The organism is Pseudomonas sp., from assembly GCF_030147005.1.
Lineage (GTDB): Bacteria > Pseudomonadota > Gammaproteobacteria > Pseudomonadales > Pseudomonadaceae > Aquipseudomonas.
The window spans coordinates 1-46,790 of record NZ_JASLAW010000249.1 but is presented as its reverse complement, the minus strand read 5'-3'; the positions used below and the strand labels follow the sequence as shown (position 1 = coordinate 46,790).

35 protein-coding genes, 1 other RNA gene and 1 pseudogene are annotated in these 46,790 nt (G+C 57.3%); 19 read left to right on the top strand and 18 right to left on the bottom strand.

All coding sequences use genetic code 11. The annotated features are described in order from the left end of the window. The 4 genes and pseudogenes from Q1V60_RS23880 to grpE all read right to left on the bottom strand — a co-directional run. A pseudogene (locus tag Q1V60_RS23880) lies at positions 1-334 on the bottom strand (4-hydroxy-tetrahydrodipicolinate reductase); the annotation flags it as partial. Positions 335-344: 10 nt separating this feature from the next. Beyond that, positions 345-1,469, bottom strand: coding sequence for a molecular chaperone DnaJ (gene dnaJ / locus Q1V60_RS23875; protein WP_300635425.1), 1,125 nt, complete (start codon positions 1,467-1,469; stop codon positions 345-347). Positions 1,470-1,787: 318 nt separating this feature from the next. Continuing rightward, complete coding sequence (gene dnaK / locus Q1V60_RS23870; RefSeq protein WP_124364448.1) at positions 1,788-3,704, bottom strand: molecular chaperone DnaK; 1,917 nt, start codon at positions 3,702-3,704, stop codon at positions 1,788-1,790. 102 nt (positions 3,705-3,806) lie between these two features. After that, positions 3,807-4,367: a nucleotide exchange factor GrpE gene (gene grpE, locus Q1V60_RS23865; RefSeq protein WP_300635422.1), complete on the bottom strand. Its 561-nt coding sequence runs from the start codon at positions 4,365-4,367 to the stop codon at positions 3,807-3,809. Between the two features lie 254 nt (positions 4,368-4,621). Between grpE and recN the strand changes: the two genes are divergently transcribed. Then, a complete protein-coding gene (gene recN / locus Q1V60_RS23860) occupies positions 4,622-6,295 on the top strand; it encodes a DNA repair protein RecN (protein ID WP_300635420.1) in 1,674 nt (557 codons plus the stop codon). Positions 6,296-6,381: 86 nt separating this feature from the next. On the opposite strand, the gene fur is transcribed toward recN, so the two are convergent. After that, positions 6,382-6,786, bottom strand: coding sequence for a ferric iron uptake transcriptional regulator (gene fur / locus Q1V60_RS23855; protein WP_010562662.1), 405 nt, complete (start codon positions 6,784-6,786; stop codon positions 6,382-6,384). Between the two features lie 98 nt (positions 6,787-6,884). On the opposite strand from fur, the gene Q1V60_RS23850 reads away from it, so the two are divergent. Further along, positions 6,885-7,412, top strand: coding sequence for an outer membrane protein assembly factor BamE (locus tag Q1V60_RS23850; protein WP_124430526.1), 528 nt, complete (start codon positions 6,885-6,887; stop codon positions 7,410-7,412). Positions 7,413-7,468: 56 nt separating this feature from the next. On the opposite strand, the gene Q1V60_RS23845 is transcribed toward Q1V60_RS23850, so the two are convergent. Continuing rightward, complete coding sequence (locus Q1V60_RS23845) at positions 7,469-7,771, bottom strand: RnfH family protein (RefSeq protein WP_300635417.1); 303 nt, start codon at positions 7,769-7,771, stop codon at positions 7,469-7,471. After that, positions 7,764-8,198, bottom strand: a complete 435-nt coding sequence (locus Q1V60_RS23840; RefSeq protein ID WP_300635415.1) for a type II toxin-antitoxin system RatA family toxin — start codon at positions 8,196-8,198, stop codon at positions 7,764-7,766. The genes Q1V60_RS23845 and Q1V60_RS23840 overlap by 8 nt, the downstream gene beginning before the upstream one ends. A 169-nt stretch (positions 8,199-8,367) precedes the next feature. On the opposite strand from Q1V60_RS23840, the gene smpB reads away from it, so the two are divergent. Continuing rightward, positions 8,368-8,850: an SsrA-binding protein SmpB gene (smpB, locus tag Q1V60_RS23835; RefSeq protein ID WP_003235073.1), complete on the top strand. Its 483-nt coding sequence runs from the start codon at positions 8,368-8,370 to the stop codon at positions 8,848-8,850. A gap of 37 nt (positions 8,851-8,887) precedes the next feature. Here the strand turns inward: smpB and Q1V60_RS23830 are convergent, their stop codons facing one another. Then, positions 8,888-9,655, bottom strand: a complete 768-nt coding sequence (locus Q1V60_RS23830) for an FCD domain-containing protein (RefSeq protein ID WP_300635412.1) — start codon at positions 9,653-9,655, stop codon at positions 8,888-8,890. Positions 9,656-9,905: 250 nt separating this feature from the next. Here Q1V60_RS23830 and Q1V60_RS23825 point away from each other — a divergent pair, with 250 nt between their 5' ends. The 9 genes from Q1V60_RS23825 (at position 9,906) to Q1V60_RS23785 (ending at position 20,674) form a co-directional block, all read left to right on the top strand. Beyond that, positions 9,906-11,600 carry a lactate permease LctP family transporter gene (locus tag Q1V60_RS23825; protein ID WP_300635410.1) on the top strand — a complete coding sequence of 565 codons (1,695 nt, stop codon included), beginning with the start codon at positions 9,906-9,908 and terminating at the stop codon, positions 11,598-11,600. Between the two features lie 69 nt (positions 11,601-11,669). Then, positions 11,670-14,480 carry an FAD-binding and (Fe-S)-binding domain-containing protein gene (locus Q1V60_RS23820; protein WP_300635409.1) on the top strand — a complete coding sequence of 937 codons (2,811 nt, stop codon included), beginning with the start codon at positions 11,670-11,672 and terminating at the stop codon, positions 14,478-14,480. A gap of 138 nt (positions 14,481-14,618) precedes the next feature. Beyond that, a complete protein-coding gene (locus Q1V60_RS23815) occupies positions 14,619-14,897 on the top strand; it encodes a hypothetical protein (RefSeq protein ID WP_300635407.1) in 279 nt (92 codons plus the stop codon). Between the two features lie 93 nt (positions 14,898-14,990). Beyond that, positions 14,991-15,387: a transfer-messenger RNA gene (ssrA, locus tag Q1V60_RS23810) on the top strand. A 186-nt stretch (positions 15,388-15,573) separates the two neighbouring features. After that, positions 15,574-16,830, top strand: coding sequence for an integrase domain-containing protein (locus Q1V60_RS23805; protein ID WP_057005077.1), 1,257 nt, complete (start codon positions 15,574-15,576; stop codon positions 16,828-16,830). A 906-nt stretch (positions 16,831-17,736) separates the two neighbouring features. After that, entirely contained in the window at positions 17,737-19,104 is a 1,368-nt protein-coding gene (locus Q1V60_RS23800) for a YfjI family protein (protein WP_300635404.1), read from the top strand. Then, positions 19,088-19,447: a hypothetical protein gene (locus Q1V60_RS23795; protein WP_128706722.1), complete on the top strand. Its 360-nt coding sequence runs from the start codon at positions 19,088-19,090 to the stop codon at positions 19,445-19,447. The genes Q1V60_RS23800 and Q1V60_RS23795 overlap by 17 nt, the downstream gene beginning before the upstream one ends. Next, positions 19,425-20,405, top strand: coding sequence for an integrase domain-containing protein (locus tag Q1V60_RS23790; RefSeq protein ID WP_300635400.1), 981 nt, complete (start codon positions 19,425-19,427; stop codon positions 20,403-20,405). The genes Q1V60_RS23795 and Q1V60_RS23790 overlap by 23 nt, the downstream gene beginning before the upstream one ends. Beyond that, positions 20,402-20,674 (top strand): hypothetical protein, encoded by a 273-nt coding sequence (locus Q1V60_RS23785; protein WP_300635398.1) that lies wholly within the window; start codon positions 20,402-20,404, stop codon positions 20,672-20,674. The genes Q1V60_RS23790 and Q1V60_RS23785 overlap by 4 nt, the downstream gene beginning before the upstream one ends. Before the next feature lie 106 nt (positions 20,675-20,780). Here Q1V60_RS23785 and Q1V60_RS23780 read toward each other — a convergent pair whose 3' ends face one another. From Q1V60_RS23780 to Q1V60_RS23750, 7 genes are all read right to left on the bottom strand, one after another. Next, entirely contained in the window at positions 20,781-21,842 is a 1,062-nt protein-coding gene (locus Q1V60_RS23780) for a PDDEXK nuclease domain-containing protein (protein ID WP_300635396.1), read from the bottom strand. A 187-nt stretch (positions 21,843-22,029) separates the two neighbouring features. Further along, on the bottom strand, positions 22,030-22,746 hold the full coding sequence (locus Q1V60_RS23775; protein WP_300635395.1) for a SprT family zinc-dependent metalloprotease: 717 nt from the start codon (positions 22,744-22,746) through the stop codon (positions 22,030-22,032). Beyond that, positions 22,746-25,898 carry a type I restriction endonuclease subunit R gene (locus Q1V60_RS23770; protein WP_300635393.1) on the bottom strand — a complete coding sequence of 1,051 codons (3,153 nt, stop codon included), beginning with the start codon at positions 25,896-25,898 and terminating at the stop codon, positions 22,746-22,748. The genes Q1V60_RS23775 and Q1V60_RS23770 overlap by 1 nt, the downstream gene beginning before the upstream one ends. A 19-nt stretch (positions 25,899-25,917) precedes the next feature. Further along, positions 25,918-27,891 (bottom strand): DUF262 domain-containing HNH endonuclease family protein, encoded by a 1,974-nt coding sequence (locus Q1V60_RS23765; protein ID WP_300635391.1) that lies wholly within the window; start codon positions 27,889-27,891, stop codon positions 25,918-25,920. After that, a complete protein-coding gene (locus tag Q1V60_RS23760; RefSeq protein WP_300635389.1) occupies positions 27,884-29,293 on the bottom strand; it encodes a DUF262 domain-containing protein in 1,410 nt (469 codons plus the stop codon). Before Q1V60_RS23760 ends, Q1V60_RS23765 begins: the two co-directional genes overlap by 8 nt. Further along, positions 29,290-30,492, bottom strand: coding sequence for a restriction endonuclease subunit S (locus Q1V60_RS23755; RefSeq protein ID WP_300635387.1), 1,203 nt, complete (start codon positions 30,490-30,492; stop codon positions 29,290-29,292). The genes Q1V60_RS23760 and Q1V60_RS23755 overlap by 4 nt, the downstream gene beginning before the upstream one ends. Continuing rightward, the gene (locus Q1V60_RS23750) at positions 30,483-32,966 is read right to left on the bottom strand and encodes an N-6 DNA methylase (RefSeq protein WP_300635385.1); all 2,484 of its coding nucleotides are present in this window, start codon (positions 32,964-32,966) and stop codon (positions 30,483-30,485) included. The genes Q1V60_RS23755 and Q1V60_RS23750 overlap by 10 nt, the downstream gene beginning before the upstream one ends. An 869-nt stretch (positions 32,967-33,835) precedes the next feature. Between Q1V60_RS23750 and Q1V60_RS23745 the strand changes: the two genes are divergently transcribed. From Q1V60_RS23745 to Q1V60_RS23730, 4 genes are all read left to right on the top strand, one after another. Next, on the top strand, positions 33,836-34,096 hold the full coding sequence (locus Q1V60_RS23745) for a DUF6124 family protein (RefSeq protein ID WP_300635383.1): 261 nt from the start codon (positions 33,836-33,838) through the stop codon (positions 34,094-34,096). Between the two features lie 297 nt (positions 34,097-34,393). After that, a complete protein-coding gene (gene moaA, locus Q1V60_RS23740; protein ID WP_300635381.1) occupies positions 34,394-35,392 on the top strand; it encodes a GTP 3',8-cyclase MoaA in 999 nt (332 codons plus the stop codon). Positions 35,393-35,826: 434 nt separating this feature from the next. Beyond that, the gene (locus Q1V60_RS23735) at positions 35,827-36,723 is read left to right on the top strand and encodes a LysR family transcriptional regulator (RefSeq protein WP_300635379.1); all 897 of its coding nucleotides are present in this window, start codon (positions 35,827-35,829) and stop codon (positions 36,721-36,723) included. A gap of 107 nt (positions 36,724-36,830) precedes the next feature. Beyond that, positions 36,831-38,270: a glycosyltransferase family 39 protein gene (locus Q1V60_RS23730; RefSeq protein WP_300635377.1), complete on the top strand. Its 1,440-nt coding sequence runs from the start codon at positions 36,831-36,833 to the stop codon at positions 38,268-38,270. A 15-nt stretch (positions 38,271-38,285) separates the two neighbouring features. Here the strand turns inward: Q1V60_RS23730 and Q1V60_RS23725 are convergent, their stop codons facing one another. Beyond that, complete coding sequence (locus Q1V60_RS23725; protein WP_124364470.1) at positions 38,286-38,774, bottom strand: TIGR00645 family protein; 489 nt, start codon at positions 38,772-38,774, stop codon at positions 38,286-38,288. A gap of 167 nt (positions 38,775-38,941) precedes the next feature. On the opposite strand from Q1V60_RS23725, the gene Q1V60_RS23720 reads away from it, so the two are divergent. Beyond that, positions 38,942-40,762 (top strand): hypothetical protein, encoded by a 1,821-nt coding sequence (locus tag Q1V60_RS23720; protein WP_300635373.1) that lies wholly within the window; start codon positions 38,942-38,944, stop codon positions 40,760-40,762. A 7-nt stretch (positions 40,763-40,769) separates the two neighbouring features. Here Q1V60_RS23720 and Q1V60_RS23715 read toward each other — a convergent pair whose 3' ends face one another. Both Q1V60_RS23715 and Q1V60_RS23710 read right to left on the bottom strand, forming a co-directional pair. Further along, on the bottom strand, positions 40,770-41,087 hold the full coding sequence (locus Q1V60_RS23715; protein ID WP_300635371.1) for a hypothetical protein: 318 nt from the start codon (positions 41,085-41,087) through the stop codon (positions 40,770-40,772). A gap of 471 nt (positions 41,088-41,558) precedes the next feature. Beyond that, positions 41,559-43,997 carry an AAA family ATPase gene (locus Q1V60_RS23710; protein ID WP_300635369.1) on the bottom strand — a complete coding sequence of 813 codons (2,439 nt, stop codon included), beginning with the start codon at positions 43,995-43,997 and terminating at the stop codon, positions 41,559-41,561. 266 nt (positions 43,998-44,263) lie between these two features. On the opposite strand from Q1V60_RS23710, the gene Q1V60_RS23705 reads away from it, so the two are divergent. Both Q1V60_RS23705 and Q1V60_RS23700 read left to right on the top strand, forming a co-directional pair. Next, positions 44,264-44,752, top strand: coding sequence for a DUF3015 domain-containing protein (locus tag Q1V60_RS23705; protein ID WP_300635368.1), 489 nt, complete (start codon positions 44,264-44,266; stop codon positions 44,750-44,752). Between the two features lie 92 nt (positions 44,753-44,844). Then, entirely contained in the window at positions 44,845-46,698 is a 1,854-nt protein-coding gene (locus tag Q1V60_RS23700) for a DUF4105 domain-containing protein (RefSeq protein ID WP_300635367.1), read from the top strand. Positions 46,699-46,790 lie beyond the last annotated feature (92 nt).

Below are 46,790 nucleotides of genomic sequence, written 5' to 3'. Positions count from 1 at the left end.
CCAGCAACTGCTTCTGTTCAGCCGTCAAACCGGTGGTACCAATGACCATCGCCTTACCTGCCTTACGGCAGAACGCCAGGTTTTTCAGCATCACCTCGGGCAGCGTGAAATCGATCAACACGTCGAACTCGTCAGCGACTTGTTCCAGGTTGCCGGACAAGGAAACGCCGATACGACCCAGCGACGCCAATTCACCCGCATCCGCCCCGATCAACGTGCTGCCCGGGCGAACGATTGCCGCCGTCAGCCCGGATGCCGGCGAACGCTGCTGCACCGCTTCGACCAGCGTCTTGCCCATGCGCCCGGCAGCACCCATTACGGCTATACGTCGCATACTCAATTCCTTACAGGTCGCCGAAGAAGCGCTTCACACCATCGAAAAAACCCGTGGTTTTTGGCGAGTGAGAGTCGTCACCCGCCAACGAACTGCGGAACTCTTCAAGTAGCTCACGCTGACGGCGATTCAGATTGACTGGCGTTTCTACCGCCACACGGCACATCAGGTCGCCAGCTCCACCACCGCGCACTGGCGCAACGCCTTTGCCCCGGATACGGAACTGTTTGCCGGTCTGCGTGCCCTCAGGGATCTTGAGCTTGACCCGACCATCAAGGGTCGGAATCTCCAGTTCTCCGCCCAGCGCCGCATCGACAAAGCTGATCGGCACCTCGCAGAACAGATGCTTGCCGTCGCGCTGGAAGATCGAGTGCTCGCGCACGCTGATGACGACGTACAGGTCACCCGTAGGCCCACCTTGAGCACCCGCCTCCCCCTCGCCCGACAGACGAATGCGGTCGCCGGTATCCACGCCCGCCGGCACCTTCACCGACAGCGTCTTGTACTCTTCCACACGGCCTTCGCCATGGCAGGAATCGCATGGATCGGAAATGATTTTGCCCTGGCCATGGCAACGCGGGCAGGTCTGCTGCACCGAGAAGAAGCCTTGCTGCATACGAACCTGACCGATACCGCCGCATGTCGGGCAGGTGATTGGCGCGGAACCTTTCTTCGCCCCCGAGCCGTCACACGGTTTGCAGTTGACGAGCGTCGGCACCCGGATATTGACACTGGTGCCGCGCACGGCTTCTTCCAGGTTCAGTTCAAGGGTGTAGCGCAAGTCGCTGCCACGCTGGGCGCCGCCACGCTGGCCGCCACGGCCACCACCAAAGAAATCACTGAACACATCGCCGAAAATATCGGAGAAGTTCTGGCCACCAAAACCGGCACCGCCGCCACCCATGCTCGGGTCGACACCGGCATGCCCATACTGGTCGTAGGCAGCACGCTTGTTGGGGTCCGACAGACATTCGTAGGCCTCATTGGCCTCTTTGAACATTTCTTCGGACTCTTTGCTATCCGGATTACGGTCCGGGTGGTGTTTCATCGCCAGGCGACGGTAAGCCTTTTTCAGCTCCGCCTCGCTGGAGCCACGCTCCACACCCAATACTTCGTAATAGTCACGCTTTGCCATAAGTCTTTGCACTCTTAAGGATGTTCGGCCAGGCCCTCCTGAGCCTCGCCAAACTCGTTGAGCCCCAATGCAGGCCCGGACCCAACTCACGTCAATTCAACGACCCTGGTCATTACTACTTTTTAGCCGGGCCACCGACTAAAAATGCGGCATTTACTGCTCGGAAAGCAGGAGCATTCCCGATCACACCGCCAGCATCCGAACGTTGTCGCATGCTGTAAAAATTCGCATACCCCAGACACGCCAACGCGGGAGCTAGCTCCCGCGCGGCGACATCCTACCAGTCACCGCTTGTCAGCGGTCAACCGGGCGACAACGTTACTTCTGGTCTTTGACTTCTTCGAACTCGGCATCGACAACATCGTCGTGCTTGGCTTCAGGCTCTGCTTGTTGCGCAGCACCTTCGGCCGGCTGACCTTGCTCGGCGTACATTTTCTGAGCCACTGGCGCGGAAACCTTCGACAGCTCCTCAACCTTGGCTTCAATGGCAGCCTTGTCGTCGCCTTTGATGGCGGCTTCAAGAGCAACCACGGCCGCCTCGATTGCAGTTTTCTCTTCAGCGGTCACTTTATCGCCAGCGTCCGCGACCATTTTGCGCGTGGAGTGAACCAGCGCATCACCCTGATTACGGGCGCCAGCCAGCTCAGCAAACTTGGCATCCGCATCAGCGTTGGCTTCAGCATCACGAATCATCTGTTGAATTTCTTCATCAGACAGACCGGAGTTGGCCTTGATGGTGATCTTCTGCTCTTTGCCGGTAGCCTTGTCTTTCGCACCCACGTGCAGGATACCGTTGGCGTCGATGTCGAAGGTCACTTCGATCTGCGGCACACCACGTGGTGCTGGTGGAATCTCAGCCAGGTCAAACTTGCCCAGGGATTTGTTCTGGGCGGCTTGCTTACGCTCACCTTGCAACACATGAATGGTCACGGCGCCCTGGTTGTCGTCGGCGGTCGAGAACACCTGAGATTTCTTGGTAGGAATCGTGGTGTTTTTCTCGATCAGCGCGGTCATCACGCCGCCCATGGTTTCGATACCCAGGGTCAGCGGGCTGACGTCCAGCAGCAACACGTCTTTCACGTCACCGGCCAATACCGCGCCCTGGATGGCAGCACCCATGGCAACCGCTTCGTCCGGGTTCACGTCTTTACGTGCTTCTTTACCGAAGAACTCGGTGACTTTCTGCTGTACCAGCGGCATACGGGTCTGGCCACCGACCAGGATCACGTCGTTGATGGAGCCAACGTCGATACCGGCGTCTTTCAGCGCGATGCGGCAAGGTTCGATGGTGCGTTGAACCAGATCTTCCACCAGTGCTTCCAACTTGGCGCGAGAAATCTTCACGTTCAAGTGCTTTGGACCGGTCGCGTCTGCAGTGATGTACGGCAGGTTCACGTCGGTGGACATGCTCGACGACAGCTCGATCTTGGCTTTCTCAGCGGCTTCTTTCAGGCGCTGCATCGCCAGCGGGTCACCCTTGAGGTTCATGCCGCTTTCTTTCTTGAATTCATCAACGAGGTAGTCGATCAGACGGATATCGAAGTCCTCACCACCCAGGAAGGTGTCGCCGTTGGTGGCCAACACTTCAAACTGGTGCTCGCCGTCAACTTCAGCGATTTCGATGACCGAAACGTCGAACGTACCACCGCCCAAGTCATAAACGATCACAGTGTGGTCGCCCTTGGCCTTGTCCATACCGTAGGCCAGAGCAGCTGCGGTCGGCTCGTTGATGATACGTTTTACGTCCAGACCCGCGATGCGACCGGCGTCTTTGGTGGCCTGACGCTGGCTGTCGTTGAAGTAGGCCGGAACGGTGATCACCGCTTCGGTCACGGTTTCACCGAGGTAATCTTCGGCGGTCTTCTTCATCTTTTTCAAGACTTCAGCCGAGATCTGCGGCGCAGACATCTTGTTGCCATTTACTTCGACCCAGGCGTCACCGTTGTCAGCCTTGGCGATTTTGTAAGGCACCATCTTGATGTCTTTCTGTACGACTTCTTCGTCGAACTTACGACCGATCAGACGCTTTACCGCGTACAGGGTGTTGTGCGGGTTGGTAACAGCCTGACGCTTGGCCGACTGACCGACCAGAATCTCGCCATCGTTCGCGTAAGCGATGATCGACGGCGTGGTACGCGCGCCTTCAGCGTTTTCGATAACTTTGGCCTTGCCGTTTTCCATGACCGAGACACACGAGTTGGTGGTCCCCAGGTCAATACCGATAATTTTGCCCATGATTCACTCTCCCGAAACTTGAATTTGGATGCCGCAGCAGTTGTGGCTAACTGCGGTAGCACTTAAACGCTTGACTTATAAATGGGGGCCTTGCGGCGGATTTCAAGCCTGCTCATCAATAGAAGGCGAAACGGGTGCAGGCGCCTTGCTAACCACAACCATCGCCGGGCGCAACAAGCGACCATTGAGGAGATAGCCCTTCTGGAACACCTTCAATACGCTGTTAGGCTCAAGGTCGTGGCTTTCCTGCATCGCCATCGCCTGGTGGTGCTCCGCATTGAACGGCTCACCGCCTTGCGGATCGATGGCTTCCAACTGATAACGCTTCAGGGTGTCCTGGAACATTTTCAGGGTCAGTTCGATCCCTTCACGCATCGGGCGGATGTTTTCGTCATCCGGATTGGACAATTCAAGGCCACGCTCCAGGCTGTCGACAATCGGCAGCAGGTCGTTGGCGAATTTTTCCAACGCAAACTTGTGAGCCTTTTCTACGTCCTGCTCGGCACGACGGCGGACGTTTTGCAGATCAGCGGCAACACGCAACGACTGATCCTGCGCTGCGGCCAGCTGCTCTTCGAGCACTTGCACACGAGTCCCCAGTTCATCACCGGCAGCGGAATTGGCTTCCGGCGTTGGCGTATCCTGCGTCTGTTCGTCAGCCATAGATTTCTCCTTTCAAAATCATGCGCGAACTCAACTCGCGCTTCTGTTCCGGTATATGGGGCCACAATTTTCAGGTTCAAGGGCTCAAGCGTTACCAAAAGTCTTTCGCATGTCCCGGATCATTTCCCGCCCGTTCATCACCCATTGCACTAAAAAAAGCTGAAAACCAAGCAAATCGAGCTAAGCGACAGGATTGTCAGCCTGGAACAAAACACTGTATAAATAACCAGACCTAAAGCCTGGGAGCGACCTTCATGCTCGTGCACCTGTCCGTACATAACTACGCCATCGTTGAACATCTGGATCTCGAACTGGATCGCGGCATGAGCGTAATCACAGGCGAGACCGGCGCCGGCAAGTCGATCATGCTCGACGCTCTGGGCCTGACACTCGGAGACCGCGCCGACAGCGGCGTAGTGCGCCCAGGCGCCGACAAGGCCGATATCCTGGCCACCTTCGATCTGGCGGACATTCCCGAAGCCGAAACCTGGCTGGCCGAGCGCGACCTCAACAATGAGGGGCCGTGCATTCTGCGTCGGGTAATCACCGCCGAGGGGCGCTCACGCGGCTATATCAATGGCACGCCCTGCCCCCTTGGCGACCTGAAAGCCTTGGGCGAGTTGCTGATCGATATTCACAGCCAGCATGAACACCAATCCTTGCTTAAAACCGACACTCATCGCCGCTTGCTCGACGAGTATGCCGGCGCCACCGATCTTGCCCGCCAGGTTCAGTTGGCCGCTCAACGCTGGCGTCAGACGCGCCAGGAGCTGGAACGTCTTTCCAATTCCGGCGACGAGCAACGCGCTCGTCATCAATTGCTCAGCTATCAGCTCGAAGAGCTAGAAAGCCTGGGGTTGGGCGAGACCGAACTGGAGCAGCTTGAGCAGGAACACAAAAACCTGACCAACGCCGAGACGCTGCTGGGTATCTGTCGTCAGGTGGTCGAACAATGCAGCGAAAGCGATTCCGGCAATGTGCTCAACGCACTGACGGCAAGCCTCAATCGCCTGTCCAGCGTGAATAATGCATCCGGCTCGCTGAGTGAAGCCACCACCTTGCTGACCAGCGCACAGATTCAGGTAGAGGAAGCGGTCGGTGAGCTGAATCGCTTCCTGGATCATTTCGATGCCGACCCGGCGCGCCTGCAGGTAATAGAAGAGCGCCTCGACACTATCTACACCCTGGCGCGCAAGCATCGAATCCAGCCAACCGAAGTGGCGGCGATGCAGCAAAAACTGCTGGATGAAATCGAGACCTTGAACGCGAACGACGAGTCCATTGAGCGCCTCGGCGAAGAGCTCGCCTCCTTCGCTCGCCATTACCAGGAAAAAGCTCGCGAGCTGAGCGACCTTCGCCAGCAGGCCGCCACCCGCCTGGCCGGTGCGGTGGAGCAGGAAATTCAGCGACTGGGCATGCCCGGTGGCCGTTTCACTATTCAGCTGCACGCCAATACCAGCAATGAGCTGCAACCCCATGGGCTGGAACAGGTGGAGCTGCTGGTCAGCGCCAACCCGGGCCAGCCGCTTAAAGCCTTGGCAAAGGTCGCCTCCGGTGGCGAGCTTTCACGGATCAGCCTGGCAATTCAGGTAATCACCGCACAAACCTCGCGCGTACCGACACTGGTGTTCGATGAAGTTGACGTAGGTATCGGTGGGCCGACTGCAGAGATCGTTGGTCAATTGTTGCGACGCCTGGGGGATCGTGGCCAGGTGCTTACGGTGACCCACTTACCGCAGGTCGCAGCCCAAGGTCATCAGCATTTGTTTGTGCACAAGGTGCGGGGCGAGGAGGCGACGCGCACGGCCGTGTCCAAGCTGAATAAGTCGGAGCGCGTGGAAGAAGTGGCGCGGATGCTCGGCGGTATTGATTTAACCAAGGAGTCTCTGGCGCACGCGAAGAAAATGGTCGTAGCCGCAAAGGCTTGAGGCGAGCATTTTCCTTCTTATATAAAGCAAGAAGGCGACCCAAAGGTCGCCTTCAATCGTTTCGCAGAGCAAAACTGCGTCGATTTTTACTTTTTCTTACGGATGTACAACACCAAATTATGATCCACCAAATCGAAGCCATGCTCCTCGGCAATTTCGTGCTGGAGCTTTTCGATTGCTGGGCTGGTGAACTCGATAACCTCATTGGTATCCAGGTCAACCATATGATCGTGGTGCCCACCATCGGCCAATTCAAACACTGCATGACCGCCGTCGAAATTATGACGAACCACCAGCCCTGCGGCTTCAAACTGGGTCAGGACACGGTAGACCGTGGCCAGGCCAACGTCTTCATTAGACTCCATCAGCGCCTTGTAAACGTCCTCGGCACTCATGTGGCGCTGCTCAGCAGAATCGAGCATTTGTAGAATCTTGACTCGGGGCAGAGTCACTTTAAGACCGGCTTTGCGTAGTTCGCTATTTTCAACCATGGTTAGCTTTCTCGCGGATGCTGCTTCGCAGCTTCTCTTAATACGGGTATGATCGGCGTTTACGTTGTCCCAGCCAAGATAGTGGAAGTCGCCCACCGATGCAAAACACCAAGCTCTTGCTAACCAGTTTCACCTTTGTGGGACTGCTCGCACTCGCCGGTTGTTCATTCCCCGGGGTTTACAAAATCGACATCCAGCAGGGCAATGTCGTCACGCAGGACATGATAGACCAGTTACGCCCGGGAATGACCCGACGGCAAGTACGGTTTATCATGGGCAATCCCCTGCTGACCGACACTTTCCATGCCGATCGCTGGGATTATCTCTACAGCCTCCAGCCCGGCGGCGGTGAACGCCAGCAGGAGCGCGTCAGTGTCATTTTCAATGGCAGTGACCAGCTTGTCAGCCTGTCCGGTGACTTCATGCCTGGCGTAAGCCGCGATGAAGCCCTGCTCGGCAAGGACAGCGGCACCAGCGTGACAGCCCCTGCCCAGGAAGCCGAGAAGCCGAAATCCGAGGTGCCGGCCAAGCCAGGCTCCTTGCTGGACCAGATTCAGAAGGATGTCGATGGCGTGGAAACCGTACCAGTCCCGACGCCACAGCCTCTGGACACCAGCCCGCAGTAACAATGCGGCACTCAACAAAAAGCCCGGCATGCCGGGCTTTTTGTCGTTTAGCTGATTTATGAGCTTTGCTGCTTGGCCTTCGCCGCTTTGGCCGCACGCTGCCTGCGCACTTCTTTGGGGTCTGCCAGCAACGGCCGATAGATTTCAATCCGATCGCCTGGCTGCACCACACGCACATCGGCGTCTGCAACCACCTTACCGAAAATCCCCAATGGGCATTCAGCCAGCGCCAGTTGCGGAAAGTGCTCGGCGATCCCCGACATCCACACGGCCGCTCTCAGACTCGTGCCCACCGGAACCGTCACCGCCAGTAAAACCTGACGATCAACGGCGGCGTGCGCCACTTCAATGTCAACCATGCAATTGCTTGGCTCGCTGACAGAATGCATCCACCAGCGTATTCGCCGCCTGATTGAACAAAGGCCCCAATGTCGCTCGAACGATCGGCCCTGCGTAATCGAACGACAGATCCAGGCTGATCTTGCAGGCTTTATCCGTCAGCGCCTTGAATACCCATACTCCATGCAACTGGGTAAACGGCCCCTCCTGCAGATTCATCTCGATGGACTGCCCAGGCACCAGCACATTGCGCGTAACAAAGTGCTGGCTAAGCCCACCCTTGGCTACGCCAACGCTGGCAACCATGTACTCGTCACCGCTCTCCAGCACCTCAGCGGTCGAGCACCACGGCAGAAATTCCGGGTAACGCGCCACGTCGTTGACCAGGTCATAGAGCGCCTGTGCGGGATATGGCAGCAGGGCCGAACGTTGAATATGCGTCGTCATGTGAGCGTTATTTCCACAGCTGAGCGGGCAAACATCGCGAAAGAACAGCCAGATCCGCGAGAGAAAAAAACCAAAGAACTGCCCGCATTGTCCGGGATTCGTCCAACACGCTCAAGCACGCAGGTTGACCGTAGCCGACACGCTCGCAACTCCCTATAATGCCGCCCCTATGGCTAAACAAAAGAAACACCCCACAGGGACCATCGCGCAAAATAAAAAGGCGCGACACGATTACTTCATCGAACATCGGTTCGAGGCTGGTCTGGTCCTGGCCGGCTGGGAAGTAAAAAGTCTGCGTGCCAGCAAGCTGCAGCTGGTCGACAGCTATGTGCTGCTCAAGGATGGCGAGGCATGGCTGCTTGGCAGTCATATCACCCCGCTGACCACCGCGAGCACCCATGTAATTGCCGACCCGGTGCGCACGCGCAAGCTGTTGCTCAATGCCCGCGAGCTGGAAAAACTCGCTGCGGCAGTGCAACAGAAAGGCTACGCCTGCATCTGCTTGTCCTGGTACTGGAGCAAGCACTTGGTCAAGTGTGAAATTGCGCTGGGCAAGGGCAAGAAGGAATACGACAAACGCGATACCGAACGCGAGCGTGACTCCAATCGCGAATTGCATCGCGCGGTGCGCAACAAAGGCAAGGAAGACTGACTTTGTGACGATGTAGCCTCGGGCAACCCGTCCGAGGCTACATGCCTTTACGTCGCTCCGCCCGGGCTACGCGCTGAACCTCCTGACGAACCTCCTCCAGCACTTCCTGCACATACAGCAGGTGACGTGTTGAAATCTCCCGCGCCTGCTCGGCCCGCCCTTCAATAATTGCCAGGTACAGATCGCGATGCTGGCTGATCAGCATGTCGCGGGTCTCGGTGCGCTGCTGATACATGCCGCCAATGTTGGTCACCACGTTACGCTTGAGCAGATCAAACAGCCCGCGAATGGTATGCAGCAACACCGCGTTATGACTGGCTTCAGCGATGGCCAGATGAAACCGCGCATCTGCGGCCCCCTCCTCCACTCGACTCACCTCATCGGCCCGCGCATAGCAATCCTGCAATGCCTCGAAAGCCGCCGTCAGCCGCTCACGATCGACTTCAGTCGCACGTAATGCCGCGTAATACGCACAGGAAGCTTCAAGTGTCTGGCGAAACTCCAGCAAATCCCGCTGTGCTTCCGGATTGTTCTCCAGCAAATGCAACAGAGGGTCGCTAAAGGTCGACCCCAGGGATTCCACTACATAGTTGCCGCCGCCCTGACGACTGACCAACAACCCTTTAGCCGCCAGCTTCTGGATCGCTTCTCGCAGCGACGGGCGCGACACGCCAAATTGCTCAGCCAAAGCGCGCTCGGCCGGCAAGCGCTCGCCCGACTTCAACGTGCCCTCAAGAATCATGCCCTCAAGCTGCTCGACAATATCGTCAGACAAACGGCGCTGACGCACCTGATCAAACCCCATAACCCACTCTCCACCATCCCGACCACTCGCCGGGGCTTCTATTCTGGCCTATCGCCGCGCTTGCAGCACCTATCAGAACGCCTCGGATTTACCCGATCAGAACTGCGCACGCCCACCCGTACGATCAAAGTTTCGCAAGCGGCAAATTGACACACCCCATCAAGACTCTTAATCTAGCCCAAAGCGACTGTAAATTGGTATTACCAATTATCCAAGGCGTACAAACAACAACAATCAGGGGCCACCCCACATGCAAACCTGGCAACAGCTCTACAGCCCTCTCGGCAGTCTCGGTTTATCCGCACTGGCCGCCGTTATCCCCATCGTATTTTTCTTCCTGGCCCTGGCCGTGTTCCGTCTCAAGGGGCACGTGGCCGGCAGCGTTACCCTGGCGCTGTCCATTCTGGTCGCGATCTTCGCCTTCCAGATGCCGGCAGACATGGCCCTGGCCGCCGCCGGCTACGGCTTTGCCTATGGCTTGTGGCCCATTGCATGGATCATCGTGGCTGCGGTATTTCTCTACAAGTTGACGGTCAAGAGCGGTCAGTTTGAGGTTATCCGCAGTTCGGTCCTGTCGATTACCGACGATCAACGCTTGCAGGTGCTGCTGATCGGCTTCTGCTTCGGCGCCTTCCTCGAAGGTGCGGCCGGTTTCGGTGCCCCCGTGGCCATTACCGCCGCGCTGCTGGTCGGCCTGGGTTTCAATCCGCTCTACGCCGCCGGCCTGTGCCTGATTGCCAACACCGCCCCGGTAGCCTTTGGCGCGCTGGGCATCCCGATCATCGTTGCCGGCCAAGTCACCGGTATCGACGCCTTCAAGATCGGCGCAATGACCGGCCGCCAACTGCCCCTGCTGTCACTGTTCGTGCCCTTCTGGCTGGTGTTCATGATGGACGGCCTGCGCGGCGTTCGCGAAACCTGGCCCGCAGCCCTGGTGGCGGGCTTGAGCTTTGCCATCACTCAATACTTCACTTCCAACTTCATCGGCCCCGAACTGCCCGACATCACCTCGGCACTCGCCAGCCTGATCGCCCTGACCTTATTCCTGAAAGTCTGGCAACCCAAGCGCACGGCCGGCGCGCAGATTGCCGGTGCCACCTCGAGCTCGGCAGTTACCGCCAGCGCCGGCGGCTTTGGCTTGCCACGCAACACAACCGTTTCGCCGTACAGCCTGGGGCATATTTTCAAGGCATGGTCGCCTTTCCTGATCCTCACGGTGCTGGTCACCATCTGGACCCTCAAGCCGTTCAAGGCGATGTTCGCCGCGGGTGGCTCGATGTACAGCTGGGTGTTCAACTTTGCGATCCCGCATCTGGATCAGTTGGTGATCAAAGTCGCGCCAATCGTAACCAACGCCACCGCCATTCCTGCCGTGCTCAAGCTGGATCCGATCTCAGCAACCGGCACCGCGATTTTCTTCTCTGCGCTGATCTCGATGGCAGTATTGAAAATAAGCCCAAAAATTGGCCTGACCACTTTAAAAGAAACCTTTTATGAGCTGCGCTGGCCGATCCTGTCCATCGGTATGGTGTTGGCCTTCGCCTTTGTCACTAACTACTCGGGCATGTCTTCTACCATGGCACTGGTACTGGCGGGCACCGGCGCAGCCTTCCCGTTCTTCTCACCTTTCCTCGGCTGGCTTGGAGTTTTCCTGACAGGCTCGGACACCTCGTCCAATGCGCTGTTCAGCTCGCTGCAAGCCACCACCGCACACCAGATCGGCGTCAATGACACCTTGCTGGTAGCGGCGAACACCAGCGGTGGCGTGACCGGCAAAATGATTTCGCCGCAATCGATCGCCGTCGCCTGCGCTGCGACCGGGCTGGTGGGCAAGGAATCCGACCTGTTCCGTTTCACCCTCAAACACAGCCTGTTTTTTGCCACTATCGTCGGGCTGATCACCTTGGCGCAGGCGTATTGGTTCACCGGTATGCTGGTGCACTGAGACTGCACGCAATAGGGTAAAAATCGACGCCGGACAACGGTTGCGGCGTCAGCTATTTCTGGAGGACCGATGAGCCTGCCTGCCGCATTCCTGAACGACGTCGCACAACTGATCCCGAAGGACCGTCGTTTCGACGACCCACTTTCCACCCTCGCCTTCGGCACCGATGCCAGCTTTTACCGATTGATCCCACAGCTGGTGATTCGCGTTGAATCGGAAGACGAAGTCGTCACGCTGCTGCAACTGGCCCAGCGCAACCGCGTTCCCGTGACCTTCCGCGCAGCGGGCACAAGCTTGTCTGGCCAGGCCATCAGCGACTCGGTGCTGATCGTGCTGGGTGATCAGTGGAATGGTCGCGAAATACGCGGGCAAGGCATGCAGATCCGCCTGCAACCCGGCGTCATCGGCGCTCAGGCCAATGCCTGGCTGGCGCCATTCGGGCGCAAGATCGGGCCGGACCCGGCGTCGATCAACGCCTGCAAGATCGGCGGCATCGTCGCCAACAACGCCAGTGGCATGTGCTGCGGTACCGCGCAAAATACCTATCACACCCTGGCAGGCATGCGCCTGGTTCTGGCCGATGGCAGCCGCCTGGACACCGAAGACCCCGCCAGCGTCCAAGCCTTCCGCCAGACCCATGGCGCGCTGCTTGAACGTCTGGCAGCACTGGGCCGCGAAACGCGGGCAAACGCCGAACTGGCCGCAAAAATCCGCCACAAATACCGTCTGAAAAATACCACCGGCCTGTCGCTGAATGCCCTGGTGGATTTCGATGACCCGCTGGACATCCTCAGCCATTTGCTGGTGGGCTCCGAAGGCACGCTGGGTTTTATCAGCGCCGTGACTTACCACACGGTCATAGATCACCCGAACAAAGCCTCGGCACTCATCGTGTTCCCGGACGTCGAGACCTGCTGCAACGCAGTCACCGTGCTCAAAGCCCAACCGGTTTCTGCGGTTGAACTGCTGGACCGGCGCAGCCTGCGCTCGGTACAGAACAAGCCCGGCATGCCTGCCTTCGTACAACATCTATCGGAAAATGCCTGCGCGCTGCTGATCGAATCCCGCGCCGCCTCTTCGTCGTTACTGCATGAACAACTGGCGCTGATCATGGCCGCCCTGGCTCCTTTCCCCGTGGAGAAACAGGTCGACTTCACCGAAGACCCAGTGGAAAACGCTCGGCTCTGGGCGATCCGCAAGGACACCTTCCCCGCCGTAGGCGCCGTACGCAAAACCGGCACTACCGTGATCATCGAAGACGTCACCTTTCCGGTCGAGCATCTGGCGATTGGCGTTAACCGTTTGATCGAACTGTTCGACAAACATCACTACGACGAAGCCATCCTTTTCGGACACGCGCTGGAAGGCAATCTGCACTTCGTCTTCACTCAAGGCTTCAACAGCGCGGAAGAAGTCGCACGCTATCAAGCGTTCATGGACGACGTTGCACACTTGGTGGCGGTGGAGTTCGGTGGCTCGCTGAAAGCCGAACACGGCACTGGCCGCAATATGGCGCCGTTTGTCGAACTGGAATGGGGCACTGACGCCTATCAACTGATGTGGCAACTCAAGCGCCTGCTGGACCCAAACGGCATCCTCAACCCGGATGTGGTGCTCAGCGATGACCCGCAGATTCACCTCAAATACCTCAAGCCCCTGCCCGCCGCCGACGAGCTTGTGGATAAATGTATTGAATGCGGGTTCTGCGAGCCGGTGTGCCCGTCGAAAGGCCTGACCCTGAGCCCGCGCCAACGCATTGTGATCTGGCGCGACATCCAGGCCAAACAACGCGCCGGCGTCGACACCACCGAGTTGGAAGCGGCCTACCACTACCAAGGCATCGACACCTGCGCCGCGACCGGCCTCTGCGCCCAACGCTGCCCCGTAGGCATCAATACCGGCGACCTGGTGAAAAAGCTGCGCAGCCGCGACGCCGACCGTACGAAAACCGCCGAATGGCTCGCCACCCATTTCGCCACCACACTGCAAGGTGCGCGTTTTACCCTGCATGTCGCCAACGGCGCACGCATGCTACTGGGAGCGCCGCGCCTGGCGAAGTTATCGGCCACCGTGACCAGGCTGTCCAAGGGGCAGATCCCGCAATGGACCCACGCCATGCCGCAACCGGAAAAAGCCATTCGCTTCAGCCCGGCCGTTACCGACGAACGGCCACGGGTGGTCTACCTGGCGGCTTGCGTGTCGCGCGCCATGGGCCCGGCGGCGGGTGATAAAGAACAAATGTCGCTGTACGACAAAACCCGTGGCCTGCTGGAAAAGGCCGGTTACCAGGTCGTCTTTCCCGACCATCAAGACAACCTGTGCTGCGGCCAGCCTTTCGCCTCCAAAGGCTATTCCGAACAGGCCGAACACAAGCGCCAGGAACTGCTCGGCGCCCTGCTCCACGCCAGCCGTGGCGGCCTCGACCCGATCTATTGCGACACCAGCCCGTGCACCCTGCGCCTGATGCAAGACCTGGGCGAGACACGCCTGGACCTCTACGACCCGGTCCGCTTTATCCGCACCCACCTTATGGACCGCCTCGACTTCACGCCGCAGGAGGCGCCCATTGCCATCCACGTCACCTGCAGCACCCAGCACCTGGGTGAAAGCCAAGCGCTGATCGACCTCGCCCGACGCTGCGCCACAACCGTTGTCGTCCCCGAAGGCATTCACTGCTGCGGCTTTGCCGGCGACAAGGGCTTCACCACCCCGGAACTCAACGCCCACTCACTGCGCACCCTCAAGGACGCGGTGCAACACTGCAGCGAAGGCATCTCCACCAGCCGCACCTGCGAGATCGGCCTGAGCCTGCACGGCGGCATCGATTATCACGGGCTGGTGTACCTCGTGGACCGCGTTACCCAGGCCCGCGCCCATTAAGCCCGCAAAATAAAACAGAACCCCTGCGCGCCGGTGTAGTCATCTCCATAGGCCTCGACAAACGAGGCTCATCAGTGATGTCGCTGGCAGGTACTGAACGCCAGCAGCGTCGAGCCTTTTTACGCAAGGAGATACCCTATGAAGCGTTCCGCTCTTGCTGGCTTGTTCATTACCGCTGCGATGCTGGCATCCCCCACGTTTGCGGCCGGTGATGAAGACCTGTGCCAGATCAACCTGGACAAAATCAACAACGGTAAAGCCCTGCTGTCCACCGACACCAGTGGCAAAAGCGGCGAAATCGACACCGCCGTCGCCCAAGCCAAGGCAGCCAGCGCCGCCGGTGACCACAAGAAGTGCATCGAAATCACCTCCAAGGCCCTGCAAGACTTGCAGAACAGCGACAAAGGCGGTCAGTAAGCGATAGGGCCGACCTTCGGGTTGGCCTTTCGTGAAGGTTTGGCGTACACTGCACAAGCTTGTCACTCACTAGAAACAACGAGTTACAAGCACGGGGCCGTTTAGGATTCGACGCCGGTCGCGAAACTTTAGGTGCATGCCGAGTTGGTAACAGAACTCGTAAATCCACTGTTGCAACTTCTTATAGTTGCCAATGACGAAAACTACGGCCAGGAATTCGCTCTCGCTGCGTAAGCAGCCTTAGCCCTGAGCTTCTGGTACCTTCGGGTCCAGCAATCACCAGGGGATGTCTGTAAACCCAAAGTGATTGTCATATAGAACAGAATCGCCGTGCAGTACGTTGTGGACGAAGCGGCTAAAACTTACACAACTCGCCCAAAGCACCCTGCCCTTCGGGTCGCTGAGGGTTAACTTAATAGAAACGGCTACGCATGTAGTACCGACAGCGGAGTACTGGCGGACGGGGGTTCAAATCCCCCCGGCTCCACCACTTCATCATCTAAAGACGTCCACGGACGTCTTTTTTTGTGCCTGAAATCCAGTGAAATCACGGGCTTCAGGGCCATTGGCTTCCGCAGACGCATTAAGAGTTCCAGGCGTTTTGGTATCCCATTTGGTATCCCGGACCCACCGGTGTTATTTTTGGGATACCAAAACGGTGTCGGAGGTAGCTCTCATGCCTACTAATGCAACCCGCCTCTCAGACCGCCAACTCAAGGCAGTCAAGGCAACAGGAAAAGACTTCGTTCTCACTGACGGCGACGGCCTTCAACTCAGAGTCAGAGCCAGTGGCTCGATGATATGGAATTTCAACTATCGCGAGCCGGTAACCAAAAACCGCCTCAATATGGCTCTGGGCCCTTACCCGGCTCTCTCGTTGGCGAACGCCAGAAAGAAAGCTCAAGAAGCACGTGAACTACTGGCGCAAGGCATTGATCCCAAGGCTCACCGCGATGAGCTCAGGCAAGCCAAGCTGGCGAAGACCGAACACACATTCGAGAAGGTGGCCACCGCCTGGTTCGAACTGAAAAAACACTCCGTCACAACGGCCTACGCCGAAGACATCTGGCGCTCACTCACGCTGCATGTTTTCCCCAGCCTCAAAGCCGCACCCCTTGCAGACATCACCGCCCCCATGATCATCAAGCTCCTACGGCCGATCGAGGCCAAAGGCAGCCTGGAGACGGTCAAGCGACTTTCCCAACGTCTCAACGAAATCATGGCCTACGGCGTCAACTGCGGGCTGATCTTTGCGAACCCGCTCAGTGGAATTCGGGCAGCCTTCAAGAAACCGCAAAAACAAAACATGGCGGCACTTCCTCCCGAAGAACTACCCGACCTTATGCTGGCGATTGCCAACGCCAGTATCAAACGCATCACCCGCTGCCTGATCGAATGGCAACTGCACACTATGACCCGCCCTGCCGAGGCTGCCGGGACGACCTGGGCAGAAATAGATTTCGAGAAACGCATCTGGACCATCCCAAAGGAGCGCATGAAAAAACGCCGTGCGCACCCCATCCCCCTAAGCGACCAGACGCTCGCGCTGCTAGAGACACTCAAGCCCTACAGCGGCCACCGGGAACATGTATTTCCGGCCGACCGAAATCCGCGTACCCACGCAAACAGCCAGACCGCGAACATGGCATTAAAGCGTATGGGCTTCCAGGATCGGTTGGTCAGCCACGGCCTGCGATCAATGGCCAGCACCATCCTCAACGAACATGGATGGGACCCGGAGTTGATTGAAGTCGCACTCGCCCATGTCGACAAAGACGAAGTCCGAAGCGCGTACAACCGAGCGGACTACATCGAGCGAAGACGCCCGATGATGACTTGGTGGAGCGAGTACATTCAAAAAGCCGCCACCGGCAATTTGTCGGTGACGGCCATTCATGAAAACACAAACGGGAACGTCATCCCGTTTCGTTAATCAGTTCCTGCTGGCGACAGCGGCGACACTGGCGACAACCCACGTATTTAGCGGTCCTTCGTAGGGCGACAACGTGGCGACAGTCGCCACCATCTGCATCGCCCATAAGCTTTTAAGGCACAGCCCCTGAGGGCAGGAAGGCTTCGCCTTCCCGTCCTCAGGGGCTCACTTTAAAAACCGACGAACGGCCTATCGTCCATTCAAGGCCACGTTCTTCCACGCACGTCCAACGACTAAAAAGCCCACCGCACACCCAGTTGACCACCCTCCGAGCACGCGTTACACCTGAGCTGTACAGCGCTGTCATCGACAGCATTGCCCAGGTAGCCAGGGACCTTTAAGGCTATGCCCTACAGTGGTGGTCCCAGCCCATGCGCGCTCGCTTCCAATTAGGCGCGCAGTCACGCCCAACGTGATCGAAGCCGACTTATCCACAGTGCAAATGCGGCAGCCCACGCCCGTCTCTTTCTCCAGGAAAGAGACGGGCGCCGAAATCACTGCCGCAGCCCTTGCCGGGCAACACATTGTAGCGTTTGTCCCTGTGACAATCGGCGTGACAAACCCCGATGTCACCCGCAGCAGCAATGCAGATGATGGTGCCGCATCCTACGGAATGGACTGCACCTGACTGACAGTCAGGCATGCCCCGGTCATCGCATCACTGCCTGCAACAGACTCAGGATCTCGCGGCGCTGGTCTCGTCAGCCAACGCAGCCTCCACCCGCCCACCGCTATTGGTGCTCAGGAGGCCAGATCATGAGATGCCCAAGCTCCCGGTCGTAAAGAGCCGCCCGTCCCGCGTAAGTGGACAACCCTCACAGGCTGCAGGGGCCTTGATCCCTGATAACACTCAACAACCGTGGCGGGGAGAGTGAGGGAGAAATTCGAAACACCAGGAGAATGACGATGCAATTGTGCGAAGTGTTCGACCTGCCACGGCCGCTGCTGGAATACCGGCCCGAGCCGCTGGCATATCCGGTCGAAGCGTTGGGACAGATATTAGGGCCAGCCGTCCAACGCATGGCCGAGGTGATCGGCGTGCCCTGCGCCATGGCTGCGCAATCGGTGTTAGCCACTGCCGCCCTGGTGACCCAGTCGCACGCCAATGTGCAGCTCGATGGCCGTGTTTATCCGTTGTCCCTCTACATGCTGACGGTGGCATCGTCAGGTGATCGTAAAAGCGCAGTGGATCATCTGGCGCTAGCATCTGCACGTGAGTGGGAGCGGCGACAGTGGATGCTGTATTTGGAGCAACTGAAATCCAATCGCGCCGCCATTCGAGAAAAGCACGAAGCTCGTGAGTTATCCGAACCCGTCCCACCCAGATTGATCATCGCCGAACCCACGATTGAAGCCCTGATCAAAAACCTATGCCAGGGCTTGCCCAGCATGGGGTTATTCAACGATGAGGGCGGCCAGTTTTTGGGCAGCAGCACCATGAGCAAAGAGAACCAACTCAAGGCCATCACCACCCTGTCAGCGCTCTGGGATGGCAGCCCCATCGACCGGGCGCGCTCCATGCCGGGCGAAAGCCTGCGAGCTTATGATCGTCGCCTCAGTCTGCATCTGATGCTGCAACCTTACCTGGCCAACCAGCTACTCACAGACCGGATGATCAATGGCCAAGGCATCCTTGGCCGTTGCCTGATCAGTTGGCCCGAACGCCTGGTGGGGCGGCGCTTGTACAAGGCAGTCGACCTCACGCGAGATGCCAGGATCCAGCGCTACCAAGCGCGCATTACCGCTCTGCTGGATAAGCCGCTGTCGCTACACAACGACGGCTCACTTAACCCTGACAGGCTGGAACTGACACCCAGCGCTCGCACTGCCTGGATCGATATTCACGACACCATCGAATGCCAATCTGGTGAGTTTGGCGAGCTGGCCGGCATTCAATCTGTCGCCGGGAGAGCAGCCGCCAATGTACTGCGTATCGCCGGGGTATTGGCGGTGATTGAAGACGCGCACGTAGTGGACGAACCCCATATCCAGCGCGCCTCGACGCTGATGGATTACTACCTGGCCGAAATCCAGCGCCTGACGGAACAAGAGCCCATCAACACGTTACGCGAGGAGGCGGATCGACTGCTGCGCTGGCTGACGCAAAAAGGCTGGACCCAATTTACCGTCCGCGACCTCAATCGCAACGGCCCCCGCTTTGCCCGCAAAAGCAGTCATCACACCATTACGCTGCTGGTCGAATTGATCTCACATAGCTGGCTGGACTCTCCTGACGGAAAGACCTTCGAGGTGCGCCATGTTCCGCCTCAATGACGCGGTGCGCCGTTACCAGGCGCAGCATCAGACACGACCTGCATTGCGGAGTGTCGCCACTTCCGTCGCCGCCTTGTCGCCATGCTTCAGAGCAGCAACTACAAGGGTTGTCGCCACTGTCGCCGTTGTCGCCACACCCGTCTTAGGGCCTGTCGACATCGGCCAACTGATCCACCAACTGCGCGAAGAGGGAGCAATGCTCCGGCATCAGCAAAACGCCCTGATTATTCGTCCCACACATTGGCATCAGACGGACAAGATCAGCGCCCACTGGAAAGCGGTGCTGCGCTTTCTGCAGGACACGGAAAACGGTGAAGCCGATGGCATTGGTCGGCCGGCGTGACGGGCGCAACTTTGGCTACGGCCGTCAGCTAAGTTATGCCGGCCCACAAGCGCTGAAAGATATGTTTGCCGGCGGCCACTTCGCTACGGTCAAAGCACACAGTGATCGCTGGCAGGCGTTTGTGAAGTGGTGTCGGTCAACAGATGGCCCCGGTTACAACGATGCCCGCCAGATAGATCGCAGTACCTTGCACAGCTACGCCACACACCTGCGTCAGCAAATCCACCAAGGTGAAATCTGCATCGCCACCGCGCAGAACCGCCTGAGTAGCGTAAACCGTACCCTCGCAGCATTACGCGGCGACCAGTACGTGAAAATCGCCAGCCCGAGTAAGGCACTCGGCATGCAGCGATCAAGCGTACGCACCCGCGCACCGGATGGCCAAGACCACCAACAATTGAGTCGAGTGATTGAAGCGCTTCGCGAACAGCAACACCACCGCGTAGCCGCGATTGTCTGTTTGGCCCGAGCCACCGGTATGCGGTTGCGCGAAGCGATCCTGGCTGATCTCCCACGTTTGCAACGTGAAGCCGAACGCTTTGGTCGCATCAACATCCAGGACGGCACCAAAGGTGGCCGTTCTGGGGCATTAGCACCGCGCTGGATCGTGGCCAATGAAGCGGTGAAGGTTGCACTGCAGATAGCTCGTCATGCCTCACCAGTCGGCAGTCGCAACTTGCTGGCCCAAGGTGAAAGCTATGCGAATTTCCTGAAGCAGACGGTGCGGCCTGCTCGCGAATTACTACAGAAACAGGGGCTGAAGAGATTTCATGAATTGCGCGCGGCCTATGCCTGCGAGCGTTACGAGCAGCTCACGGGCCATGCCGCCCCGGTCAATCGTGGCCACTGCTATCGCATTGACCGCGACCTTGATCAACTGGCGCGCCAACAGATCAGCCTTGAGCTTGGGCATAACCGGATCGATGTGGTTTCGGCCTACATTGGAGGTCGAGCGTGACCAAGCCCTTCGACATGGCGCTGTTCCTGACCGGCGTACTGACTGGCTCCAAGGCCACCCAGCAACGACACCTACGACAAGCCCGAGTCATGCAGACGGCCATTCACCAGCGATGGCACCTAGACAATCCCTGGACCTGGCAGTTGAAACATCTGCGCTGGTTTCTAGCTCAACACCTGAAAGATCGCTCTGACGCCACTCGTTACTATTACCGGCTAACTGCACACCTAATGTTGAAAAGACTAGGTCGGAGCTGGATTTTGTTTTGAAATCGCACCTGGCTTTTCAGCTAAACAACGCCGACCCTGCCGCTGTGCTATGGCCCAAGCTGGATTCGGTACGCGGTGCGCTCCAAGTCGGAAAGCTCACTTCAAATTAGCCTGACTCACCTCCCGTAGCGGGATCAATGTCGGTCAACTCACGCTCAATCTGTTCAATACTCGGCAGGCTGGACTGCAGATCGATCGGCAAGGATTCGAGCAGTTTGAACTCAGCAATGCCCATAGGCTGGCTCTTATCACCTAGGGCATATTCAGCCACTACCTTGTTTTTGCTCTTGCACAACAACAGGCCAATGGTGGGATTGTCGTGTTCGTTTTTGACCTGTCGATCCACAGCGGTCATATAAAATCCAAGCTGCCCCAAATGCTCGGGCTTGAACTTACCGGCCTTGAGCTCGATCACCACATAACAACGCAGCCTGAGGTGATAGAACAGCAAGTCGATAAAGAACTCGTCGCCTCCCACATCCAGCAGTACCTGTCGTCCAACGAACGCAAAGCCTGCGCCCAATTCCAACAAAAACTCTGTAACGTGCTTGACCAGTGAGCGTTCGATCTCGCGCTCGTGCGCTTCATTGCTCAGACCAAGAAAGTCAAAGCGATACGGATCTTTCAGCGACTCGCGAGCCAGATCGGACTGCGGTTTGGGCAAGCTCACATCGAAATTCGTTACCGCCGTACCACTGCGCTCCAACAGCCGGGTTTCGATGTGGATATTCAATACATTACGTGACCAACCGTGCGTAATAGCACTCTGAGCATAGGCCAGGCGTTGCTGTGTGTCTTTCAGCCGGGTCAGCAGTACCAGATTATGCCCCCACGGCAATTGTCCAACAGCTTGTTGGACAATTGCGGCATCCGGCCACGCTTCGGCAAAGGCGCGCATGTACATGAGATTGGCGCGTGAGAAGCCTTTCATGTCCGGAAATGCGGCGCGTAAATCATGCGCCAACCGCTCGATCACCTTGGCGCCCCAGCCTTGCTCAGCTTGCCGAGATAGGATGTCACGGCCAATCTGCCAGTAGAGCAGCACCAGTTCACGGTTTACGGCCAGCGTTGATCGCTGCTGAGCAGCGTGAATACGACTTTTGAGGTCGGCCAGCCAGTCACCATAACCTTCGGGGGGCGGGGTGAGGCTAACGGGGACGTTGCTCATACCTTCTCCCCTCGTGGCTGTCTAGGCCCTACCTTCGCGGTATCTGCTGCCATCTCGATCTTTTCCAAACGTTCGGTAACGCGTCGACTGATAGACGCTGAAGATTTGCTTGAGTCGATTGACTCTATCCCTCCCTGTCGGGAGTGGAAAGCCCACCAGTCGCACTTACAATCGGGTTAGTGCAGCCTCACTCTTTCCAAACCTCAGCAGCCAACGGCAACTCATTCAACCCGGCACGGGCCTCACGCCACGTTGGAAAATGCTCTCCAAGGATTGAGATAAAGCGCTCATTGTGAGTGGGTTCGAGCAGGTGAATCATCTCGTGGACGACCACGTACTCAAGCAGATCTTTCGGTTTCTTCACCAACTCGGTGTTCAGTCGAATGTTCCCTGCTTGATGGTTACAGCTGCCCCATTTGGTTTTCATCCGTTGCAGGTAATAACCCGTCACCTTCACCTTCAGCTTGCGCTCCCACTTCTTGATCAACACCGGCAGCACGGCGTGCAGTTGCCGCTTCTGCCATTCGTGCATCACTTCGGCGCGCTTATGTGCATCGCTGCCGGGGCGAACAGTTAAGGTGATGCGTTTGTGGTCGAGCACCACTGATGGTTTGGCGTCCCGGTGGTTAACCACCATCAGGTAGCGTCGACCCCAGACATAGTGGCTTTCTCTTTCCACAAACTGACGCGGCGCTTCACGCGCCTGCGCCTCCAGTTTCCTCTGCTGCTCGCGAATCCAACCCAGCCTGGAAATAGCATAAGCTCGAGCGACTTCAAGCCGTGTGCTTGTTGGGGCTACTAACGTTACCCGCCCCTCGGGCGGGTGCACACTCAGGTGGACATTCTTGATGTCTTTCCTGGTTACCGAAATTGAAATATCACCCAGTTCAATAATCTCGTTCATCAATATCCTTGTTGGTTCTTGATGATCTCGAATATTGCCGAAGTCGCTACACGGTCACGCCCCATCAGCGGGAACAGCGCATTAAGAACCTGCGCTTCCCGTGCAGGGTCTCCTCGCCAGGAAGCAGGGGCCGATCCGCGCATGGCCAGGTCAATATCCAAAGCCAGTTTCACCTTTGCCCCTTCATCTTTCGGGCACTGAAAGGTGGTCGTTGCAATGCTGTCCAGGTTATTAAAAAGCACAGTCGCTTCCCGATGGCCGTTAAGTGCAGCCGGGGAGTTACCTGGTCCTTTCTGCCCCAACTTTCTGACCAGCGACTCGGCCTTACGCAAAAACTCCTCGTAAGCGGCTGCATCATCACGACTCTGTTTGATCAGATCCTCAAGCAAGCGCGACATACCCTCGTAGAACTTCGGGTCTGTCAGTTGCTCTCGAATGATAGTCTTCCGTACGTTGTTGATAATACCTTCGGCAATCGCCCCCTTGGAAAGGTTGCCTTTAGCGTTGAGCTTTTTGGCGATGGCATCGTGAACGCCAGTCTGAACGATCAGCTCAACCAGCGAGAAATTATCGACCGTGCTCATCGGGTCGGCAGGGTCTGCCTGAATATAGGTATTGAGCAGATGCCGCATGTCCGCTTCGAAAGGCTTGATGTCCAGCTCTTCGCCGGAATATTTCTTTATCGCCTCACGAACGTCAGCGTAGAACTGCACTTCTGTCTGAAGCCTTCCGGCTTCAGCAGCCGAGTAGCCGGCTTCGGTAAGGTTCTGCGCCAAGTCGGCAAACGCCCGCACAAATGAAGCCACCGCCTTGTAGAAGGACACCCGCAGTGATTCGGTCTCATCCAGCCCATTGGCGTTAGCGGCAGCACCACAGAAGTAATGGATAAACTGCTCAATCTCGCGCGGTGGTGCCACTGGGTCGCACAAGTAGCTCAATGCCTCGCGGGCAGCGTCCAGTTGCTTCTTCCCTTCGACCAGCCAGTTCTTCAGCTCAACGTTGTTATTGCCCCCGCTGCCTGCGTCGACATCCAGCTCGTCAGAGGTGTACACCGAAATGGCGTCTTGTACGTCGCCGAACAGCTCTTTGAAGTCGACGATATAGCCAAAGTCCTTGTCATCACCGTCGAGCCGATTGGTGCGGCAAATTGCCTGGAACAGGTTATGGTCCCGCAGCTCGTTATCCAGATAGATGTAGGAGCAACTAGGTGCATCGAAACCAGTCAGCAACTTGCTGACCACAATGAGTAGCTTCAGGTTGGCCGGCTCCTCAATGAAGCGACGCTTGGTCTCTTCTTCATAAGCGGTGGTGGTCTGACCAGGCTTCAATACGTACTGCGTGTAAGTATCGAACTTGTAACGCTCATCGCTTAGCGCCGGCTCGCGGGAAATTGCATTGTGGTTCGGCTCATAGGACGTGACGATGCCGCAATATGTGCCGAAATAGGTGTTCTTAAACAACCGGAAGTAGTGACAGGCATCGTAGATGCTGGCGGCCACCAGAATGGCCGTCCCTCGGTCATTGTTCAGTCGTGGCTTTAAGCCAAAATCCTCAATGATGCTTGCGACGATGCGCTGCTTACGCTCACCAGCACTCATAAGCGACTCCATGGTGGCCCATCGTTTGCGCAGGATCGATTTCTGGTAATTGTTCAGAGCTTTGGTTGCTCGTTCAAACCAGGCATCGATTCCGTCCCGCGAAGTCAAACGCTGCGGCACATCGCGCGCTTCATACTTAAGGTCCAACACGACTTTATCCGCCACGGCTTCATGGAATTTGTAGGTATGGATGTAAGTGCCGAACACATCGCGCGTAGTCTGCTTGTCCTTACGCAGCAACGGTGTACCGGTAAAGCCAATAAACAGGGCATTGGCCAGCCACTGCTTCATTTGCTTGTTCATGTGACCGCCTTGGGTGCGGTGACATTCATCCACGAATACATAGAAACGCCCATGCATGGGCGGTGGCGGTACGCTCAAATCAGGCTCGAATTTGTGCAGCAAGGCGCAAAGCAGGCGTGGTGCGGCAGCAGAGAGCTTCTGCACAAGATCGGCGCGAGAGGTAATTCGTGGTGAGGGCGAGTCGTTACCGATTACCCCGGCATTACGCATCACCCCGGATATTTGCTTGTCCAACTCATCGCGATCCGTGATGACCAGAATGCGCGCCTCAGGATCGTGCTCCAGCAACCACTTGGCGATCAGCACCATCAGAATGCTCTTGCCACTGCCCTGGGTATGCCAGATAACCCCACCCTCTTTACGCCGAACCCGCTCCTGCGCGGCCTTCACTGCAGCGAATTGATGAGGGCGCGGCACTTTCTTGATACCCGCATCGAAGATGATGAAGTTGCGGATCAGATCGAGCAGGCGTGACTTCTCGCACATCTGCGCAAGCGGATCGTCCAGCAAGTAACCAGACTGTGACACTCCTGTACCCGGTAGCACTTGGTAGCGAGCAGGGATCTCCCGCAGGGTATTCAGCTCTTCAAGCCCAGCGTTCGGGGAAGACGCCTTCCATTCGACAAAAAACTCGGCGCGGGTAGTCGCCGTGCCGTAGCGCAAGCCCTGAGAGTCACTGCCAGCGAAAACCAACTGCACTGTACTGAAGAAATCCTTGTTGAAGATTTCCTCCTGGTTGGTGATCAGCTGGTTGATACCATCGGCCACCTCTACCGAACTACGCTTGAGCTCAATCACGCCGATGGCGATACCGTTCAGATAAATCACCAAATCTGGGCGGCGCTCATAGCCACCGCGCAAGGTCACTTCCTCGGCAATGGAGAAGTCATTGCGTTCAGGGTGCTCCCAATCAACTAGATGCACCGTTTCGTGGGCCTGCCCAACGGCTACCTGTACCGGCACGCCGTAACGCAGCAGTTGGTAGGTACGCAAATTCGCCTGATACAGCGTGATGCCAGTGGAATCAGCCGCAGCCATCAGCCTTTGCAACGCTGCTGATATTTGCGCATCAGAGTAGCCCCGCTGCTTCAGGTTTGCCTGCAACAGCTCGACTTCAATGTTGCGATTTTGCCCACGCTTGCTCCACTCACCCAGGTAGTTGTAGCCAAGACAATCAGACCGCGACGTGTCCGCAAACAAGGCCACAATACGATTCTGGGTGCGACGTTCGGAGCGAGGTTGTTGAATCATCAGGTGCATCCTGCAGGGTTTATTCGGATTCGTGTTTGCTAAAGAGACTGTTGAGCAACACGTTATTCATTTGTTTGGAATGGGCGCGTATGGCGTCGGCATCCCAAGATTCTGTTTCCATCATCAGATACTGTTTAACGCTATCGATGGTGTTGTTCTTATAAAACTCCCTCTTGGCCGATGGCATGAAATTGCTCAAGCGAGAGTTCTTGCTGTGGCTGATCAGGCACAGATTGCCGAACGAGTTAAGCGTGTCATCATCCAGCTGTACTTGTCCGTCTAGCGGATGCTGCGGATAGTAATGCTCAACCGAACTACGGAAGGTGAATTCGTAGGATTTAACCGACTCCTTTGCCCTGTGTTCAAGCCAAAGCAAGTAGTCCAGAAAGTTGAACACCAGGTTGTTTTCGATGCTGCCGAACGTCAGCCGGGACTCGATCGTCTCCGCCGCAATGCTTTCGCGGCGCGTCTGACAGGCGCCCCGGTTGGTGTAAATCATCGCAAAGTATTCAAGGCCGGCCCCTTGGGCCAGAAAGCGGTCAAAGACAAACGCCTTTGCTACCGCCTCCATGTGCTGCAGATAAGCCTGAGCCTCGATCTGTTCAACGTAAAACAAGTGAAACAGCGCCGCATTCAGCCAGTGCTTGTAAACCAGCGTTGGCGTAGAAACATGAAACGCTGACAGCAACATCAGGATGCGGCGGTTGATGTCTTCGTTGCCATCCTCCTCGCCGAAGGTATTCACATAACTCCCGCGCCCCGCCCGGCTACGTTCTCCGCCGTCATTCCATTTGAAGCGTTTGAGGCTCCAGCCATCTGCGCCCTTGATGAACTCACGCTTGATTACATACTGGTCAAACAGATACTTGCAGCGCAGCAGGCTAAAGGTAAAACGCTTCACCGCGGTTACAGGATCTGGCTGCTTGAGCACATGAGCTTCAAAGGTATCGAGCAGACGTTTGTCATCCAATGGGATGTCAGCTTTCGTATCGACACGCAGTACATGCAACAGGAAGTTCGGGAAGTTGATAACTGTGTTGAAACGCTCTGGCGCGTCCTCACTTGACTCATCCTGCCTCGCAGCAACCGGTGCCTTGGCAATGATCTGATCAAGGGTTAAGCGGGTTTCCTGCTTGGCGGCCACCTCTTGCGAACTGTGCAGCGCGGCCCGCAGCGCATCAAAGTCAGCAAGCTCAAACTGTCCCCAGTCCTTGTCGCCAAAAATGCTGCCACGTTGGCCAGGCGTGAAGCCCATTTGCACATAGCGCTCCATGTTCGCGCAGGCTTCCCAAACGGCATGCAGGCAGTTCTGGCTCTGCTCGCAGCCCTGCAACTCCTTCATCATCCGTGCCTTGAGCACCTCGTGCTTTTCCAGCTGCTCACCGCGGTTATTCATGATCTCGAAGTAATGGTTCAGGTCCGTATCCGCCGGGACCTTCACCCGCATGATTTGCACGTAGCGGAACAGGTAGTCGTAGAACTGCTGAAGCGACACGCTGTTCTCTTTGAGCTTTTGCGGCAAAAGTTTCTGGATGAGGCGGTAGCCATTGAGGATGCCAGTATTGATCTGCTTCTCCGTCAACACCTCGGCAGGGTCGTCGTTGAATTTGCCCTCGAAGATGGCCGAAAAGGTAGCACGCGAATGCTCACGGCTATCGAAATGGATACTCAGGTTCGAGTACCAGGCAAGATCGACCAACCGGGTGTTTTTCAAGTACGAAGTCAGTAGTGAGAGGGTCGTCAGGCGCTGTTGGCCGTCAATGGTTTCGAACACCGGTGTTTTGCTATCCGGACGCTCATACACCACCAAGGTGCCAATGTAGTAATTGCGCGCTTTATCGCCATCCTCCGGCAGATAGTCGATCACGTCCTGAATCAGCTGCATGATTTCGCCCTCCTCCCAAGCGTAATTACGCTGGTACATCGGGATGACGTACTCATCCCGACCACTGAGCAGCGCCTTGATGGAGAGCTGACTGATTTCGCTACTCATAATATTTCATCGCCTTGAACAGAGCTTCGATCTCACCGGTTCTGGTTGACTTCTGGCCACTCAATACCGGCAGGGTGCAGTTAATAAAGTCAGCAGGACGTGTGGCGTCCTTGATCAACCGGAACAGATTGTTCTCCAGCACGTGGTTATCCATGCTGGCCAGCTGCACTACCTGCATCTTCAGGCGCAGGCTGTAGGCCCAGATGAAAATCTTCTCGATGGCCCGGGAGATATCTGCGTGGCCGAACTTGTCGACGTAATAGATCAACAGGCAATCAAACATCGCCCGTACATAACAATCACCGGTGCGGGTTCTTGCCGGGTAGCTATTGAGGGTTTTCATGATGGTTTTCGCATAGCCATCGAGCCCTTCAGTACCCACCAACTCATGCCCGCTCCAGGACTCGGCGCTGATCCGCGCCACTTTGCCCTGATAGTGGTTGATCAGCTCAAAAAAGCGCCGACCATTGATGATGATCTGATCCAGATGGAAGGGAAAACCGAGCTCGCGCGAGTCGATCTTGCGCTCGTACTGCCCGTTGTAGTTATCGACAAAATGGTGGGCAATACGCAGTTGCTCCACATAGGGGTAGCTAGCCACTGTGTCGATGTTCACACCCTTGAACAAGTCGCTGTCATCCTTGCTGAAGTAACGCGCCGAAACCCCTTTCGACCAGTTGCGGATGCGGTACAGGTACTGCGAGAAGAGTGTCGCCAACGCCTTGGTATCCGTGTTTTCCCAACGCGCCACCGTGGCCGCCTTCAATTGCTCGTCACGCGGGCTGAACTCACGCAGATGGTAAGCCTTGAGCAGGTCATGGGGCTCCAGGTCCCGGCCGCGCGCATTCTGCGAGTCGAAGAACTGAAAGGCTTCCGACACATCGCTCAAGGCCACCGCGACGACCTGACACTTGTTCAGGAAGAAGTCGATATGCGTTTCGGTAAAGTCCGCACGGGAAACGATGCGGGCCACCTCAAGGTAATTGCTATGGATGTTCTTTTGCGAGATCTCACTGCTAAAACTGGGGTTCACCATCGCTTGTTCAAGCTTGAGCAGGCGTTCCCGCAAGTCTTTGCGTTCGAGCTTTTCTTCCTTATTCCGCTGAATCAGCGCACGGACCGCCAGTACCAGGCTAATGGTTCGCTGCTGGCCATCGACGATGTTCCTAGTACCACCTTCGTGGTGAAACACGAGAGTGCCCAAGCGATAGGCGGACTTGTCCTTATGGATGGCGATATCGGAGAACAGTTGGTTGATGTTCTTGCCGGTCCATTTGTAGGGGCGCTGGTACTGGGGGATATCCAGCGCCGAATCCATGAGCAGTTCGTAAACGCTGATGATCTTGCTGGATAGTTCAGTAACCTGCAGCGCTTGAGTCGCATCCATGCTCAGGTTTGTCATAACAGTCGGGCTCTTCCGGTTAGCAGTTCTTGCATCATGCCTTGCTTGAGGGCGCGGGCTTTGGTTAGTCGCCGATCCAGCACAGCCAATTCGTCGTCCATATCGGACAGCACGGCAGCGATGGCGGTTTGTTCCGCAGGGTCGGATGGCAGTTGAATCTCGACAGCCCTCACATCAGTTGAGTTTACGGATTCGAAAGTCGAGCCTTTTGAATGCTTCGCCCACGCCGGCTCAAGAAGGATAAGGCAATGATATAGAAAGTCGTTCGGATACCGAATTGCACAGACACCGCGCCCGATGCAAAAATCGAACATGGCACGCGATATCTCTCCAACAGGTGCACGAACCGACATCAGTATGTCACCTGCTCGTCCATGCTTCGTAATTTGAGTTGTGAATACACGCTTGATCGTTTTGCGGTTTGCAATGTCCGCATTGCCCTGAATCAACGGGAGCCCATCACCTTGCGAATTGTAGTTCGAGGAACTTGGGGATTGTCCCATTACTATCTCCCCCACTTCCCCCAAGCGCTTCACCACCCACTCACCATAAAAGCCGCGGAGGCGGACTTTGCCCGTGAGGAGCTGTTGCATGGCGGCTTTTTTTAGGTCTCGCTTCTTGGCGATAAGCCGCTCCATCGCATTCAGCAGCGCATCTACATCATTCAACGCCGCCGCAATGGCGCGTTGCTCGATGATTGGAGGAAGTGCAATTTTGTAATCCTGAAAGGTAGCTGGGTAAAGATGCTTGATTGTAGTCCCTCTAGCGAGCGACAAGGTTGTCTGCCGATATTGAGACGTACTGAGCAAAAATGAAATGTAGCTGCAATCGGATGCGGTCTTAAATACAATGACCTCTCGCCCAATAGCCACAGGGGTAGTTCGCGATAATGCCGAAGCTTTACCCGTGTTAGCAGCCATGTTTGACGAGCTTGCGATTAGCACGCATGGCTCGCTTACAATATAGGTCTGGGACTCTTCATCAACGAACCACTTGAAGTGGTCATAATTTAAAACTTCTGAAAAGTCTGTATAGAGAGCCGTATAGGGTATGGCTGGTATCCGACCACTGGTTTTTATATCTTCCTTTAGAAGCCCCTTCCCCTTGGCAAACTTACCGACCTCCCTCAGCGGCTTCACTTCCCAATCCTCCGGAATCAGGCCTACTTCGGTTTGCTTGTAGCCGAGCTTTACTGACATGCCGCCCCCATCTTTTTCAGATGTTCTTCCACACGACTGGCAAGGGTGGCAACTTCATCCGTTAGCTGCGGCAACGGATTTGCATAGCGCTCACTGAGCTCACGGATACGCCCAGTCAAGGTTTGGGAAACGCGATCTAGCTCGCCCTGCACCGTGACGGCCAAGGTGGCCAACCATTTGGCATCGACAACAAGGGTTTTGATCTCGGCTTCGCTGAGCTGCGGATACTTAGCGTGGACCTTATCGTGGAGATCTTCCTCAGACTTCTTGAGCTTGGCTTTCAGGGTACTTTGCTGGTCGATCAAGGCGTCGTATTCGGCCAGTACCTTGAGTTCATCCTCATAATCGGGATCTTTACCAATCTCGCGCTGACGTGCCTTGATCGCTTTGGCAGTGACCTTCTGCTTGTCACCCTCTCCCTCGATAACCTCGCTAAGCGAGCCATCCTCACCACTGTGCTCTTCGAGCATTTCGCTCATGCTTTGCTCGACACCGGCCAACTGGGTTTCAAGGCCTTCAATAACGTTCCGCTCAGCCATGAAATAACTCGCGATCAGAATCTCAACTGGAATCAGGTCAGATTTGAAACGTCTCTTACCTTGGCTGTAGTCATGTTTCTCGCCCCAGACAAGCTTGTTGTTCTTATCCTTCACCTTAACGACTTCACGCACCTGAGCACCTGCTTTCCAGCCGACAGCACTGATTAGGTAGCAGTCGTCCTGCATTGTCTCGGTCCAGTAGTCCATGAGGTGCTGATAGATGTCGTAATAGTCGAGCAAGGGCGCTTTAGCGAAGGCGCTGAGCAGGTCCTCGGACAGTGTGGCGATTAACGTCTTAGGGTGGCTGCTGACCTCATCGGCAGCAAAGCCTTTCAGTCTCGGGGTACTGCTGGCCAACCACTGGTTGAACAGCGTATCCACACCTGCTTTGAATGTTGTGAACTGCGGATGAGCGAAGATGATCGGCTTGACTTCGCGGCTGACCAGCTCAAAGTAACCGGGGTGGCTGGCCGGCTTGAACAAGGCCGCTCGCAGAGCAGGCATTACCTGCCAGTAGCTACCGAACGCATCGATGTCCCGCTCGGGAATGCCACCGCGCAAATGACCGTCGATATCCTGAATGTCTTCAGGTTCCGAACTGTCAAGATAGCGCGGCAGGTTGAGGTTGAAGTCGTTCTTCGGGTCGCTGAGTTCGTCGAAGGGGACCATGCGCGCGTAACGCGGCACATCTGCCATTCGGGTAAAGGTATCTACAATTTTGTGTACGTCCTGATCGCGCAAGCGGTTCTTCGGGCCATCCTTTATAAAGCCCTTGGCGGCATCGATCATGAAAATTCCTTTACGTGCCCTGGCGTTCTCCTTGTCCAGCACCAGAATACAGGCGGGAATACCGGTGCCGTAAAATAGGTTGGCCGGCAGGCCGATAATGGCCTTCAGGTAGCCAGAGCGCACCAGTTGCTCACGAATCACCGCCTCGGCGTTACCGCGAAACAGCACGCCGTGGGGCAGAATGCAGGCACCTTTACCGGTACTGTTCATCGAACGGACGATGTGCAGCAAAAAGGCATAGTCGCCCTGCTTGGCTGGCGGCTCGCCCCAGGCAAAGCGCTGGTAGGGATCTTTGGCTGGCGTAAGGCCGACGCTCCAGGACTTGACCGAGAACGGAGGATTGGCCACTACGTAGTCATAGGTACGCAGTTGCTCGCCGTTCTTGAACTTGGGCGAGGACAGCGTGTTGCCCTGCAGAATGTTAGCGGTCGGGAAGTCATGCAGGATCATGTTCATGCGGGCCAGACCGGCGGTGGTCACGTCCATCTCCTGCCCTTCCAGGGTGATGTGCTTGCCGGCTTGGTCGGCCACTTTCAGCAACAGCGAGCCTGAACCGCAAGTCGGGTCATACACCGTCGTCTTGGCCACGGCATTGGCAGGGCTGATACCGATGACTTGGGCAATAACGCGACTGACTTCGGAGGGGGTGTAGAACTGGCCCTTACTCTTACCACTCTCACTGGCGAAGTGGCGCATCAGGTATTCGTACGCATCACCGAGAATATCGTCGTTGTCGGCGCGATTTTTCGAGAAATCCAACTCGGGCTTTTCGAAGATGGCCACCAGATTGGTAAGACGCTGCACCATCGCATCGCCTTCGCCCAGCTTGTTTGGGTCGTTGAAGTCGGGGAAGTCACTGCGCGCAAGCCGGGTGTTGGCATCGATCAACGGCTGGATGATCTGTGTGTTGATCTTGTCGCCGATGTCGGCCTTGCCCTTGAGGGCGATCATGTCTTTAAAGCTGGCTCCCGGCGGTATGGTCACCGGCGGCGCGAAGTCATCCGAGTTGCCGTACTTGTCGGAGATGTACTTGATAAACAGCATGAACAGGACGTAGTCCTTGTACTGGCTGGCATCCATCCCACCGCGCAGCTCGTCACACGAGGCCCAGAGGGAGGAGTAAAGATCGGATTTCTTGATAGCCATCGGCAATCCTAGCTAGGGTGAAGAATACGTGGACATGCGGCACTCGTTGCTGCCCGGGGAAATGCTCAAGGCGTTGGCGCAATACAGAGGCTCGACGATCGTATGAAACGAGGAGGGAATGTTACCTGCGGCTGAGCAGTGAACCTATCCATTTCGGGATTATCGGGCTGGTGAATTGTTCACAGCTCAGCTGTGCTCCATCAGCGAGCAAGTCGCTAGATAATTTCGCAGCAGCAAAATTAGGGTATCAACATCACGCACGGTCGGGTAATCCACAGTCGACTTCTGCCCTATAGCCACCGGCAACGATGAGTAGTTCTCTCTCAATAATGTGCAAAGCGTGGCTGGCAGGATCGGATCGGATCTAACGGTGACTAAGTGAGATTAAGTATTCCAACTGGTATTCCGGCCAAAAACAAGAACAGAAAATATCTTTATAAATCAATAAGCTGCTGAACCAATTCAACTTACCCCGGCCCACCAATTCGAAGCATCAACAAAACCCGCCTAGTGCGGGTTTTGTTGTTTCTGGGGTTTAAAAGACCTGGCAGGCAAGCCTTCGGAAATTTCCCGCAAGAAGTCGCGCCTTCGATGAACTCCCCCTTCACTCCCCCACCCCGCTAATCTCTCCCAGTCGCTGCAAAATCAGCGACCGGGTTTAGCAGCTCGGTTAATATCAAGGCCTGCAGAGCCACCCTCCATTCAAGCGATGCTTTTAGCATCCGCTGGATTGCGTTATGGCGGCTGTGCGTGGGGCACCTTCGGGTGCGCTGGGTTCCTTGATTCCTGGTCTGCTAACCCGCGTACAGTCGCCACCCTTTCGTTTAGCAGCGATGTCTGGCGACTCCACTAATCAAGGAGTTTCAGTCATGAAAAAGATCACCCCCAATCCCCCAACAACTCTTTTCACCCTCGCCCCAGGCATCCCCGCCGAAACCCTGCTGGTGCAAGCCAGTGAAACCCTCGCCTCGCTGAATGTCATGACCACCGATCTGGCCTTTGAACTGGAAGGCTCACACCGCCACAAGCTGCTGGCGGCTCAGCAACTGGTCGTGCTGGGTGAGTTGTTGCTGGAGCGGATGCTGGATACTCAGGCATTCACTGCACAAATACCCTGCGAGCATCCATAGAAACGTCCCTGTCAGTTGAACTGATAAGAACGATCAATCCGTACCTGCGGCGAGCTTGCCTGCCTCGCCACAGGGCGGAATCGAAACTTGACTGACCATCCCGTTCATCGAAGTGGAGACTTCACCCGCCCCTGCGCCGCCCCATAAAAACCGTCAGTTATAAGTCATAGACCCCGTCGATCAGCCAGTTGCTAATAGTGATTAGACGCAGGCGTGAAACAACTTTAGCCTCGCGTTAGATAACGCGCCCATTGAAGCGCCAGGGTTATGCGCCCAACGCCGCCGCCGAGGTTTCTCATGACCGATCAAATCTTGATGGATAGCTTTTCGCGCCGGGTCGACTACCTCAGGATGTCCGTCACCGACCGTTGCGATTTCCGCTGTGTGTATTGCATGGCCGAAGACATGGAGTTCTTGCCGCGCCAGCAGATTCTGTCGCTGGAGGAGCTGTATCAACTGGCACAAAGTTTCGTCGCGCTGGGCACTCGGAAAATCCGCCTGACCGGCGGCGAGCCCTTGGTTCGTCAGGGCGTGTTGGAGCTGTGCCAACGCATTGCCGCGCTCCCCGGTCTGCGCGAGTTGTGCATGACCACCAACGGCTCGCAATTAGGCAAGCTCGCCGCGCCGTTGTTCGATGCAGGGCTCAAGCGCTTGAATATCAGCCTCGACAGCCTGGACCCAAAACGCTTTCGTGAGCTGACGCGTACCGGTGACCTGGCCAAGGTGATCGCCGGTATCGATGCAGCGAACGCTGCGGGCTTTGAGCACACCAAGCTCAATTGCGTGGTGATGAAAGGTCGCAACGACCATGAGATCAACGACCTTGTGGCCTTCGCCATCGATCGCGGCCTGGATATATCCTTTATCGAAGAAATGCCACTGGGCGTGATCAGCGAACACAGCCGTGCCGAGGCGTTCTATTCCAGTGCGCAGGTGCGCGAGCGTATCGCCGAACGCTACACCCTGATCGACTCTGCGGAATCGACCCAGGGGCCTTCGCGCTACTGGCGTCTGGCTGAGGCGCCGCATATTCGCCTGGGCTTTATTTCACCCCACAGTCACAACTTCTGCGGCACCTGCAACCGTGTGCGCCTGACCGTTGAAGGCCGGTTGCTGCTGTGCCTGGGCAACGAGCATTCGGTCGACCTCAAGGCGGTGCTGCGGCGCTATCCGGGCGAACCGAAACGCCTGGAGAGTGCCATTGTCGAGTCGATGAAACTCAAGCCCTATCGGCACAACTTCACCCTCGACGATGAGGTGCAGGTGGTGCGCTTCATGAACATGACGGGCGGCTAGCCCTAGCCGATCCGTTAAGCACTCGAGCGGACAGCGAGTAACCCGTGGTGAGGAAGCTTGCTCCCGCCGGACTGCTAGCAGTCCCATTTTCCGGGGCCGCTTCACGGCCCAACGGGAGCAAGCTCCCTCACCACCGTAGAGCGATCAAACAACGCACCCGGCGTTACCCTCATGGCGTTTTCCGGCAGGCCACTGTCAAATCGATTGCCATCAGGCCAAAGCGCTCGAACAATGACTGTCTAATCGTTACAGCTGACTAAGCTGTCGAGCGTTTCTATAATTGTTGATTCAGCGTTGATTACCTCTTCAATTCAGTTGATTGGACACTCTGCTCCGACAGTGAGATCGTCTGGCCGGCTTGTTCGCTGTGTACCGCAGGCTTCAGCCACTTGCGCCGATGATGACCGCTCACTCACTCCCTGGCAGGTGCCTTGATGGACATAAAGCAACTCAAATTCCTGATCGCGCTGGAGCAGACCCGCCACTTCGGCCAGGCGGCTGCGCGCTGCCATATCACCCAGCCGACGTTGTCGATGCGCTTGCGCAATCTGGAGGATGAGCTGGGCCTGGAGTTGGTCACCCGCGGTCAGCGTTTCGAAGGTTTTACCGAGGCCGGTGAGCGTGTGCTGGCGTGGGCCAGAACCTTGCTCGCCGCCCATGACGGGTTGTTCGCCGAAGCGGCGGCGTGTCGCGGCCAGTTGGTGGGTAACTTGCGGCTGGGCCTGGTGCCGCTCAGCGGGTTCAACCCGATCAGCTACATCCAGAGCCTGTCCCAGGCCTTCCCGGAACTCAAATTCAGCCTGACGTCCATGAGCTCGGACAACATCATTGAAGCGCTGGGCACCAACCAATTGGATTTGGGCGTGTGTTACCTGGACCACGTAAACCCCAATTACCTGGATTTTTTCGAACTGGGCGAGACCCGCGTCGGCCTGCTGTACGACACGCGTCACTTCCATTTCGAAGGCAGCGAAATGAGCTGGGAAGACGCCGCGCAATTGCCCCTGGGGATGATCAGCACGGGCATGCACTATCGAAAGTCCATTGACCTGAGCTTCCGCAGCCGCGGCCTCGACCCTCAGCCCATACTCGAAAGCGATTCCACGTATCAGCTGTTCCAGGCGATCCACGAAGGCTTTTGCTGCGCGATCATGCCGTTGGACAGCGGGCTGGAAAGCCCGATCGAAAACCTCGCATTCATCAACCTGCCGGACGCCAGCGTGCTCGCGCCACTGGGCATGGTGATGCGCAAGACCGAACCGCGCTCGGCCATTGCTGAGAAGTGTTTTGCGCAAGCCAGACAATTGTTTGCTACCAAGGGCTCGGCTTAGGCGCAAATTAAGCAGAATCCGTTCACGAACCGTTAAGAAACCCCTCCCTATACTAGCCGGCAGCCACGGCCGCTCCCCCGAGCGGTCCCCTGCCCGGTAGCCACTTGATGACGCGTCCTGTTCCCCTGCTGTTCCTGCTCGTTGGTCTGCTGTTTTTCTTCGCCCTTGGCAACCATGAACTGCAAGGTTCCACCGAGGCCCGCGTCTCCGGGATTGCCATGGCCATGCACCTGGACAATGACTGGGTGGTGCCGCGTCTGTTTCGTGAGCCTTTCCTGGAGAAACCGCCATTGAGCCTTTGGCTGGATGCCGGGGCAATCCGCGTGTTTGGCACGAGCACCGGGGCCGTGCGCCTGGCGTCGGCCTTTGCCGGGTTGTTCAGCGTGATGTTGCTCTACGGGATGTTGCGCCGGTTTGGGCGGCCTACAACATTGGCGTTCAGCGCCGCGTTGATCCTGGCGACCATGGCCAGCTATTGGGGCAATGTGCGCGGGGTGGGTGAGGATTCGCTGCTCAGCCTGGGCGTGACCGCAGCGTTGCTGGGGTTCTACCAGGCGGTGCGCCCCGAATCCGAGCGCCGGGACTCCAGCGCCTGGGCATGGCCGTTGTTTACGGCGGGGATGGTCATCGCCACGTTGAGCAAAGGTGTGCTGGGCCTGGCGATGCCGGGGATTGTGATTTTTGTCTACTTGGCCAGCACCAGCCTGATGGATAAACGCCTGCGCGTCGGCGACTGGCTCAAGCCGGCGCTGTTCACGCTGCTGGCATTGGTGCCGCTGCTGATCTGGTTGGGGTTTCTGTTTCAGCGCGGCGGCCTGCAGGCCGTCGGCGAAGTGCTGTGGACCAACAGTGTCGGGCGCTTCAGCGGCTCGTTTGTGGAAGCGGGGCATTACGAGCCGTTCTACTACTACCTCGCCAAACTGCCTGAGGCCTTCCTGCCGTGGAATATCCTGGTGTACCTGGGCTTGTGGCACTTTCGTAAAAGCCTGGTGCGCAACCGCTACCGCCTGTTTTTCAGCGTGTGGCTGGTGGCGCAGTTCACCCTGCTGACGCTGGCTTCGAGCAAACGCACCGTCTATTTGATGGCGCTGACCCCGGCCGCCGCCGTGCTGGCTGCGGAATATGCGCGGGTGCTGCTGGAATGGGTCAAAGCACGCAAACCGGCACTCTACAGCTATCACCGGCAGATCATCAGCGGTGTATTCACACTGGCCATCGCCTGCTACCTCAGCGCCGCTTTCTGGTTCGCGCCCAAAGCCGATGTGCGCCAGTCATTCGTGCCCGTGATCAGCCAGCTGCAGACGCTGCAGGACGAAGGTAAAGAAGTGGCGCTGTTCCAACCCAATGAGCGGATCGCCAGCGCCAGTGTGTTCTATCTGCGGGGCTATTTGCCGATTCTGCAGACCGAGCCCCAGTTGCAGGCCTTTCTCAGCGCCAAACCCGGCAACGTCGCGTTGCTGGATCATACCGATCGGTTAAATCAGAAAGTAACCGTGATCAAGCAAATGACGATTAACCGCCAACCCTACTATTTCGTCGAGCAGTAAGGCCGGCGTGCGTCATCAATGCTTGGTCAGCTTGTCCAGGTAACCCATGGCAAACGCCGAGACCACGAAGGTCATGTGGATGATCACGTACCACATCAGGTGCTGCGGATCGACGTTCTTGGCGTCCATGAAGATGCGCAGCAGGTGGATGGAGGAAATCGCCACAATGGAGGCCGCCACTTTCATCTTCAGCGACGAAGAGTCCATGGTGCCCAGCCAGTTGAGCTTTTCCTTGTTTTCGTCGATATCCAGCTGCGAGACGAAGTTCTCATAGCCGGAAATCATCACCATCACCAGCAGGCCACCGACCAGGGCCATGTCGATCAACGACAGCAGCAGCAGGATCACCTCCGATTCCAGCAAAGTGAAAATATTGGGAATCACATGAATGATTTCCTGGAAAAACTTGATCGCCAGGATCAACAGGCCCAGGGAAAGTCCCAGGTAGATCGGTGCCAGCAGCCAGCGCGCGGCATACATCGTGTTTTCGATAAAACGTTCCATTGAATCTCACACAGCTTGGCTAAAAATGGCGTCGAGTATACCAGTGGCTGCCCGGCACCTGTCACCGCGAGAAAACTGACCTAAAAGTGGCATCTGTAAGAGAATTTTTCTGCTAGTGTCGAGGCCATCAACTCGGCTCGATGATGTCGGACAGGAAAACTCAGATAATGGATGTGCGATCCCCTTTGGCCACTCTAGGCCTGTGCGCGGCGTTGCTGATGGCCAGCGGCTGCTCCCCCAAAGAAGAGCAGCAGCAAGCCACCCTCGAAGAGAAAACCACGAAGTTCGAACAGTCTCTGGACAGCATCCAGGACCCCAAGCTACGCGACGCCATCGCCGACCTTGGCGGCTCGCTGCTGCTGCTGGAACGTGCGCGCATCAAGCTCGCCGCCAAGCCCATCGAAGCCGAATACGGCGAAGACACGTTGGCCGTGCTCAAGCACTACCCCACGCCCCAAGCCTTGGTGGACACTTATATCAATGGCCTGTTCGTGTTGCGCAGAACCTCCCATTCCGACTACCTGACGGATTTGCAGCCGGTCTTCCCGTTTACGTTCAACGCCCCCGATCCATTTCCCTTCCCCCATGGTCTGGAATGGCAGTCGGTGACCTTGAGCAACAACAAAGTCATTCCCTTCCAGCCGGAATGGTCGGAAACCGATCCCGGCATCCAGCTCAGCCCGAGCAGCTCCAACCTGACCAACCCCGACGACCTGACGGTCACCTACCCGTTCATCGAGGGCATCGAGACGGAAAACAAGAGCCAGCCGCAGCCCGTCAGCCTTAAAGGCACGATTGAAGTCGCCGCGCCGGGCAGCGTGTTGACCTTCGACCTGTCGAAAAAGGACATCGGGCACCCACGCATCGAGGGCAATATCACCCTCAACCTGTTGTCGCTCGACAAGAATTACGCCGAACTCGAACTGACCAACAGCCAGCCTCTGGCCGCAGAGCTGGGCGACGACTCGCCAAACCCTCTGCTGGTTCAGGCACGGGACGGCACCGGGCAATTTCTCACCCGCGCCGGCTCGATCAACGAAAATGCCGCGCAAGTGGCGTTCTATGAGAAGCAGTTGGCGCAAATGCAAAAGCAGACGGCGTGGTCCGAAGCGTTCGAAAAACAGCTCATCGACGCGCAAAAAGCGTTCGAACACAAACAGAACAGCCATTACGCCAAGGTGTATTTCAACGGTGTGATCGACACCCTGCAGGTCAATGTACTGGACTATTCCAAGGCAACAGTGACGCGCAAGGCCCTGGACCTGCCCGTGATGCGCTTCGACAAAAACAGCCTGCAACAAACCGTGCAACCCTTGCCGATGCCGGTCACGGTGTATGACGACGCTGCCGCCAGTTGGCTGAAAGGCGCCTCGATGACCGAAGAACAATTGAAAAGCAGTGTCACCATCAGCCAATCGACCGAAGATGCCAGTGCCGCGAAAATCGTATTCGACCACCCTTTCACCTTCAACGATGACTTGGTCGGCGCCGAGCGTAACAACAGCGCCGCGCCGATTACCTTTTTCACGGCAGACGACAAAGGCGCGCGCGGCAAACCCATCGAGTTGCCGACCGAGGCCTACGAGCTGAACGCGGCAAGCGGCACGTTGACCTATGACCTCAACCTGTTCCCGGAAACCCCGGCGTTTGTGGTGGGCTCGGTGCCATTGTTCCTGGCCACCATCGAAAAGGCCTCGATTGACATCACCCAACTGCCCAAGGGGCTGTCGCTCAAGGACAACGCGCTGATCGTCGATCAGCAAGCGTTTCCCTCCGACAGCTGGCGCTTCTACGCCAAAGACAGCAGCGGTAACTACCTCAAGGAAATTCTCGGCGTGAGCCACCGCGCCGAGGAATACGGTACGGCAATGTTCGACGTGCATTATTTCTACGGCCAGCCGAGCGCCCTGGAAAGCTACCAGCGCACCGACCTCGACACCGTGCAATATGGCTTCGAGGTCAAGCTGGACAAGCCGGAAAGCAAATAGCCCGCGATCACAGCGCCAATTGCTCCCGGCCTCCATTGAGTTGGCGCAGATGGGCTTGCAGGTGCAGGCACCAGATTTGCGGCTCGTCCAACTGCTCGTAGCCATGCAGGGTCAGGCTATCGACGATGGAGCCCAATATGGTTTCTGCCACGAATGGCCCGTGAAACGGGCCTTGAGACTTGACCGTGGAAGGCTGTTCGCCCGACATGCCGGCGGCAAACAGTAACGTCCACAGGCCATTTTCCCCGGCGAGGGGGCGAATGGAACATTCGATACGGGTTTCCAGGCCCAGGCACTGGCGGGTAAGGCAAAGGTTGCGCGGCATGGCGGCGACCCTCGGTAGATCGGCGTTCAGCCCCAACGCAAAGGCGAGGCCGTTTCTATCCTGCGACTCCTGTGGATATCCCTGTTACTGAGAATAGAAGAAAAACGCGACACACCAGGGTTGTAGAGACCAACGGACGTTGGACCCAGAGCGGAAGTCAATTTCGTGGCAGGTTTAACATTCCCAGATAAACCCTGTGTAGCATCCTGGATGGTGCCGCCAAGGTGCACAGCGCTCGGCCCCGGGAATGTGGAAGCGAGCAATGCCAGTCAGTTAAGCGCTAGAGCGGGCCACCGTTGACCTGTGGCGAGGGAGCTTGCTCCCGCTGGGCCGCGAAGCGGCCCCAGAAAATGGGACTGCTACGCAGTCCAACGGAAGCAAGCACCCTCGCCACGGTAAAGCGCTCCTCCTTGACTGACTGGCATCAGGGCTTGCCCGCTCCCACATGTTGATCCCGTTTGACTCCGGAATTCAGCTCGGCTTGGCCTCAGCCAACGCCTGCTGCGCCAGCTCTTTCTCTGCCTCCTTCAAGTCTTCCTCGCTGATCATTTCCGCAATCGCGCGCAAACGCTCCACCACGCGGGCATTGACCGTGCCTTCCGGGAACTGCCCCTCGGCGTCCGGTTCACCGGCATCCTCGCCTACCAGCAGGCTCAACGCCTCATCTGCCTGGCGTACCGCATAAATATGGAATTGCCCGGCGCGCACGGCCTGCAATACCTTCTCGTCGAGCATCAGCGTGGCCACGTTGGCCTTGGGGATGATCGCGCCCTGCTCACCGGTTAAACCGCGGGCTTCGCACAGGCGGAAGAAGCCTTCGATCTTCTCGTTGACCCCGCCTACCGCCTGCACTTCGCCAAACTGGTTGATCGAGCCGGTGATGGCAAAGCACTGCTTGAGCGGCGTCTTCGACAAGGCCGAGATCAACGTGCAGGCCTCGCCCAGGGAAGCGCTGTCGCCGTCCACGTAACCGTAGGATTGCTCCAGCGCGATGCTCGCCGAGATCGCCAGCGGGAATTCCTGAGCATAACGGCTGCCCAGGTAACCGGTGAGGATCATGACGCCCTTGGAGTGAATCGGCTGGCCGAGGTTAACTTCACGTTCGATGTCGACGATACCGCTGCCGCCGGGATACACCGTGGCGGAAATCCGCGCCGGTACGCCAAACGCCGAATCACCGACCTCCAGCACCGTCAGCCCGTTGCACTTGCCGACGGCGGCACCGGCGGTGTCGATCAGGATCACCCCGGCGAGCATGTCGTCGAGAATCCGCGCCGACACGCGACCGGTGCGCGTGGCCTTGGCCTTGAGTGCGCGCTCGATATGCCCGGCATCGGTCATCTCGTCGCCCGCCAAGTGACGGATGAAGTCCGCCTCGCTGACCAACTGGAACAAGTCGCCAATGCGCGCCGACAACCGGCCCTGATGCTCCGCCAGACGTGCGCTGTAAGTCGCCAGCCGCGCCACCGCATCGGATGTCAGCGGCGCCATGCCTTCTTCCGAGGTGCGGGTTTTGAGCAACTGGGCGAACTGCTCCAGGCTCTCGTCGACCATCGGGATGTCTTCGTCGAAGTCCACCAATACCCGGAACATTTCCTGGAAGTCCGGATCGGCGTCCTGCAGCGCGTAGTACAGCTGGCGCGAACCGATGATGATCACCTTGACCTGCAAAGGGATCATTTGCGGGTTGAGGGTCACCGTGGCCAAGCGGCCGAGTTCGCCCAGAGGCGACTCCATCTTCAGCTTGCGCGATTGCAGGGAACGCTTGAGCGCATCCCACACAAACGGCTCGCTGAGCATTTTTTCGGCTTCAAGAATCAGGAAACCGCCATTGGCGCGGTGCAGGGCGCCCGGACGCAGTTGGCGATACGTGGTGTAGAGCGCGCCCTGATCAGTGCTGTATTCGATACGGCCGAACAGGTTGTCGTAGGTTGGATGCGGTTCAAACACGACCGGTGCGCCACCGTTGACGGAATGACCCACCACCAGGCTTGGGCAGTACTGCTCTTCCAGCAGCTTGCGCGCCTGGGCGTCGGTCTTGGCGTCGTCGACCAATTGCTCGACCACGGTTTTCAGCAAGTACACCTGCATGGCTTGCAGGTAACCGCAGACGGCGGCGTTTTCCGCGTACTTTTCCGACAGCGGTGCGAGCAAAGGCTGCAAGGCCAGTGTGATGGTTTCTTCGTTGAACTGGCGCAGTTGGTTGTTTGACTCACGCTTCCATTGCGGCAGGCTCGCCAACTCTTCGTTGAGGCGCTCTTCCAGCTCGGAAATATCCGTGTGGAAACGCTCGCGGTCGGCTTCCGGCAGCTGCGAAAATTCAGCCTCGTCCAGGGCCTTGCCCTCGAGCATCGGGGTAAAGGCGATGTTGGAACTGTCGCGGTACAGCGCCACGTCTTTTTCCAGGGCCAGACGCTCGATCACGTCCAGGGCCTTGTCATAACGCTGGTTGAACGCCCGGTCGATGGCGCTTTTGCGCTGTTGATAAGTCGGGTGTTCGAACACCGCCGGGAATGTCGCCACCAGGTTGTCGACCAGCCCGTTGATGTCGGCGATGAACGCCGCGGCCGCGCCGCCTGGCAACTCCAGGGCACGCGGTTCGCGCGGCTCATCGAAGTTATTCACATAGACCCAGTCCGACGGGGTTTGCAGGCGTTTGCCTTCGGCTTTCAGGTAACGTTTGACGAATGAAAAGCGACCGGTACCCGGCTCGCCCATGACAAATACGTTGTAACCGGGACGCGGCATCGCCACGCCGAATTGCAATGCTTCAACCGCGCGCTCCTGGCCAAGCACACCGCGAAAGGGCTCCAAATCATTGGTGGTCGAGAAGCTGAACTGTTCAGCGGAGAAAGGGCGAGTCAGCGCTTCGGGCGCTAGACGCAAGCTGGCAGCAACAGGATCAGGCATCGGGCTTCCTTACATCGGGCGGGGCAGATGGGGCATTCTGGCTCTCGGTTGCGCGCTCTGGCAAGGTGCGCTTTTGGGAAAGCATAGACACGGTGCGCGTCCCACAAAAAAAATGGTTCACGACTGAATGTTTTATAAAAAACCACGGAACCCCTGGAACGTGCCTAAACTCCAAACTGCGCGGGTCGGACTAATAACTGGCCCCTAGGGTGCTGCAAAGCGCCTGAACCCTTGTCCATTGGTTTGCACACAAAGAGAACAAAGCTATGAAACGGATCCTTCTTGGTACTCTCTTCACCGTCGTATCCCTCAATGCAATGGCAGAAGCGCCAGGTGGCCCGAACTGCGGTTGGGGCAACATGTTGTTCGAAGGCCAGCGCGGTACTCCGGCTCACTTCCTGGCTTCCACCACCAACGGCACCTCGGGCAACGCCACCTTCGGCATGACCTCGGGCACCAACGGTTGCAGCACCAACAGCGCCCTGAGCTACGGCGGCAAGTCGTGGATTGCCATGAATGGCATGATGAACGAACTGTCCGAAGACATGGCCAAGGGTAACGGCGAAGCGCTGACTACCTACGCTGTGGTACTGGGCGTGGCACCGGAAGATCGCGAGCACTTCGCGGCCGTGACCCACGAGCACTTCCAGCAGATCTTCAGCAAGGCTGACGTAACTGCTGACGACGTGCACAACAACACCATTGCCGTACTGAAAAGTGATACCCGTCTGGCGAAATACGCTACCCAGGCTTAAGCTCGACCTGCCCGCGCCTTTCAAGGCGCGGGTTTTATTTTTTCGACCTGTCCCCCTTGGGTCTTTTTTTCAGTCCGACTTAAGTAGCCCCCATGCTCAAACGCCTCGCTTGCCTGGCTCTCTTCGCCTGCGCCCCGCTGCATGCGGCACCGCACCTCGACGATCAACGTTTGCAGCAACTGGTCAATGACCCTTTCTGGTTATCCCTGGGCCATTACGAAGCCGGCAAGATCAGCGGCTGGCGCAGCTATGTCAGCGACAAGAAATTCTTTCTCGCCGCTGACGGGGCGCATCATCCGGACGCCGAACTCAAGGCCACCGTGGATGCGTTGTACGCACCGGCCAGCCTGGGTGAAAAACACACCCAATGCGTTTATCCCGCACGTACCCGTTGGCTCAAGGACCAGTTGCAACTGACCGACCTGCCCGCCGTGGACTGCAAAGAATTCAAACAGTGGTTCACGGACGTCGCACCCCATAGCGCGGTAATGATTTTCCCGGCGGCGTACCTCAACAGCCCGTCGTCGATGTTCGGCCACACCCTGCTGCGCATCGACCAGGCCGACGTGCAAAGCAATAACACCGCCCTGCTCAGCTACGCGATCAACTTCGGTGCCTATATCGAAGGCTCGGACAACAGCATTCTTTACGCCTGGAAAGGCCTGATGGGCGGCTACCCCGGCCTGTTCGCCCTGGTGCCCTACCAGGAAAAACTCTCCGAATACCGCAGCCTGGAAAACCGTGACCTGTGGGAGTACCGCCTGAACCTCACCGAAGTCGAGACCAAGCGCATGGTCGAGCACGTGTGGGAACTCAAGCAGATCCAGTTCGACTATTTTTTCTTCGATGAAAACTGCTCCTATCGCCTGCTGGAGCTACTGCAAGTGGCGCGCCCTGGCCTGCGCCTGACCGAGCAGTTCCCGCTGACAGCGATCCCCACCGACACGGTCAAGGCGGTAAAAGAGGCAGGCCTGGTCGAGAAGATCGACTACCGCCCCTCCCGCGAGCGCGAGTTGCTGGAGCGCGCCAAGCCGCTGGAGGGTGATGAGCAGCAATGGGTGCTCAAAGTCAGCGACGACCAGAAACAATTGCAGGACCCAGCCTTCAAAGCACTGCCCCGCGACCGCCAGGCGCTGATCATCGATGCCGCCTATCGCCTGGGCCGCTACCGCGCCAATGGCCTGGAACGCGACACCGCACGCTCTCAGCGCAGTTTCGAGCTGTTGCGCGCGATCAATCAGAACCCTGCACCCGACCTGAAAATCACCCCGCCCGGCTTACCGGAAAACGGCCACGAGTCGCGCACCTGGCAGGCCGGCATCGGCACCCGTGGAGACAAAGCCTTCGGCGAATACGGCCTGCGCATGGCCTATCACGACCTCAACGACAACGCCGAAGGCTTCCCCTTGGGCGCACAGATCGAAATTCTGCAGATGAAACTGCGCCAGTACGAAGGCAACCACTGGCAATTGCAGCAACTGGACCTGGCCACCATCCGCTCCCTGACCCCACGCAACGCCCTGTTGCAACCCTGGTCATGGCAAGTCACCGGCGGCCTGGAGCGCGTACCGGGCAAACATGACGACCAAACCCTGGTCGCCCACGTCAATGGCGGCGCCGGCGGCACCTGGCAGCTCTCCGACGACATGCTCGGCTTCGCCCTCGGCACCGTGCGTGTGGAACACAACAATGACTTCAGCGAAGCCATCTCCCCGGCCGCCGGTTTCAACACCGGCGTACTGTGGAAAAACCCCTTGGGGAATCTGAGCCTGGAAGCCAAAGGGGATTTCTTCACCAATGGCGAAGTACGGCGCAGCATCAGCCTGAACCAGCAGTGGGAATTGTCGCGCAACCTGGGCCTGCGCTTGAGCGCCCAGCGCGAATACAGCCACTTGTCGACGCCGGTGAATGAAGTAATGCTCGAAGTGAAGTGGTATCACTACTGACCCAAGCCTGAAAAGATCAGAAATGTGGGAGCGGGCTTGCTCGCGAATGCCGTGTATCAGCCAATCATGCAGTGCCTGACACACCGTTTTTC

What these genes read in the sequence shown, in the direction of transcription:
- dnaJ (WP_300635425.1), bottom strand. Translation starts at nt 1,469, where the DNA reads ATGGCAAAGCGTGACTATTACGAAGTATTGGGTGTGGAGCGTGGCTCC.
- dnaK (WP_124364448.1), bottom strand. Translation starts at nt 3,704, where the DNA reads ATGGGCAAAATTATCGGTATTGACCTGGGGACCACCAACTCGTGTGTC.
- grpE (WP_300635422.1), bottom strand. Translation starts at nt 4,367, where the DNA reads ATGGCTGACGAACAGACGCAGGATACGCCAACGCCGGAAGCCAATTCC.
- recN (WP_300635420.1), top strand. Translation starts at nt 4,622, where the DNA reads ATGCTCGTGCACCTGTCCGTACATAACTACGCCATCGTTGAACATCTG.
- fur (WP_010562662.1), bottom strand. Translation starts at nt 6,786, where the DNA reads ATGGTTGAAAATAGCGAACTACGCAAAGCCGGTCTTAAAGTGACTCTG.
- Q1V60_RS23850 (WP_124430526.1), top strand. Translation starts at nt 6,885, where the DNA reads ATGCAAAACACCAAGCTCTTGCTAACCAGTTTCACCTTTGTGGGACTG.
- Q1V60_RS23845 (WP_300635417.1), bottom strand. Translation starts at nt 7,771, where the DNA reads ATGGTTGACATTGAAGTGGCGCACGCCGCCGTTGATCGTCAGGTTTTA.
- Q1V60_RS23840 (WP_300635415.1), bottom strand. Translation starts at nt 8,198, where the DNA reads ATGACGACGCATATTCAACGTTCGGCCCTGCTGCCATATCCCGCACAG.
- smpB (WP_003235073.1), top strand. Translation starts at nt 8,368, where the DNA reads ATGGCTAAACAAAAGAAACACCCCACAGGGACCATCGCGCAAAATAAA.
- Q1V60_RS23830 (WP_300635412.1), bottom strand. Translation starts at nt 9,655, where the DNA reads ATGGGGTTTGATCAGGTGCGTCAGCGCCGTTTGTCTGACGATATTGTC.
- Q1V60_RS23825 (WP_300635410.1), top strand. Translation starts at nt 9,906, where the DNA reads ATGCAAACCTGGCAACAGCTCTACAGCCCTCTCGGCAGTCTCGGTTTA.
- Q1V60_RS23820 (WP_300635409.1), top strand. Translation starts at nt 11,670, where the DNA reads ATGAGCCTGCCTGCCGCATTCCTGAACGACGTCGCACAACTGATCCCG.
- Q1V60_RS23815 (WP_300635407.1), top strand. Translation starts at nt 14,619, where the DNA reads ATGAAGCGTTCCGCTCTTGCTGGCTTGTTCATTACCGCTGCGATGCTG.
- Q1V60_RS23805 (WP_057005077.1), top strand. Translation starts at nt 15,574, where the DNA reads ATGCCTACTAATGCAACCCGCCTCTCAGACCGCCAACTCAAGGCAGTC.
- Q1V60_RS23800 (WP_300635404.1), top strand. Translation starts at nt 17,737, where the DNA reads ATGCAATTGTGCGAAGTGTTCGACCTGCCACGGCCGCTGCTGGAATAC.
- Q1V60_RS23795 (WP_128706722.1), top strand. Translation starts at nt 19,088, where the DNA reads ATGTTCCGCCTCAATGACGCGGTGCGCCGTTACCAGGCGCAGCATCAG.
- Q1V60_RS23790 (WP_300635400.1), top strand. Translation starts at nt 19,425, where the DNA reads ATGGCATTGGTCGGCCGGCGTGACGGGCGCAACTTTGGCTACGGCCGT.
- Q1V60_RS23780 (WP_300635396.1), bottom strand. Translation starts at nt 21,842, where the DNA reads ATGAGCAACGTCCCCGTTAGCCTCACCCCGCCCCCCGAAGGTTATGGT.
- Q1V60_RS23775 (WP_300635395.1), bottom strand. Translation starts at nt 22,746, where the DNA reads ATGAACGAGATTATTGAACTGGGTGATATTTCAATTTCGGTAACCAGG.
- Q1V60_RS23770 (WP_300635393.1), bottom strand. Translation starts at nt 25,898, where the DNA reads ATGATTCAACAACCTCGCTCCGAACGTCGCACCCAGAATCGTATTGTG.
- Q1V60_RS23765 (WP_300635391.1), bottom strand. Translation starts at nt 27,891, where the DNA reads ATGAGTAGCGAAATCAGTCAGCTCTCCATCAAGGCGCTGCTCAGTGGT.
- Q1V60_RS23760 (WP_300635389.1), bottom strand. Translation starts at nt 29,293, where the DNA reads ATGACAAACCTGAGCATGGATGCGACTCAAGCGCTGCAGGTTACTGAA.
- Q1V60_RS23755 (WP_300635387.1), bottom strand. Translation starts at nt 30,492, where the DNA reads ATGTCAGTAAAGCTCGGCTACAAGCAAACCGAAGTAGGCCTGATTCCG.
- Q1V60_RS23750 (WP_300635385.1), bottom strand. Translation starts at nt 32,966, where the DNA reads ATGGCTATCAAGAAATCCGATCTTTACTCCTCCCTCTGGGCCTCGTGT.
- Q1V60_RS23745 (WP_300635383.1), top strand. Translation starts at nt 33,836, where the DNA reads ATGAAAAAGATCACCCCCAATCCCCCAACAACTCTTTTCACCCTCGCC.
- moaA (WP_300635381.1), top strand. Translation starts at nt 34,394, where the DNA reads ATGACCGATCAAATCTTGATGGATAGCTTTTCGCGCCGGGTCGACTAC.
- Q1V60_RS23735 (WP_300635379.1), top strand. Translation starts at nt 35,827, where the DNA reads ATGGACATAAAGCAACTCAAATTCCTGATCGCGCTGGAGCAGACCCGC.
- Q1V60_RS23730 (WP_300635377.1), top strand. Translation starts at nt 36,831, where the DNA reads ATGACGCGTCCTGTTCCCCTGCTGTTCCTGCTCGTTGGTCTGCTGTTT.
- Q1V60_RS23725 (WP_124364470.1), bottom strand. Translation starts at nt 38,774, where the DNA reads ATGGAACGTTTTATCGAAAACACGATGTATGCCGCGCGCTGGCTGCTG.
- Q1V60_RS23720 (WP_300635373.1), top strand. Translation starts at nt 38,942, where the DNA reads ATGGATGTGCGATCCCCTTTGGCCACTCTAGGCCTGTGCGCGGCGTTG.
- Q1V60_RS23715 (WP_300635371.1), bottom strand. Translation starts at nt 41,087, where the DNA reads ATGCCGCGCAACCTTTGCCTTACCCGCCAGTGCCTGGGCCTGGAAACC.
- Q1V60_RS23710 (WP_300635369.1), bottom strand. Translation starts at nt 43,997, where the DNA reads ATGCCTGATCCTGTTGCTGCCAGCTTGCGTCTAGCGCCCGAAGCGCTG.
- Q1V60_RS23705 (WP_300635368.1), top strand. Translation starts at nt 44,264, where the DNA reads ATGAAACGGATCCTTCTTGGTACTCTCTTCACCGTCGTATCCCTCAAT.
- Q1V60_RS23700 (WP_300635367.1), top strand. Translation starts at nt 44,845, where the DNA reads ATGCTCAAACGCCTCGCTTGCCTGGCTCTCTTCGCCTGCGCCCCGCTG.